Below are 47,227 nucleotides of genomic sequence, written 5' to 3'. Positions count from 1 at the left end.
TCGCCAGCCACCACATCGACCCGGACCGCAACTACTGGCCCAACAAACAGAAAAACCCCGGCAAAAGCCGGGGCAATCTGTAACCGATGACGCGACTCATGTGTAACCCATGACCCGACTCATCACATGGCGGTGGCGGAGGGATTTGAACCCCCGGACGGTGTTAGCCGTCTCTCGCTTTCAAGGCGAGTGCATTAGGCCGCTCTGCCACGCCACCGCGGGAAATCGTACCTTGGCCGGATCGGTGCTTCCGAGCAGACGCAAACTCGCACGCGCACGGCGCCTTTAGTGCGAGTCTGCGTCTGCTCGTCACCGGGTCAGCCGGGTTGACCGCTACCGCCGTTGGTGCCGGGCTGGCCCGGCGGAGTGCCGTTCCCGGCCGCGCCGCCCGCTCCACCTGCGCCGGCCGCACCGGCCGCGCCATGGGCCCCGTTGGTCCCGTTGGTGCTGGTGCCGCCCGCGCCACCGGCCGCGCCGTTACCGCCGGTACCGCCATCGCCGCCGCTGCCACCGGGCAGCGTGTTGCCGCCCGCGTCGGTGCCGCCGTTGCCGCCCTTGCTGCCAGCTCCACCAGTGCCGCCCGCTCCACCAGTACCGCCGTTTCCGCCGGTTCCGGAGACAGCCGTGCCGCCGGTTCCGCCCTGGCCGCCGTTACCGGCGGTACCACCGTCGCGGCCGGCACCACCGGGCCCGTGCGCGGGGCTGGCCGCGGGCGCGCCGTCCGCACCCGTGCCGCCGGCGCCCCCGTTGCCACCGCTGCCGGCGTTCACAGTGCCGTGCGCATTACCACCGTTGCCGCCGGCCCCGCCGTTGCCGCTGGCGCCGATGGTCCCGGTTCCGCCCACGCCGCCGTCACCGCCATTACCCGCATGGCTGGGTCCGAGGCCGTAGGGGTTGTCGGCGGGCAAGGTGACACCGCCGCTGTCGCCACCGGCGCCGCCAGCCCCACCATTCCCGGCGATGCCGCCTTCGCCACCGGTAAGGGGGACAGACGCGGTTCCGCCGGCGCCGCCGGCACCACCGTTGCCGCCGGAGGCCGTACCGCTGCCGCCGCTGCCGCCGCTGCCACCATTGCCGGCCGTATTCCCGCCGGCGGTACCTCCTCCGCTACCACCGTTACCGCCGTTGCCGCCCGCGCTGACCACTCCGGTACCGGTGGCGCCGTCACCGCCGGCCCCACCGACGCCTCCAGCACCGCCGGCCACGGGGGCGTAGCCGATGATGCCGGCGCCGCCGTCGCCACCATTACCGCCTCGACTCCAGATGGTGCCGGCCCCGTCGTTCCAGCCGGTACTGATGCCGCCGTTGCCGCCGTTTCCGCCGCCATCTCCGCCAGCACCGCCGTTGCCGCCGGCGTAGGTACCGGTGCCGCCGTTACCTCCGGCACCGCCGGGGAGCTTCCCTCCGATGAAGCCGCCGTTACCGCCGTTTCCACCGATGGTCTTCACGTCTGCGTCGTCGGTGGCGCCGTTGCCGCCGTTACCGCCACCGCCGCTGGCACCGCCCAAGGTGGCGCCGCCTTCGCCGCCGTTGCCAGCCTGGCCGGCGGTGGCATCTCCGCCGTTACCACCGTTGCCGCCGTTGCCGGTGCCGTAGTTCCAGCTGCCGCCGCCGTCGCCTCCGTTGCCACCGTTGAGGCCGGTGCCGCCAGTGCCGCCGTTTCCACCGTTGGCGCCTTCTCCGGTGCCGGCGTCGCCGCCGTAGCTGCCGTCGCCGCCGTTGCCGAGGTAGTGACCGGTGGCGTCTTGGTAGGCGTTGCCGCCGGCGCCGCCATCGCCGCCATCGCCGGCCATGCCAGCCTGTCCGGGGTGCCCGTACATGGGGCTGGTGTAGATGGACGAGCCTCGGCCACCGCCTGCACCCGCGCTACCGCCGTTCCAGCCGCCGTTGCCGCCGTTGCCGCCATTGACGTGATCGGCGGTGCCGGCAGCGCCATTGCCCCCGGCCCCCGCATCCCCTGCGTTGCCACCGCTGCCGCCATTGCCGAACATGAAGCTGCTGCGCCCGCCGTTGCCGCCGTTGCCGCCGTTGCCTCCGCCGGTGCCGTTGCCGTCACCGCCGTTGGCGTAGGTTCCCGCGACACCCGTTGCTCCGGCCGCGCCGAGACCACCGTCTCCGCCGTTGCCGAAGAACCAGGCAGAAGCATCCCCGCCGTTGCCGCCGTTACCGCCGTTGGCCACGGCATCGGTTGCGACACCGCCAGCACCGCCGGCGCCGCCGTTGCCCATCCAGATGCCGCCGGCTCCGCCGTCACCACCGTCGGCTCCCGCACCACCGTCGCCACCGGCCCCGCCGTTGCCCAGCCAGCCGGCCGCATTGCCGCCAGCACCACCGGCAACACCGGCCGTCGTGCTGTCCCAACCGTCTCCGCCATCGCCGAACCACAGCCCACCGTTGCCACCATCGGGGTTGGCTTCGGTGCCATCGGTGCCATCACCGATCAGGAACTGGCCGGCCGAGGTATTGATCCAGCCGTTGACCAGCTCCCCGAAATCACTGTTGATCCAGCCCTCCACGGAAGCGTGGATCGGCTCGTAGAACCACTGATCCAGCATGATGGTCCAGTCAAAGGTGCCGGCGTCGGCCGGCCCGGCGGCCAGCCACGCAGAGGAATCGAAAAGATCAACGATCCAATCGAATTCGTCGGCCTGAGTCGGCGGCGCCACGCTCAGCGGGACCATTCCGAACGCCAGGAATGCGCCCACTGCACTGGCGGCTCCGATTGCCCGGGAGTGGCTCCGGATAGTGCGATCGCGATTCATCGTGAGGGAAACCTCTCTAAGAAGTTGGGGGAAAAAGATTTTCGGGGGGTCAGAGGCCGAGCAGGTCGCCCAGCCAGCCGAACGCATCAGTCGCCGCACCGGTGCCGCCGTCGTCGAGGGCGTCGGTGGGCAGCAGGGGCAGCTCCGCACCAGCCAACGGCGGGGTGACCACGACCGGGCCCTTGCCATCCCAGCCCGACCCGAGCAGGGCGCCGACGGTTTGACCCCAGGCCTGCCAGGCCGCGATCGGCCCGATGCCGGCACTGTTGAGATCGAGGGTTCCTAGAACCGGCACTCCGCTGAATTCGATACCGACACTTTGGAAGATCGACCCGCCGACCGCGGGCACCGATGCGGCGACCTCGCCACCGGGGCCGAGCACCTGATACGGGCCGACCGCGACCGCGCCCGGCGACAACAGTCCACCGAAGGCGATGTCCAGGTGATCCATGTTCATCCCCGCGGGAAATACCCCGAACCCGTTGATCATCGGCAACAGTGCGTCCAGGTTCAAGGTGGCGCCGTTGAAGAAGGCGCCGCCCATATTGATCAGGGTGTCGCCCAGGCTGTCGTGGTCGGTGATGCTGTTGAGCAACGCCACCCACGGGCTGATCCCCGGTCCGATCATCCCCATCAGCACCGCACTGGCGGGCGACCCCAGGTAGTCGATGATCGGCATGATCTGGCTGGCATCGACATCGGCCGGGATATACCCGCCGATCTGGCCGAACATCAGCGCATGCGTGCCGTCCATCGTGTGGTTGAGCACCGTGGAGTGCGTCGCGTCGGTCTCGTTCTGCAATGCCCAGCCGGAGACCACGGCGTTCAGGTGCAGCTGGATCTGCTCGTTGACATCGTTGGTGGAACCCGACGGATTGTTGAGTAGGCGATCCCAGTAGTCCATCTGGTTGGCCCAAAACTGTTGCATCCCCACTCCGGGCGCCAGATACCAGTTGTTGAGCATCGTCGTGACATTCGCCGACGCGGCATTGAGGACATCCTGGAACGCCCCCGTCAACGCGACTGCGTGGGACTGGATGTCAGACCGAACCGGCACCGGCGCAGACAACGGAGTGACCGCAACAAGACTGGCTCCGACCAGAGCCACGCCAGCGGTGGCATAGGGGCGAACGGTGGCGTGCAAGGGGAACTCCTCGGCAGGTGGATTGGTGAGGCACTGAACAGCGATGAACGTAACTAAGCGAGGGCTGAGTGTCTCTAATCGAACGCTGTTATCCCCGAAGACGTTTGAGGTGACGTCACGCGAAGGCGCTTCGACTGAGCTTGAATTCCCTGGTCAGCACCGAAATCGGGAGCGCCCGATCATCCACTGCACCGGCCCCAACTGTTTCAAACGGTAATTACCAGTGGGTAGCCATTCCGCTTGTGCCCCATGCGGAACCACGTGATCGAGTTTTAGCAAACTGTGGAAACACGGGAAACCACAATGCGACTGGGCGGCAACGCCGTTAGACTCGGTGGCGCCTCACCGGTGACCGATGTCGCCTTCGACCGCCGTCACTCTCGCCGAACTTCGACGATCCGCCCGCGCCGACCGCTCGGCACCGGCTTTGAGAGGCACGCTGATCCGACGGCACGCGTCGCCGAGCGCGATTGCCTGCTGGCGCGACATCGGGTTCAAGTAATGCCTGCGAATTTCCCTGGCGTAGAACGCAAGTGCCGGTCCTAATCGCACTCGGCCGTGCAGCGTAATAGCAACAACCACGCGCCGCCGATCCCCCTGCCCGGGGCCGCGGCGCACCAGTCCTTCGGACTCCAGGCGGCTGATCTGCTGGGTCAGCCGGCTGGGCTGCAATGCACACGCTTTGGCCAAAACGCTCATCGGCGCTGATCCGCCCGGTGACTTCGCGATCAGATCCAACAGCAGAATGTCGATCAGGGCAAGCTGGATCGCCTCGACCAATCGGGCGTTCAAGACCGGGAACAGCGTCGCCGACGACGACATGAACTGATGCCAGCAACGCTTCCCGGCATCGTCGACCCCGGGTAGATAACACGTGGGCGCCTCCGGAAAGGCTTGGGCACCAATGTGAACGGGAACCGGTGGGCCGGCACCGACTAATGTGCGCCGTAACTCGTCAAGCCGCAGCCCCTCGCCGATGCGCCAACAGTTCTCCGCAACAGTGCTGATCTGGCGAGTCGACAGCGATCCGAGTAGGTACGTCGACACGGCTTCCGCGTAGCTGATGATCGCCGGGGCGATGATCGTCCGGCCGGCGTGGTTGAGAAGAGCGACAACCCCGCGTCTGTCCTTCGGATCGGGCTCGCGGCGCACCAGTCCCCGCTCTCCCAAACGGTCGATCCGCTTCGTCATCTGACGCCGAGTCGCGCCCAGCAGTTCGGCCAGATCACCCATCCGGGCAGATCCGTCCGAGGACTTGGCCAGGATGTCGAGCACCCGCAAGTCAATCACCGACAGTTGATGATCAGTGTTCAACACCCGGTTCAGCGCCGCGTCGAATCGCAGCACAGCCTCCAAATAATGTTGCCATGCTTGACGTTCGGCGAGATCCAAGCCGGGTAAATCACTCCCCGTCCGGCGGCGATCGTGGCGCTGCACAGCGTCATGCTAAGCGACACGGTTAGGGTTCCTCATCGTTTTCGACGGTGTCGGACCGGTAGTAGCGTGTCGGACATGCGCGCCATCATCGCCGAATCCCCCGACGTCCTCGCTTGGCGAGAGGTCGACGATCTTCAACCAGCCCCGGGCGAGGTGCTGATTCGGGTAGTCGCGGCCGGGGTGAACCGGGCCGATCTGCTGCAGGCGGCGGGTTTGTATCCTCCCCCGCCCGGGGCCAGCGACACCCTCGGCCTGGAGGTTTCCGGCGTCATCGCCGCAGTGGGTGACGAGGTATCTGATTGGACGATCGGACAACAGGTTTGTGCGTTGTTGGCCGGGGGCGGCTACGCCGAGTACGTCGCGGTTCCCGCCCCTCAGGTGCTGCCGATACCGGACGGGGTGGACCTGGTGGACGCTGCGGGCCTGCCGGAGGTGGCCTGCACAGTCTGGTCGAACCTGGTGCTTACGGCCGGCCTGTCGGAGGGGCAGCTGCTGCTGATGCATGGCGGGGCGAGCGGCATCGGCACTCACGCCATTCAGGTGGCACGTCAACTCGGGGCATGGGTGGCCGTCACCGCCGGGTCGGAGGCCAAGTTGGCGTTCTGCCGCGAGCTGGGCGCGGAGATCACCGTCAACTACCGCGACGAAGACTTCGTCGCGCGAGTCCGCGAGGCCGGTGGGGCCGATGTGATCCTGGACATCATGGGGGCGGCCTACCTGGACCGCAATGTCGACGCGCTGGCCAACGACGGGCGGTTGGTCATCATCGGCATGCAGGGCGGCGTCAAGGGCGAGCTGAACATCGGGAAGCTGATCACCAAGCGCGCTCGGGTGATCGGGACCGCAGTGCGGGGCCGGCCGGTGGACGGCCCGCACGGCAAGGGCGTGATCGTCGACGCCGTTACCACCTCGGTGTGGCCGATGGTCGGCGACGGCCGCATCAAGCCGGTGATCGGTGCGCGGCTGCCCATCGAGCAGGCCGCCGAGGCGCATCGGATGCTGTCGGCGGGCGAAGTAACGGGGAAGGTTGTTCTGACGGTCTGAGTGCCGAGCGTGCGCAGAATGCCAGTTTTCGCGGTGTGTTGCCGTGCAAACACGCCCGCTCGCCCCGGGGGGTCGACGTACGATTATTGCCGAAAACCGATTGTCAACGGATGCCCAGGAGGCACTTGCAATGACCACTCAAGTCGATTCGGCCACAACGGATTCGGGCGCGCGATGAGTACACGCATGCCGCGGGAACGGGTCGGCCTGAGTGACTACCTCTTGGCCGTTCCGCCGCCGCCCCTGCCGATCCTCGCCCATCCTTACAGTGTTCGTTTCGCAGACCAGCCCGGCGACGCCGAGATGATCTCGGAGTGGATGAACCGGCCGCACCTGGCCGAAACCTGGGGTTACGCCTATCCACCCGACGAATGGCGCCGTCACCTGCAAACCCAGTTCGACGGCGCCTACTCACGCCCATACATCTGGCTCCTCCACGGGGAGCCCCTCGGATATATGGAGCTGTTTCGGGTGGCCAAAGACGACCTGGCTACCGTGTACGACGCCCTTCCCTACGATGTGGGCTTGCACGGAGCCATGGCAGACGCCGCCGCGGTCGAAAAGGGCCACGGCAAGAACATCTTCGGCCCCTTGGTCTCCAGCATTTTCGCAGCCGAGCCGGAATGCCGACGGATCATCGGAGACACCAATGCCGGTGAGGGCTCGTACGGTCGCCGGTTCTGGGAGCGACGCGGCGGAACCTTCCTCGGCGAGCATTACATGGCCAAGTGGGATCAGCATATCGCGCTCTTCGCCTGGCTGCGGTCACCGGAAGACATGCCTGGCTATCGCGACACGCCCTAACGCGCCGACGGAAATGGGCGGTGACGGATATTCATCCGTCACCGCCCATTTGTCGCTACCGGCCGCCTAGCAAACAACGACGAATCCCCGGACCCGACACCAAAGTGTCGGACCGGGGATTCGTACGTTCTTTCACCCTTGCCCAGAACTCCCGGGACCGGCGGCCGGCTACGGTGCTCCTGTACCGCCGGCGCCGCCGGCGCCACCCTGACCGATAGTGCCACCGTTGGCCTTGCCGCCGGTGACACCAGCAGTACCTGGCGAACCGGCGACACCGTCGCCATTGGTACCACCTGCACCACCCTGGCCGCCGCTGCCACCCGAGCCTGCCCAGTTGGACTTGCTGGGCTTGGAGGCACCGTTGACACCGTTACCGCCCTTGCCGCCCATACCACCGGAACCGCCTTGAGCGGTGGTGCCGTCGGCGTTGAGACCGCCCTGACCGCCGGTGCCACCCTGGCCACCGGCGCCACCGCTGCCGCCGGTACCGCCACCGCCGGTGCCCTGACCGACGATGCCGTTGTACCCGGCACCACCGGCACCGCCGGTGCCGCCGACACCGGCCTTACCGCCAACACCGCCCTTACCGCCGAACCCGCCGGCGCCGTGTTCGCCGGACTTCCCATCGCCCAGCGCGACACCGCCGGCACCGCCCTGACCGGCCGCGCCGCCGACGCCGCCGTCGCCGCCCTGGCCGCCGACACCACCGGTACCGCCGGTACGCCCGGGAAGGCCGAGACCACCGGCACCACCGGCACCACCGGTGCCGCCGTTACCGCCGGTACCGCCGGTGCCGCCGATCCCGCCGCTGCCGCCGAGACCGCCCTTGCCGCCGTCACCGGTCAGGGTGCCGCCGGCACCACCGACACCGCCGGTGCCGCCCGCTCCACCGGCGTACCCGGTGGCACCCTTGACGCCGGCGCCGCCGGTGCCACCGGGCATGGCGTTGCCGTTCGGGTCCTTGGGCTGGGTACCCGTGGCGCCGTTCGCGGCGACCGAGGTGTTGGCGCCGGCATTGCCACCGTTGCCGGCGTTGCCGCCGGTGCCGCCGTTGCCGTGTTGGGCCGCCGAACCGCCGTTACCGCCGTTGCCGCCGGCAGCTCCGGCACCGTTTGCGGCGCTGGTACCCGCGGTTCCATTGGCACCGGTGCCACCGTTACCGCCGGTGCCGCCGTTGCCGTACTCGCCTGTGGCGCTACCGCCGGTACCGCCGTTACCACCGGCCTGCGCCAGGCCGCTGCCCAGCACCGTGCCGTTGCCACCGTTACCACCGGTGCCACCGACCGCGACCGCGCCGCCGTTGCCGTCGATGCCGCTGCCGGCCTGGGTGACGCCATCGCCACCGAGGCCGCCGGCACCTCCGTCGCCGCCCGCACCAGCGGTGCTGCTGCTGTTGCCGCCCTTACCACCGGAACCGGCCACCAGGTTCGAGCCGCCGCCCGCGCCGTCGCCACCGCGACCGCCGACGCCGGCGTTACCGCCCGCGCCACCGTTGCCACCGACGGCGCCGGCGCCGTCCGCACCGCTGTTGCCGTTGGTCGCGGTGCCACCGGCACCACCGTTACCGCCGGCGCCACCAGCGCCACCGGCCCCAGCCGCTCCGGTGGCGTCGCCACCGACACCGCCGTTGCCACCGCTGCCGGCCGTGGCGTTGGTTCCCGCGGTGCCGTTGGCGGCATTGCCGCCGGCGCCACCGTGACCACCGACACCACCGTTACCACCGACACCACCGTCACCGGCGATCGAACCACCGACTCCACCGAGACCGCCGTTGCCACCCGCGGTGCCAGCCGTGCCGTCGGTGCCGTTACCGGACCCGTCGGTGATACCCGCGACACCGTTGGCACCGGCACCGCCGTCGCCGCCTGCGCCGCCGTGACCAATGGTGCCGCCGGCGCCACCGTTACCGCCGTTGCCACCCTGCTGGCCCAGCGCAGCGTTGCCACCGTTGCCACCGTTACCACCGCTGGCACCGAGCTGAGCGCCGTCTTGACCGTTTTCGGCCGCGGTGCCGTCGCCACCGAGGCCCCCGGCGCCGCCGGTGCCGGCCGTACCCGCGATGCCGCCGGCACCACCCTTGCCACCGGACCCGGCGATGGCCTCGATGCCGCCGCCGGCACCGGTGCCGCCGTTACCGCCGTTGGCACCGTTACCGGTGTTACCACCGGCGCCACCCGCGCCGCCCGCACCAGCGGCACCGGTCTCGCCGAGGGTCGCCGTGCCGCCGACACCGCCGGCACCACCGTTACCGCCCGCTCCACCGTTTCCGTTGGTGCTGGTGGCGTCGGCACCGTCTCCGCCGTTGCCGCCACTACCGCTGGCCGCGTTTGCGCCGTTAGCCGCATTAGCACCGGCGCCACCGTGGCCACCCGCGCCACCGCCACCGCCGAGCCCACCGGCGCCGCCGTTGCCGGAGGTGGTACCACCGGCGCCACCCTGGCCGCCGCTACCGCCATTGCCGCCCGCGGTCCCGGCCGTGCCGTCGCCGAGGCCGTCGGTGATGCCGTTAACCCCGGCAGTACCCGCGCCACCGTTACCACCGGCACCACCGGTACCGATCGCTCCGGCCGCGCCACCCTTACCACCGGCGCCACCGTCTTGTGCGACATCGCCCGGCTGGAGGACGCCGTTGCCGCCGTTACCACCGGCGCCGCCGTCGCCGCCAGCACCGTTGGTACCCGCCTGACCGCTGGCCGCCTGTGTGCCGCCCTGGCCGATACCGCCCGCACCACCGGCGCCGCCGAGGTCGCGGTCACCACCGGTACCGCCGTCGCCGCCGTTGCCGGCCGCCAGGCCGCTGCCACCGTCACCACCGGCACCACCGGTGCCACCGTTGCCCGCGTTACCGGCGTTACCACCGGCGCCGCCGACGCCACCTGCACCGTTGCCCGCGTTACCACCGATACCGCCAGCGCCACCGGCAGCGGCGTTACCGCCCTGGCCACCGTTGCCGCCGAGGTTGCCGGCACCCGCGGCCACACCGTTGCCGCCGTTGCCACCGCTACCGCCAGTGCCACCCGCGCCACCGACGCCACCGGCGCCCGAAACGCTGCCACCGGCGCCACCGGTACCGCCGTAGCCACCGACGCCGCCGTTGCCACCGAGGGTTCCGTTGCCGTCGCCGCCGGTCACGCCGAGCACGCCGTTGCCACCGGCGCCACCAGCGCCACCCGCACCACCGGTACCGATCGCACCCGCCGCGCCACCGTTACCGCCGTAGCCGCCGGCCTGGCCGGTCGAGCCATCAGCGAGCAGCTGGCCCGCGCCACCGGCGCCACCGTTGCCGCCGTTGCCGCCGCCAGCAACCACGCCGGCCGCACCGTCGGACCGGTAGGTGACACCGTCACCGTTCAGGCCGCCCTTACCGGCGGAGCCAGCCGCACCGCGGTCGCCACCGGCGCCGCCGTTACCACCGTGTCCTGCGGTTTCTTCGACGCCACCGCCGGCACCGTTACCACCGCGGCCACCGTCACCAGCCTGACCGGAGGCGCCGCCGTTACCACCGATACCACCGCTGCCGTTGAGGCCGGCCGTTCCGTTGGTGGCGCTACCACCCTGGCCACCGTTACCGCCCTGGCCACCGTTACCACCCTGGCCGCCGTCGCCGCCATCGGTGCCGTCGCCGCCGTTGCCGCCGCTGCCCGCGGCAGCATCGGCTCCCGCGAGGCCTTGCACGCCCGCGCCGCCGGCACCACCGTTGCCGCCGGCACCTCCGACACCACCCTGACCGCCGTTGCCGGAGATCGAGCCGCCCTTACCGCCGTTGCCCGCGTTGCCACCGGCCGCGCCGTTGCCACCGGTTCCGCCGTTGGCCAGAGCAGTTGAGCCGGTCGCGCCCACGGCGCCGGCGCCACCGTTTCCGCCGGCGCCACCATTGCCGACCGGTCCGGCGTTGCCGCCGTCACCGCCCGCGCCACCGATCTGCGCGGTGCCGTCGGCGAGGAGGACACCGGTACCGCCCTTGCCGCCGGCCCCGCCGTTGCCGCCGATCGCCGCGGTACCCGCATTGCCGCTGGCCGCCTGGGCGCTGTGGTCGGCATTCCAGCCACCCGCCCCGGCCGTGCCCGCGGTGCCACGGACGCCTCCGTCACCGCCGTGACCACCCGAGCCCGCCACCGCGCCAGTGCCGCCACCGGCACCGTCGGCCCCGCGACCTCCGTTACCGGCGTTACCGGCATTACCGGCGTCACCACCGGCGCCACCGGAACCGTCCACACCGCTGGCACCGTTGTTGGCCGCGCCACCAGCACCACCGTTACCACCGATGCCGCCGTTTCCACCGACGCCACCGTTGCCCCCGTTGGTCCCGTCCGCGCCGGATGCACCACTGCCGGGGGTTACGACGGTGCCACTGACACCGTTGGCGCCGTGACCGGCGTTACCGCCCGCACCACCGATGCCACCCTGGCCACCCGCGCCGCCATCACCGGAGTCGGTTCCACCGGCACCGCCGACGCCGCCGATTCCACCGGCACCACCGCTCAACCCGTTCGTACCGTTTCCGTCGCTGAGGGTGACGCCGTCGTCACCAGCAGCGCCGGCACCGCCGTTACCGCCCGCACCACCGGAGCCGACCGTCGCCGCGTTACCGCCGTTACCGCCGGCACCGCCGCCCTGAGCGTCCACGCCGCCGGTCACCTGGCCCACACCAGCGCCACCTGCGCCACCGGCGCCACCGTCGCTACCGATACCGGACAGGCCATCGCTGCCGTCCGCACCGTCGCCATTCGTGCCGGTGCCGCCGGCGCCGGCCGTGCCCGCAGCGGCGCCGTCGGCGCCATTGCCACCCGCGCCGCCCGCGCCCGCGTTGGCAGCGCCGCCGCCACCGAGGCCCTTACCACCGGACCCGGCCGTACCAGCGTTGCCACCGTCGCCGGCGTTACCGCCTACACCACCGGTGCCGGCGACAGCGCCACCGCCCTGGCCGCCGACACCGCCCTGGCCGCCAGCACCGGCGTTCCCACCGTTACCACCCGCGGTGTCGGCCACTGTTGCGTCCGCGCCCGCTCCGCCGGCACCACCGTTGCCACCCTTGCCGGCGTTGCCGCCAGCACCACCGTTGCCCGACGTCGAGCCCCCGAGACCACCGGTGCCGCCGTTACCGCCGACGCCACCGACCGCACCCGCGGTCCCATTGCCGTCGCCGCCCGTGATCCCGTCCACGGTCGCACCAACACCACCGGCACCACCGGCACCACCGTTGCCGATCGAAGCCGCGTTACCACCAGCGCCGCCATGGCCGCCGCCCTGGCCGACCCCGCCGCTCAGACCCACGCCGGCGCCGCCCTGGCCACCGACACCGCCATCGCTGGCAATGCCGTCGGGGCGAGTGGAGCCATCCGCCCCGTTGGTGGTGCCGGCACCGCCCAGGCCTACCTGGCCTGCTGCAGCTCCGTCCGCACCGTTTCCGCCGTTACCGCCGTTGCCCGCGTTTGCCGCACCGCCGCCACCGAGACCGGCACCGCCGGCGCCCGCGACGCCGCCATTGCCACCGATGCCGGCGTTGCCGCCATTGCCACCTGTGCCATTGGTGGCCGCGCCACCCTGGCCGCCGTTACCGCCCGCACCGCCGGCACCGGCGTTGCCGCCGTTGCCACCGTCCGTGTCGGCCACCGTGGCATCCGCACCCGCGCCGCCGGCACCACCCTGGCCACCGACACCGCCGTAGCCGCCCGCACCGCCATTACCCGAAGTGCTGCCGCCAGCACCACCCTGGCCACCGTCACCGCCGATACCACCAACCGCTCCGTCGGTGCCATGCCCGTCGTTACCGGTGACGCCGTCTACCGTGGCGCCGGCTCCGCCAGTGCCACCCATTCCGCCGTTACCGACTGCAGCGGCGTTACCGCCGTTACCGCCCGCGCCACCGCCCTGGCCGGTGTTCGTCCCGCTTATCAGGCCGTATCCGTCGCCTCCGCGACCGCCATCTGCACCGTCGGCCGCTATGCCGTCAGTGCCCACGGCCCCGTCCGCGCCCGCGTTGAGTCCATTACCACCAACGCCGGCCTGGCCGCCTGCTCCGCCGAGGGCGCCATCACCGCCGTTGCCACCGGCACCGGCGTTCGCGCCGCCACCCCCGCCGCTTCCCTGACCGCCAACGGCCGCGGTTCCCGCGTTGCCGCCGGCACCACCGGCGCCACCCTGGCCGCCGGTGCCTTCCGCCGACGTACCGCCGGCACCACCGTTGCCGCCCGCGGCACCGGCACCGGCGTTTCCACCCTTGCCGCCCGCGAGGTCCAGTAGGTAACCGTCGTCGGCTGCGCCACCGTTACCACCGTTACCGCCGGTGCCACCGTTACCACCGGCACCACCGTTTCCGGAGCCCACGCCAGCGGCGCCGCCAGCTCCGCCGTTGCCGCCTACGGCACCGGTACCACCCGCAGTCCCATCGATGACCACCGTCGTTCCGTCGATTCCCGACGCACCGTTACCGCCATCACCGCCGACACCACCGTCGCCGCCGATACCGGCCGTACCACCGGCACCGCCGTTGCCGCCGGCCTGCGGCACAGTTCCACCGAGCAGTTCACCGTCTCCACCGCGACCGCCGGCACCACCGTTGCCACCGCCGCCCTCGGCACCATCAGCGCCCTGGTCCGCCTGGGCACTGTTGTCTGCGTTCCAGCCACCGGCGCCACCAGCGCCAGCCGAGCCGCGGTTGCCGCCGGTACCGCCCTGTGCACCGGATCCGGCCGTGGCGTTGTTGCCGCCACCCGCACCGTCACCGCCCCGACCACCGTTGCCGGCATTACCGGCCGCACCACCGATGCCACCCTGGCCGCCGCCGCCGTCAGTGCCCGCGTTGCCCGCGGTCGCGGTGCCGCCGGCACCGCCCTGACCGCCGACACCACCGGCACCGCCGTTGCCGCTGTCGCCGCCGCCGATACCGACCGTACCGTCGCCGCCGCTGCCAGCCGTCGCATCGACACCGGCCTCGCCGTCGAGGCCGTGGCCGCCGGCGCCGCCGGTGCCGCCGACGCCGCCCGAACCACCGGCACCACCGTTGCCGGAAGTCGTACCGCCAGCGCCACCGATGCCACCCGCACCACCGGTGCCGCCGACGCCGCCGTCCGTGCCGTTACCGCTGATGTCCGTGTGTCCGGCCGTCCCGGTCGCACCCTTGCCGCCGGCACCGCCATTACCGCCGTCACCGACCGCCCCGGCGTCGCCACCGTTGCCGCCCTGGCCACCGGTCTGCACGGTGCCGTCGCCAAGGAGCTCGCCGGCACCACCGTTACCGCCGTTACCGCCGTTGCCGCCGGTGCCGTCTGCGCCGGCCGTACCGGAGGCCGCGTGCGTCGAACCGCCGCTGGAGCCACCTGCGCCACCTGCGCCACCGCTACCGATGGCACCGCCGGCGCCACCCTTACCGCCGTTGCCGGCCGCCGCCCCGGTCCCGCCGCCGGCACCGTCGCCACCGTTACCACCGACACCGGTGGCGCCGGCGGCGCCGCCGTCGCCACCGATACCACCGGCACCGTGCGCTCCCGCGGTGCCGTGCGCCGAGGTACCACCCGCGCCGCCGTCGCCACCAACACCACCAACCCCACCGTTACCGGCCGTGCTGTCCGCGTCGCCACCGTCGCCACCGTTGTCACCGCTACCGGCAGCCGCATTCAGACCCGCAGTGCCGTCAGCGCCGGCACCACCGACACCACCGGTGCCACCGCGGCCACCAGAACCACCAGCACCACCATTGCCGGCCTGCGAACCACCGGCACCACCAGCGCCACCGACACCACCAGCGCCACCAGCCAGACCAGTCGTGCCATCACCACTGGCATCGGTGTGCCCGGCCACGCCGACCGCACCATCGCCACCGACACCACCAGCGCCACCGTTGCCCAGCGAACCACCGTCACCACCACGGCCACCGGCACCACCGGCACCACCGGCGATGGTGGCGTCGGCACCGTCACCACCACGGCCACCGTTACCACCACCGGTCGCCGCCAAACCCGCATTACCCGCGGTACCCGGGGTCGAACCCGCACCACCGGCACCGGCCACACCCGCGTCACCACCACGCCCACCGGCACCACCATCGATGTGAGCGCCATCGCCGTCGGCGCCGTCGCCACCGTTACCACCGACACCGGCATTACCACCGTCACCGGCTGCGCCACCAGCACCCGCGACACCCGACGAACCGAGCAGACCACCAGAGCCACCGGCACCACCGAGACCCGCGGCACCACCGGCACCACCGTTGCCGCCGTTACCAGCAGCGCCACCATCGGCGCCGGGGACAGTGGCGTTGATGCCGTCGCCACCATCGCCACCGTTACCACCGTCGGCACCGGCACCACCGGCACCACCCTTACCACCGGAACCGATCAGCCACGAACCCTTACCACCGGCACCACCATTACCACCAGCACCACCATTAGCACCGGCAAGACCATTCAGCCCCGCACCAACAGCCGCCCCAGCAGCACCCACCGCACCATCGCCACCAAGACCACCATTACCGCCCGAACCGAACGCCAAACCAATGCCATCACCACCGGCACCACCAACACCACCGGCACCACCAGCGATACCAGCACCCGCAGCACCACCATCACCACCGATACCCATCCACCAGCCACCGTTACCACCGGCGCCACCGTCACCACCATCAACACCGGCACCACCGGCGCCACCATCGCCGAACATGCCCGCCGAACCACCAACACCACCAGTGCCATCAGCGGCCGTACCACCAGCACCACCATCACCGAACCACAAACCACCAGCACCACCAGCAGCCTGCGCCAGCGTCCCACCATCAATACCGTCAGCACCATTACCGATCAGAATCTGACCGAAACCAAACAAGTTGACGAAATCCGCAACCGACGAACCGAACGAACTGTTCAGGAAGTCCTGACCCAAGTCATGCCACGGGTCATAGAACAACGACCCAAACCAATCATCAGCAGCAGCCGAACCCGGCACCCCCGCCAACGACGCATCAAACGACAAACCCACATTGCTCAGCAACGGCTCCCACGAAGCCTGATCAAACAACGTCTCCCACGACGACGCCTGACTCAAATCACTAAGAGCCCCAGCCAAATCCGCGCCAACCAGATCAACAACCCAATCCAGCTCATCAGCATGCGCAACAGGCGCCGAAGCCAACGGCGACAACCCAAACGCCAAAAACGCGCCAACGGCACTGCTGGCCCCCAACAGTCGCCGGCCGCGCCGACCCTGCTGACCGTTGCCCGAAGTGTTACGCCCTACTGCCATTTGGGATTTCCTATCTGTGTGGCCCACAGTTGTGCTCGCTCTGTCTGTGATGAAGTTTGGATTTGGCGACTTGCCCGCTCAGCGGGTTCAGCCGTAGAAGCCCAACGCTGCGGCGATCTGGTTCGGAATATCGTTGAGCCACTCCGACGCCACGCCGAAGAAGTCGCCGTTGACGCTCAGCAAGCCCAGGTCGGACAGTCCCAGACCGTCAATCAGGCCATTGATGTCGAGGCTGCCCAATCCGAGGTCGTTGAGGAACGAGTTGATCGTGCCGTCGAGGCCGAGGTTGGAGACGATGGTGTCCAGGTCGTAGTTGTCCAGACCGATCCAGCCGAGCAAGGTGCCCAGCGTGGGGTCGCCGAGCACACTGGTCATCAGGTCGGTGATGAACTGGTCCAGGTGCACCTCGTCCAGGCCCAAACCGTTGAGGATGCTGTCGATCGAGACGCCGCCCAACAGACTGTTGATGAAGTCGTCGAGGGACTGGTTGTCCAGGCCCAGACCGCTGAGAATGCCGGCGATCGAGATGCTGCTCAGTCCGAGGCGGTCGATGAACATGTCGATGTCGATGTTGTTCAGGCCGAGGTTGTTGAAAATCGACTGGACGTAGATGTCGTTCAAACCGAGACTGTCGATCAGGCCGGACAGACTGACGCTGCCCATCCCCCAGTCTTCGAACAGCGAGAGCACCGTGGTGTCGGTCAATCCCAGTCCGGCGATAGCGTTCGTCATGAGCTCGGTCAGGGTCGGGTCGAAGCCCCAGGCGTCGAAGAACTGCTCCAGGGTGACATTGCCGGTCAGGTTGCCCAGGCCGTCGAACAACGACTCCAGCGTGTAGTTGCTGAGGCCCATGGCGTCGAGCCCTTGGAACACGGTGATGTCGTACATGTGCAGGTTCTGGAGAGTTTCGCCAACGGTGTTGGTCCCCATCACCGCCCCGAGAGTGGGGTTGCCGGCCTTCTCGAGGAGGCTGGCCTGATCGGGGGCGAGTACGCCCAGCGGTGTGTCACCCAGGTTGGCGTAAGCCGGGTCTGGGCTGGGAAGCGTGTACAGCAAGGACTGAACCGGGATGTCGGTCACCGGAGTGTCGGGGGGGAACCCCATGGTGTTTTCGCCGATCGGCATCGCCTCAAAGATGTCGCCGAGCGTCGTGTTGCCGTAATCGCCGATGAAGTCACCCAAGGTGGCGCCGGGCGGGAACATGGAAAGCAGCACGTCCGTCAACGGGGTGCTGCCGGTGATGTCCGGTCCGAGGAAACCCGAGTTGAGCAGGTCGACCAGGGTCTGGTCGCCGTAGTCGCCCAACATTGCGGGGAGCGCCCCGAGGGTGATGCTGCCGAGGCCCAGCTGCGCGAAGACGTCGGTCAGTGGGGGGTCGCCCAGCGAATCGGTCAGCAATCCGCCGATGGTCCAGGAGGGGTCGATCAGGCTGGCCAGGGATTCGTTGCCGGAGGCGCCGAGCAGATCCTTGATCAGCCCACCGACGGTGGCGTCGTCGCCGCCGACCAAGCTCAGGACGAGCTCGGACAGGCTGGGGTTGCCGATGTCGGTCTCGTTGAGCAGTGCGATCAGCAGGCTGGCGACCGAGTCGCCGGGCTGGATTCCGCCAAGGCTCTCCAACAGCTCAGCGATGGTGGGGTTGCCGATGCCGGCCTCGTTGAAGACGCCGATCAGCAGGTCGGAGAGCGGTTGGGTGCCGATGCCCATGTCGTTGAGCAAGTCCACCGGCGTCAGGTGGCCGAAGCCGAGCCCGTCGAGCAGGTCGATGATCAGCGTTTCCAGCGGAACATCGCCGATACCGGCCTGCGACAGCAGCTCGGTGATGGTGGTGTCGCCCATGCCGGACAAGTCGACCACGTCGCCGATGTTGAAGTTGGCGTCGATCGGCTGTCCCGGGGTCAGGATGCCGTTGAACAGCGGAAGGGTGATGCCGCTGAAGCTGACGCTCGAGGTTCCGTTGAGGAAGGCGTCGAGCAGGGTCGCCGGGGCGCCGAACAGCGCCTCAAACGACTTCAGCGGGTCGGTCAGGAGGTTGCCGAAGATGTCGTCCAGAACCTGCTGGAACGCGTTGCCCAGCGTCACCCACGGGCCGATGCCAGCGAGCAGCTGGTTGATCCACAGCGGTAGCTCAATGTCGATTTGGGCCGGGAAGGGGAAGGCCTGCACGTCGATGCTGGGCATCGCGTTGGTGAAGATGTTGATGACATCCGGGATACCGGAGATCGCCTGCTGGGGGTTCTCGAAGATGTGCTGCAGCAGGCCCCACATGTCGACCGAGTTCTGGTTCAGCGCCTGCAGGTTCGCGGCCGTGTGCTGGAACAGGTCGGTGTAGGGCGAGAAGAAATCGGTCAGCGCGACGTCGAGCCGCTCGGTGGCCGCGATCTGATGTTGCAACTGCGGCAGATGCGAGGCCACGGGCGGAACCGCGACCAAGCCCACCCCGGCAACAGCCAGGCCGGTGGTGACGTACGGACGAAGTGATTGCTGCATGACGCCCTCCCGGACGGAAGTTCCGAAGTTTCCCTGTCGCTTGGCCACGTTTGCCTGCCGCTTAGCCACTGAGCACCGCCGTGATCTGGTCCCCTAGGCCGTCAAGCCAGTAGGACACGGAGCCCCAGAACTCGCCGATCTGCGCGTTGATCAGGGTCATATCCCCGAGGCCCAGGGAGGTCAGGAGCTCGTCGACGGTCTGGGTGCCGAAGTCGCCGAGCAGCGAACTGACCGTGGAGGTGCCGAACAGCGAGTCGATCAGCTCGTTGAGGGTCTGGTCGCCCAGGCCGAGGGCGAGCATCTGGTCGGCGATGGTCGAGACGCCGAAGAACTGGTCGAACAGGTCACTGAGCGACTGGCCGCCGAGGCCGAACGAGTTGAGCATGTCGTTGACGGTCCCCGGTCCCAGCGCCTGCCGGATGATGTCGTCGAGCTGCATGCTGCCCAGGCCACCGTCGTTCAGTGCGTTGGCGACGGTTTGGTCACCGAAGGCCTGGTTGAGCAGCTCACTCATGGTCTGGTCGCCCAGTCCCGACGCGCTGAGCATGTCGATGATGGTCTGGTCAGAGGGCACCAGCTGGTTGATCAGGTCCGACAGGGTGGTGTTGCCCATGACGCCGAGCAGCGACGAGAGCGGCGCGTCGGGCATGCCGGCGAGCACCAGGTCGGTCAGGGTCTGATCGGCCATGCCCGACTGTTCGAGCATCTGACCCAACGTCATCGAGAAGTTCGTGGAGATCATCTCGTTGAGGGTCATCTCGCCCGTGGCGCCGAGCATCGAAACGAGTGGAGCGTTCAACTGGTCGCCCAAGAAGGAGCCGATGGTCATACTCGCCAGGGAGTCGGTCAGTAGGGCGTCGCCACCCTTGTCCAGCGGGGTCATTCCGGTAGCGGCGAGCATGTCGTTGATCGTGAGATTGCCGGTGATGTAGGACAGATTGCCGAGAATGGTGCCCACCGACAGGTTGGTGATGCCCAACAGGTCGGTGATGTTGCCGACGGTCACCGTTCCGAAGCCCGCGAAACCCATGACCTCGGCCACCGTGGTGTCGCCGTAGGGGCCGAGGATGCTGGCGGCCAACTGGCCTAGGTCAGCGTCGGCAATGCCAGCCGAACTGAGCAGGTCCATGATCGTCTGGTTGCCCAGGCCTAGCCCGCCGAGCAGCGAAGTGATGAACTCGTGGGTGCTCTGGGTACCGAGACCCGTCGCGTCAAGGATGTCCGCCGCGGTTTGACCGCCGAGACCCAGCGCGTCCACCGCTGTTTGCAGCAGGCCATTGAGCGTCAGGTCGCCGGCGCCGATGTCACCGAGGAGCTCGTTGACCGTCGGATCTCCGATACCCAGTGCGTTGAGCACGTCCATGCCCAGGTCGGCCAGCTTGAGGTCGGCCAAACCGACGTCGCCAGCAAGGTCGACGATCGTCGGGTTGTCGAAGCCCAGCGCATGGGTGAAGTCGATGGCGATGTCGGCGACCGGAACGTTGCCGATACCCAGCTGGTCCATGAGTTCGGCGATGGTGGGGTTGCCGATGCCCACCGCGTCGAAGACGGTGGTCAGCACGTTGGCGACCTCAAGGCTGCCCAGGCCGAGGGCGTTGACGACGTCGACGGGGGTGTCGTCTCCGAGCCCGACGCTGTCCAGCAGGCCCGTCAACATCCCCGCCACCTGCAGCGTGCCGATCCCGGTCTGGTCGAGCAGGCTGGCGATGGTCTGGTCGCCGATGTTGAGGTTGTCGGCCCACTCGGTGGCGGTCTGGTCGATGATCAGGTTCTGACCGGGGACCAGCAGGCCGTTGAAAGCCGGGATGCTGAGACCCGCCACATCGATGGTGCTGGTGCCGTTCAGCCACGCGTCGAGCAGACGCGGGAAGGCGGTGAAGATCGCCGCGAACGGGTCCAGCGGGTCACTGGGGTTGAAGATCTGGTTCAGAATGTCCTGCATTGCGTCATTGACGGTGACCAGCGGGCCGATGATCCCCATACCGATGGTCAGGATCGGCGAGAGCAGGACCATCAACGGGTCGGATCCGCTGATCGACGGCATGATCGACGTCAGGAAGTCGAAGACCTCCGGGAGCCGCGACAGCGAGCTCGGGTCCGTGAAGATCTGCTCGAGCAGATTGGCCCACCCGTTGTCCTGCCCCATCGCCACCAGGTTGGTGGCGGTGTTGGTGAACAGGTCCTGCCACGGTCCGAAGAAGTCGGCCGTGAGCTTCACCGGGAGTTGTTGAACCTGGTGAAGAGCCTGCCGAGGCTCGATTTGGGGCCGCAGCACTGCCGCGGGAACCGCCCCGTTGACTGCGATCAACGCGGCACCCGCGATCGCGACACCGGGGGTGACGTACGGGCGAAGCGCGAGCTGCATCATGCTCTCCTACGGACACTGACTACGGACGTTGCTTAAACTTACATGAGTTTTCCGCTTTGTCGAACCGTAATTTTTATAAGGAAAACAGTCGTAAAAACCCTGGTTAATTGCACGTGAGGCGATAGATGTCCATCGGAAGGGAAGGGCGTATCCCCATGTCACCGCGGTGTGCACCCTGATTCCAAGCAGGATTCTTGGGTTTTGTTAATGAATATTCTGCGGGGTGTGGCGGCGCTAAGGTAGGGGTGTTCTGGCGGGGGAGGCGCCGCCGACAGAGCCCGAGCATCTACCGGGAGCTCGACACACGGGCGGGATTCCGGCCTCACCGCCCGAACAAGCAGCCAGCGGCGGGAAGCCGAACCTGGGCCTGCTGGGCAGCGCTCTCAAGTCGGCCAGGCAACAGCGGCGGTCCCGGCGGGGCTAAAACTCAGGCCCCGCCCGGCCCGTCCTGCGGTCTCTGGCCGTGCGCCACAGCCGACGCGACCATCCGCCCCAGACCGGCCAACAGCGCACCCTTGAATCCCGGGGCCGCTTTCTCCGGCCGCGGCTGCGCCCAATGGGCCAACGCCGACAGTTCACCGGCCACGTACTGGTCGCGGCACGCACTGCGCTGGATCTTGCCGCTGGTGGTGGTGGGGATCCGCATCGGCTTGAGCAGCATGACGGCTTGCGCGTCGATGCCGTGGTGGGCGCGGATCGCTGCCCGAATCGATTCGATCAGCTCATTCAGATCGACCCCGACCGCCTCGTGGTGGTGCACCTCCTGCACCACCACCATGTATTCGGGGGCGTAACGCTCGGTGGGCAACAGGAATACCGCGCCGCGGCTGGGCATCAGCGCCGGATGGCAGGCCTGCACGGTCAGCTCGATGTCGTTGGGGTAGTGGCTGTAGCCGCCGATCGTCATCAAGTCCTTGCACCGGCCGGTGACGTACAGTTCGCCGTCCCGGAAGAAGCCCAGGTCGCCGCTGCGCAGATACGGCCCCTCGTCGGTGTCGGCCAGGTGGGCGTTGAAGGCGTGCTCGGTCTCCTCCGGGCGATTCCAGTAGCCCACGCCGACGCTGGGCCCCGACACCCAGATCTCGCCCACTTCCTCGGGACCGCGGCGCAACCGGGTCTCAGGATCGACGATCAGAACTTCCTGCGTCTCCGCCTTGGCGCCGCAGGCGACCAGGGGCACCGCCCCAGCCGCGTCGGCCTGTACCTCGACGACCCGGTCCTCACCGAGCGCACTCCGGTCGAAGTGGGTGACCACCGGCACCGGCGAGTTGGACATGCCGGTCACACCCAGCGTGGCCTCGGCCAGCCCGTAGGCGGGAATGAAGGCCTCGGGCCGGAAGCCGGCCGGCGCGAATGCCTCGGTGAAGGATCGCAGGGTCTCGGAGCTGATCGGCCCGGCGCCGACCACGGCGATCGACAGGCTCGACAGGTCGAGGGCGGCGCGCTGTTCTGCCGTACTGCGCTTGACGCAGGCCTCATAGGCGAAGTTGGGTCCAGCGGTGATCGTCGCCTGGTAGCGCGATATCGCCTGCATCCAGCGAATCGGGCGCATCAAAAAGGCGCTCGGCGACATCAGCACGGTGGTGCGACCGCCGTAGATGGTGCCGACGATGCCCCCGACGAATCCCATGTCGTGATACTGCGGCAGCCACGACACCCCGCTGATCGGGCTGTTCATCACCGGTGCGTCGTCGGCTGGGTTCAGGGCCCACCGCATGATCTCGAGGTTGCTCAGGTAGTTCCGGTGGGTCAGGACGCAACCCTTCGGCACCCCGGTGGAGCCCGACGTGTACTGGATCATCGCGAGACTGTCGGCGCTGACATCCTGCAGTTCCCAGCCCGACCCGTCGTCCTCGACTTCGTCCATGGCCAGCCAGGTCAGCTTCGGCCCGGAACTCAGGCCGTCCACGGCGGCCTTCATCTTGGCCTGGGTCTTGGCGGTCGCCAGCGCGAAACGCGCGTCCGCTTCGGGGACGACGGTCTCGATCCGGCGGATCGGCCAGTGCTCGTCGACCGGGACCGCGACGGCGCCGGCGTAGAAACAGCCGAACAGTCCGGCGACGCTGTCCACCCCGGGGCGGCACAGCACCAGCACCCGCTCACCGGCGGCACCCTGGCGCTGCAGGTCCGCCGCAATGGAACGGGCACGACTGTCCAGTTGGCGGTAGGTGATCCGGGCCTCTTCGGCATCGCCTTCCGGGCAGAAGATGAACGCCGGTGTGTCCTGAAAACGTGCAGCCTGCTGCTGCATCAGGTCCACCAGGGAGTCCAGCTCCAAGGGGGCTAGGGATGTCGTCGGTTCTGCCATCTTCTGATCAACCTTCAGGGGTGCTTCGAGTAACGGCCCACAGCGTAGCGGGATCGCGAGCACGGCGGAGCCGGGCGAAGAGGATCCCGCCATAAACCGAGCGGGATCGCAAGCGCGGCGGCGCCGGGCGAAGCGGATCCCGGGGTCTAACCCAGCGACGCCAGCGCACGAACCAGCTGGTCGACCTCGGCCATCGTCGAGTAGTGGCCCAACCCGATGGTGACCGCTCCCCCGATGTCATTGACCCCGATCGCATCCAGCACCCGGGATCCGGCGTTGGCGATCGCCAGCACACCGTTGTCGGCCAACCGCTGCACCACCCGCTCAGCGGGCACGTTGCGCACCGCGAAGCTGAGCACCGGGATGCGCGCCTCGGGCTGGCCGATCAGCATCACCAACGGCAGCGACCGCAGCGAGCTCAGCAGGTATTCGAACAGCCGGTTCAGATAACCAGCGGCCGACTGCATCGAAATCGCCAGGCGCTCGCGCCGACTGCCCCGGGCCGACTCGTCCAACGAAGCCAGATACTCGACACTGGCCACCAGTCCGGCCAGCAGCCCGAACTGGTGCAGGCCGACTTCCAAGCGGGCCGGACCCGCGGCGTGCGGATTCAGCGACACCGACCCGAACGTGTCGATCAGCGCCGGGTCACGAAAGACCAGCGCGCCCACCGGCGGCCCGCCCCACGAGGCCGCGTTGACGGCCACCACGTCCGCCTCGACCTCGTTGATGTCGAGCAGTTGATACGGCGCCGCGGCCGAGTGGTCGACGACGGCCACCCCGCCCACATCGTGGACCAGCTTGGTGACCGGCCGAAGATCGGTGACGGTACCCAGCACACCCGACGCCGAGGCGAGTGCCACCAGCCGGGTGGACGGAGTGATCAGGTTCTCCCACTGCCAGCTCGGCAGCTCCCCGGTCTCGATGTCGACCTCGGCCCATTTGAGCTTGGCGCCATAGCGGTTGGCCGCCCGCACCCAAGGGGCGATGTTGGCCTCGTCGTCGAGGCGGGTGACCACCGTCTCGTAGCCCAGACTCACCCGCGACGAGGCGGCATCGGCCAGGGCACTCAGCAGCAACGCACGGTCAGGGCCCAGTACCACCGCGGAGGGATCGGCGCCCATCAGATCGGCCACCGCCTGGCGCGCCGCGACCAGCACCGCGGCACTGCGCCGGGCCGCCGGGTGCGGGCCGGCCGCCTTGGCCAGCGACCCCCGGAACGCGGTCGACACGGTGGTGGCCACCGAGTCTGGAATCAACATGCCGGACGGCGAATCGAAATGAACCCATCCGTCACCGAGCGTCGGGTGCAATCCACGCACTCGAGCGACGTCATAGGCCATGCGAGCCACCTTAGAACTTCTCAAGATCGATCGGTGAACGTCTCGGATAACGAGATAGCTCCCCCGCAATACGGAGCTGGGCCACCTTGGCAGACATACTAGTGCAGTGCTTCTGGGGTTCGGAATGGTCTTCGGAATGGTCACAGCGCTTTTGCTGCTGGTGGTTCCGGGTGCGCTCGTAGCGGCCGGTGCGGGCCTGAACTGGCCATTAGCCGTGGCAGTGGCCCCGGCACTGACCTACGGAGTGGTAGGCCTGGCCATCGTCCCTTTCGGTGCGCTCGGAATCCCTTGGAACGCAACCACTGCAGCGCTGGCACTGGTGGTGGCCGGCGCATTGACCGGCGGCCTGACAAAGGGCCTACGGTATTTGCTGGAGCGCCGTCCCGGGATCCATGTGGCAGCTCCCTCGCCGGCGGTGTGGCCGATCCTCACGGTGGCCGCCGGAGCGCTGCTGGGGCTATTGCTGATCGGCTGGGCCGCGGTACGGGGAATCCCGAATTGGCAGAGCATTCCCAGCACCTGGGACGCGGTATGGCACGCCAACACCGTCCGCTTCATCCTCGACACCGGCCAGGCCTCACCGACCCACATGGGCGAGCTGCGCAACGTCGAAACCCACGCCGCGCTGTATTACCCGTCGGCGTTCCACGCGCTGACCGCGGTGCTGTGCCAACTCACCGGCGCCGCACCCACCACCGGCTACACCGTGGCCGGCCTGGCCGCCTCGGTATGGCTGTTTCCGGTCAGTGCCGCGCTGCTCACCTGGAATCTGCTGCAGCGGGTGACGAGCCCCGCCGTGACCGCGGTCTCCGCGGGCACCGCCGCCGCAGTGTCGGCGTCGTTCACCGCACTGCCCTACGTCGAGTTCGGCACCGCCGCCATGCCCAACCTGGTGGCCTACGGGTTGGTGGCGCCGGCGTTCGCGCTGATCACCGCGGTCCGCACGCTGCGAGACCGGATCGGCGTGGCGGTGCTGGCGCTGCTGGGGGTGTTCTCGGTCCACCTGACCGGCGGAGTGGTCACCGTCTTGCTGGTGGCGGCCTGGTGGCTGTGCCCTAAAGACGGAGCGTTGTGGAACCCGCTGCGCGGGAAGCGGCGTGACACGCTCGCGCTGGCCGGGGTCCTGATCCCGACCGGGCTGCTGCTGTTGCCGCAACTGCTGAGCGTGCGTAAGCAGGCCGAGATCATCGCCGGGCACGCGTTCCTCACCCACGAGGGCCGCAAGTCGGGTTTGCGGGACGCGCTGCTGATGCACACCCGTCACCTCAACGACTTTCCGATCCAATACGCACTGGTGGCTCTGGCCGCGGCGGGGGCGGCGGTGCTGGTGGCCCGCAGGGTGTGGTGGCCGTTGGCGCTGTGGGCGGTGCTGGTGGTGGGAGTGGTGCAGTCCTCGGCTCCGATCGGCGGCGCGGTGGGCAAGGTGCTGGGCACCTTCACCGACCTGTTCTACAGCGACCCGCGCCGAATCATGGCGGCGATGACGCTGCTGTTGGTCCCGATGGCCGGAATCGGCCTGGCGGCGCTGGCGAGGCTGGTCTCGAAGCCGGTGGGCCCGCGGGCGCGGCCGCTGGTGACCGGCCTGCTGTTGGTGGCCGCGACGGTTGGGCTGGCCTGGCATTACCTGCCGCGCCACGCGTTCTTGTTCGGCGACAAGTACGACTCGGTGATGGTCGACGCCCGCGACCTGCAGGCGTACGCGTATCTGGCCGATCTGCCCGGCGCCCACGACACCGTGATCGGCAACGCCAACGTCGACGGCAGTGCCTGGATGTATGCGGTCGCCGACCTGCACCCGCTGTGGACGCACTACGACTACCCCCAGCAGCAGGGCCCCGGCCCGGAGCGGTTCGTCTTCTGGGCCTTCGCCGACGACGCCGACACCGATCCGCGGGTGGCCGACGCCGTGCGTGACCTCAATATCCGCTACGTGCTGATCAGCAGCCCGACGGTCCGCGGGTTCTCGCTGCCCGACGGACTAGTGTCACTGGAGAAATCGCGGTCGTGGGCCAAGATCTACGACAATGGCGGGGCCAGCATCTACGAATGGCAAGGAGACAGAGCGCGGTGAGCACCAGCGGCAGCAGCGCAGACGACATGGACAGCGCAGATGGTGTCGAGATCATCAGCGGTGCCAACCCGCGGCTGCTGACGGCCGGACTCAACAGCTCCACGGACGACGCCGAGGATGAAGAGGCGTCGCTGACGGACCTGATCGAGCAACCCGCCAAGGTGATGCGGATCGGCACCATGATCAAGCAGCTGCTCGAAGAAGTCCGCTCGGCTCCGCTGGATGAGGCGAGCCGGATTCGGCTACGAGAGATCCACTCCGCCAGCATTCGTGAGCTCGAGGACGGCCTGGCGCCGGAGCTGCGCGAGGAGCTGGACCGGCTGACGCTACCGCTGCGTGAGGACGCCACACCCTCGGACGCCGAGCTGCGAGTCGCCCAAGCCCAACTGGTCGGCTGGCTGGAGGGCCTGTTCCACGGCATCCAGACCGCGCTGTTCGCCCAGCAGATGGCGGCCCGCGCGCAGCTGGAGCAGATGCGTCACGGCGCCCTGCCCCCCGGCGCCGCCGGTGGCGGTCACGCCCAGGGCCACAGCGGCTCCGGCCAGTATCTGTAAACCTGCAAGCGGAATTACCTTGTCTGCCAACGAGCCTCGTATCGAAACCCGCGACGCGTGGGTCGAGTTCCCCATCTTCGACGCCAAGTCGCGGTCGCTGAAGAAGGCGTTCCTCGGCAAGGCCGGCGGGGCAATCGGACGCAACAACTCCAATGTGGTGGTGGTCGAGGCGCTGCGCGACATCACCATGAGCCTGTCGCTGGGCGACCGGGTCGGTCTGGTGGGACACAACGGCGCGGGGAAATCCACACTGCTGCGGCTGCTTTCAGGGATCTACGAGCCGACGCGCGGGTCCGCATCGGTGGTCGGTCGGGTGGCGCCGGTGTTCGACCTGGGCGTGGGCATGGACCCGGAGATCTCCGGCTTCGAGAACATCATCATCCGCGGGCTGTTCCTCGGACAGACCCGTAAGCAGATGGCCGCCAAGGTCGACGAGATCGCCGAGTTCACCGAGCTGGGCGACTATCTGGCGATGCCGCTGCGCACCTACTCCACCGGGATGCGGGTGCGGTTGGCGATGGGTGTGGTCACCAGCATCGACCCGGAGATCCTGTTGCTCGACGAGGGCATCGGCGCGGTGGACGCCGAGTTCTTGAAGAAGGCCCAGACCCGGCTGCAGAAGCTGGTGGAGCGGTCCGGAATCCTGGTGTTCGCCAGCCATTCCAACGAATTCTTGGCCCGGCTGTGCAAAACCGCGATGTGGATCGACCACGGCAGCATCCGGATGACCGGCGGGATCGAGGAAGTGGTCGGCGCCTACGAAGGCCCGGATGCGGCCCGGCACGTGCGCGAGGTGCTTGCCGAGACGCGGACCGGAGATCAGGCGTGACCGAAACCATCTACGCCGTCGTCGTCACCCACCGGCGGCCGCAGCAGCTGGCCGAGTCGCTGAAGGCGCTGACAAGCCAGACCCGGGCACCCGACCAAGTGATCGTCGTCGACAACGACAACGACGCTGCGGTGGCTGCGCTGGTAGCGGGGCAGCCGGTGCCCTCGACCTACCTCGGGTCGCGGCGAAACCTCGGTGGCGCAGGCGGTTTCGCGCTGGGCATTCTGCACGCCCTGGCCGCCGGTGCGGACTGGGTGTGGCTGGCCGACGACGACGGGCGCCCGGCGGACGCCGGCGTGCTGTCGGCACTGCTGGACTGCGCGGCCAAGCATCACCTGGCTGAGGTGTCCCCGATGGTGTGCAATATCGACGACCCGTCCCGGCTGGCCTTCCCGCTACGGCGAGGCCTGGTGTGGCGACGCGAGGTCGGCGAATTACGCAGTGGCGCATCGGATGAGGATTTACTCCCGGGGATCGCGTCGCTGTTCAACGGGGCGCTGTTCACCGCGGATGCCCTGGACGCGGTCGGCGTGCCCGACCTGCGGCTGTTCATGCGCGGCGACGAGGTGGAGGTACACCGCCGGCTGGCGCGGTCCGGGTTAGCGTTCGGGACGTGCCTGAACGCGGCATATCTGCACCCGTGCGGCTCGGCGGAGTTCAAGCCGATCCTGGGCGGCCGGATGCACGCCCAATATCCGGACAGCGCCGTCAAACGCTTCTATACCTACCGCAACCGCGGCTATCTGATGGCTCAGCCCGGGATGCGCCGGTTGCTGGTCCAGGAGTGGCTGCGGTTCGGCTGGTTCTTCCTGGTGTCGCGCCGCGACCCGGCCGGGTTGATGGAGTGGGCCCGGCTGCGCCGGCAGGGACGCCGAGAACAGTTCGCCAGACCTGAGGGGCAGCAATGAGTTTCGACGACGTTGCCGCGCAGTCCAAGACGTTTGCGCGGGCGCGGGCCGATCTGGTGGATGGCTTCCGCCGCCACGAGTTGTGGCTGCACCTGGGCTGGCAGGACATCAAGCAGCGCTATCGGCGCAGCGTGCTGGGCCCGTTCTGGATCACCATCGGCACCGCCACCACGGCGGTGGCGATGGGCGGGCTGTACTCCAAGCTGTTCCACCTCGACCTGGCGGTGCACCTGCCGTACGTGACGCTGGGGCTGATCGTGTGGAACCTGCTCAACGCCGCCATCCTGGAGGGCGCCGACGTGTTCGTCGCCAACGAGGGGCTGATCAAGCAGCTGCCGACGCCGTTGAGTGTGCATGTCTACCGGCTGGTGTGGCGCCAGATGATCCTGTTCGCGCACAACATCGTCATCTATCTGCCCATCGCGCTGATTTTCCCGAAACCCTGGTCATGGGCGGATCTTTCGGTGATTCCGGCATTGCTCCTGATCGCGCTGAACTGCGTGTGGGTGTCGCTGTGCTTCGGGATTCTGGCCACCCGCTACCGCGATATCGCCCCGCTGTTGTTCTCGGTGGTGCAGCTGCTGTTCTTGATGACGCCGATCATCTGGAACTACGACACCCTGCGTGCTCAGGGGGCGTCGCGCTGGACGGCGGTGGTGGAGTTCAACCCGCTGATGCACTACCTGGACCTGGTGCGGCTGCCACTGCTGGGGGCGCATCAGCCGCTGCGGCACTGGGCGGTAGTGCTGGTGTTGACCGTGGTCGGCTGGGCGGTGGCCGCATTGGTGCTGCGCCAGTACCGGGCGCGAGTGGCGTACTGGGTGTAGGGCATCGTCGCGCCACACTCGTGTTGCCGAATCGGCTATCACGCCTGGACGAGGGACGAAAAGGACCCCGGCCCTGCGCCGCCGGAGGCGGCCGGAGCCGGGGCCTTTCTCGTCCGGAGCTACGGAGTGGCCGGGTCGTTCGCCCCGTTGTTGCCGGTTGCGGTCTGACCGTCGGTCTGCATCCCGCCCTGGTTGACGATGTTGCCGTCGGTCCCGTTGCCGCCGGTGGCGCCGGACCCGGTACCGCTTCCGCCGTTACCGCCGGTGACGGTGCCCTCAGTGGCCCTGGATGGAATGTTCCCGACGCCGGTGCCAAACGCGTCGAGCCGGCTCGAACCGGCCTTGCCGCCGGTACCGCCATCAAGGCCGTCGCCGCCCTTGCCGCCGGACGCAGTTCCGTTCGCGACGTTCTCCGGGTTACCGCCCGTAGCGATGCTGGCCTTGCCGCCGTCACCGCCCTGGCCGCCGCCCGTGGCGTTGCCACCGTTGCCACCGGTCGCGTTGCCGCTGGCTGTTCCGCCCGGACCGCCCAAGGTGCCGCCATCGGTGGTCTTGGAACTCTGAATGTCTGAGCTCCCGCCGTTGCCGCCGTGGCTCCCTTCACCGGTTGCGTTGCCACCGTCACCACCGGTGGAGGTGCCGAAGGAGTTACCGCCGGTGGCGGCGTAGCCGATCTCTCCGGACTCCAGCTCACCCCAGGAGCCGTTGCCCCCGACGCCGCCGTCGGTGCCGGTGCCGCCATTGCCGCCCTGGGCGATCGCGTCGTTGCCGCCACCGCCGATGCTGCCGCCGGCACCATCGACGATCAGTTGGCCGCTCCCACCGTCACCGCCGGTGCCGTTGACGCCGGCGCCGCCCGTGCCGCCGGTGGCGGTCCCGGTGATGGTGCTGCCAGCGCCGGTGGCGTCGGCGAGACCAAAACCGCCCTTGCCGCCCTGACCGCCGTTGGAGCCGGCGCCGCCCGTCCCACCGGTGACGGTGGTGTCGCTGACCTTGGCGCCGTCGGTGGCGTTGATGACGCCGCTGCCGCCGTCACCACCGGTGGCGCCGGCACTGCCGTCACTCGCACCGCCGTTGCCACCGGTCGCGTGGCTGCCGGTGATCGAGCTGCCCGCCCCGATGGCGTTCAGGCCGGCGTCCCCACCGTTGGCGGTGTCGCTGGCGTTACCACCGGTGACGGTGCTGTCGGAGATGCTGCCGCCGCCGCTGGCGATCACCGAGGCGCTACCGCCGACGAAGTCACCGGAGTTCTGCCCGTTGGTCACAGTGACGTTGCTGATCGTGCCGCCGCCGGTGGCCTCCAGCACGTTGTCGGCACCGTTCTCGCCGTTGACCCCGTTCGCGCCGCCGGCGCCGCCATCACCGCCGGCGATGTGGCCATCGTCGATGGTGCTGCCCGCCCCGTCCGCGATGACCGCGCCGAGTCCGCCGGCGCCGCCATTGCCACCGACCCCGGTCGTGCTGCCCGCGCCACCGGCCCCGCCGTTACCGCCGGTGGCGGTGCTGTTGGTCACGGTGCCGCCGTTGGTGCCGCCGACGATGGCACCGCCGCCACCACCACCGCCGCCACCGCCCTGACCCGCGGTCTGGCCGTCGGCAACCCCGCCGGCACCTCCGCCGCCGCCGGTTCCGCCGGTCGTGACGTTGCCGTTCGTACCACCGCCGATGCCGACGCCGTTGGCGCCCGTGCCACCGGCCCCGCCGTTACCGGCTGTGCCGGTGGCCGACGCCCCGCCGTTGCCCCCGGCGCCGCCGTGGCCGCCGGTGAAGCTGCCGGAGTTGCCGTTACCACCGGCGCCACCATTACCGCCGGTGCCGGCACCGCTGCTGGCACCGCCGTTGCCGCCGGTACCACCGGAGCCGCCGGTGCTCAGCACCGGAGTGGCTGCGTTGTCGCCGACGGGTGCGCCGGTGCCGCCGTCGCCGCCGTTACCGCCGGAGCCGGCCTTGCCGTCCTCGGAGGTGCCGCCGGCGCCGCCGTTGCCGCCGTGCCCGCCGGCCAGCGTCCCGTTCTCTCCGGTGTTGCCCTCACCGGTGGTGTTGCCACCGACGCCACCGTTACCCCCATTGCCGGCGGTCTGGTCACCGGTCGCGTTGGCGCCGGCGCCGCCGTCGCCGCCGTAGCCGCCATGACCGGAACCGTCGCCGCCGGCACCGCCGGCACCGCCGTTGCCGCCGGTGTTGTTGCCACCGTCGGCGGTGCTGGTCACCGCGCCGCCGGTGCCGCCGACACCACCCGTGCCGCCGTAGACACCCTGGCCACCGGAACCACCGGACCCGCCGTTACCGGCCTGGTAACCGGTGCCGCCGTTACCGCCCTTGCCGCCGGAGCCACCCACGCCCGTCGCGTCTTCGTGGGCCGGGCTCAGACCGTTGCCGAGGAAGCTGCCGTCCTCGCCGACGGCGGCGTTGCCGCCGAGTCCACCGGCACCACCATCACCTCCGTTACCGATCTGTCCGACGCTGCCGTCGGCGCCGTCGGTGTGGCCGTCGCCGCCGCCTTGGCCACCGGTTCCCGCCGCGGCGCCCGCCGCTCCGCCGTTGCCACCGTTACCACCGGCGCCCGCTGCCCCGCCGTTACCGGTCTCGGAGTTCGCACCGGCATTGGCTCCGGTGCCGCCTTCACCGCCGACGCCGCCGTTGCCACCCTTGCCGCTGTTGCCGCCGTTACCACCGTTGCCGTTGGTGGCCGAACCGCCGTTGCCGCCGACGCCACCGTTGCCCCCGTTGCCGGCGTTGCCGCCGGCACCGGCTGCCACAGCCGGGTCGGTCGAGTCCGCGCCACGCCCGCCGGTGCCGCCCGTGCCGCCGGCACCACCGGCGCCACCGTTACCGCCGTTGCCCGAGACCGAGCCACCACTGCCGCCGACACCGCCGGCGCCGCCATTGCCGCCGACCGCGCCGTCGCCGCCGGGCGTGCCGACGTCTTGGCTGTCGGCGCCGGCCGCGCCCTGGTCGCCGTTACCACCGGCGCCGCCGTTGCCGCCGTTGCCGTGGTCACCACCGTTGCCGCCGGCGCCGCCGTTACCGCCGGACACGCCCGTGCCACCGATCCCGGCACCGCCGGCGCCGCCGTCACCGCCGTTGCCCGACACCGTGTCCGGCAGCGTGCCATCGGCGCCATCCGCACCCGCGGTGCCCGGCGTGCCGCCGAAGGGACCAGCACTGATACCGGCCGCGCCGCCCGCGCCGCCGGCGCCCACCGCACCGAGGTTGCCGCCGGCACCACCTGCGCCACCGGCTCCACCGCCGACGATGTCGTCGCCGACCGCCTCAGTTGCTAGCTCCGGAGCGGTGCCGCCGCCGGCGCCACCGTTACCGCCGGCGCCACCGTTGCCGGCCAAGCCGGAACCCCCGCCCGCGCCACCGGCCCCACCGTTACCCGCGGCACCCGAGGGGTGGACGCCGAAGAAGCCACCGCCGCCGCCGTTGCCGCCGGCGCCACCGACGCCACCCGCGCCACCGGAACCGGCGTTACCGCCGCTACCGCCGGTGCCGCCGTTCCCACCCGGGTCGCTGGCGGGAATGAGTGCCGCGGGCACGATCTCGGGCCCGTTGTTGACATCACCGTTGCCGCCGGCGCCACCGTTACCGCCGTTGCCACCGACACCACCGTTGCCCCCAAGGCCACCGTTGCCGCCGGCTCCGGAGTTGCCGAACAATCCGGCAGCGCCACCGTTACCGCCGACGGCGCCGTTACCGCCGGCAAAGCCGTCCGTGCCGTCGCCGCCGTTGCCGCCATCGGGTCCGGTGGCTCCGGTGCCGCCTACCGGACTCAGACCGTCGGCACCCACGTTTCCGTTGGTCCCAGCCGCACCGTTGCCGCCGTTACCACCGGTACCGCCGTTGCCGCCGTTGCCGAAGAAGAATCCACCGGCGCCGCCGACGCCACCCACGAACCCGTCGGTGCCGGCCGCGCCAATACCGTCGATGCCGAACGCACCTGCGCCACCGTCGCCGCCGTTGCCCAGGAGAGACCCGCCGGCCCCGCCGTTACCGCCGACCAGGCCGAGGCCGATGCCACTGCCCCCGTCACCGCCGTTACCGAGCATGCCGGCGTTGCCTCCGTCGAGGGTGAATGTTGAACCGGCAGCGAAGCTGTAGGTGCCGTTCTCGATGTCGGCCAGCGTGACCTCATTGCCATCAGCGTCGAGCAGTACCGCACCGCCGGCGTTGAGCACATCACCGTCGGCGTCGACGAATCCACCGGCACCGCCATCACCGAACAGGAATCCACCGGCGCTCGCCGCGTGGTACACCAGGTCGCCGTCGGCGTTGAAGTCCACGTAGGCGTTGGCGCCGTTGTCGAAGATGCCGTCGAGGTGCAGACCGCTGCCGATCAAGAACTGGCCGATGTCGTACAGCGGCTGGTAGATGATCATGTTGATCGAGTTGGCCACCAGCTCGTTGAGTGCCTGCAGCGGGTCGGTGCCCGCCGCCGCGCCGGCCAGGTCGCCGCCGAACGCGTCGAAGCCAAGCCATTCGAGCCCCGACGTGTCCGCGGCCGGCGGCTCGACCCAGCTGAACAGGTCATCGAAAAGGCCGTCGAGCCCCTCAGCGCCGGCCGGCGCCGCCGCGAGCGGTGTCATGCCGAAAGCCAGGAACGCGCCCACTGCGCTGGTGGCGCCCACGGCAGCGCTGACTCGGCTTTTTATTGTCTTAGCAGCAGAGCGGTGTGACATGAGATCTCCTCAGGCTGATTAGCGCTCGATGGTTGACGGTGACGTAAATTGCTTAGCCCGCGTTAAGTTAACAGAAATATTTCAAATTCGGCAAGGTCGGAGCTCGGACGTTTACGCCTCTGACCTGCTGATACGTGTAGAAAGAAGTCTTATCGAGGAGACGGTTGTGCAACTATAAGGAGAGTTATGGAGAGAGTCACCAGCCAGAATCCGGTAGAAATAAGTGGTTCTATCCGAGTTGCCATCGACGTCACGATAAGAGTGCTTGTTTGTGCGAAGCACCCTTCCTACCACTGACTAGGGTGCGATTCGCCCGCTCTCGAGTGAGGCTAGGGAGGTAGCTGGACCGGCAAACCCGCGTGATCCGCGGCGCTCAGCGCCCGGTGCTGCCGCGGCCCATAAGGCGCTCAACTTTCCGTTCGGGGCGACCCGACGCGGCGAAACCCACCGGTTTCGTAGCTTCAGCTGAGCGGTCTCATTCGAAACAGCAGTTCCGGCCGTCGCGCATGGCAGCACCGGCGCGCGCGGCTTACGGGCCGTAGCGGCCCCGCGGGTCAGGCAAACACCTCGCCGAGGTCACCCAGACCGACGTCGGCAAGACCGGCGTCGAAACCGTCCACCGTGGGGGCAGCGTCGAAACCGACGGGAGTGAACACGTCATCCCAACTGCCCGTGTGGAATACATCGCCCAGGCCGGACAGAGCGCCAGCCTCGCTGGAGCCGGGATCGAGCAATTCACCGGTGAGCCAGTTGCGAGTCTCGTACCAGTCGACGAGGTTGTCGAAGAGGCTCTTCACACCGTCGGCGGCCGTACCCAACAACGTGATGGTGTCCTCGACGCCCTGCCACCCCTCGGTGATCAGAAGCAGAGGCGTGCCGACCAGCAGCGTCAGCGGGATGACCACGAACAACTCGCCGAGCGCCTCGAGGCCGATGACGATCGGAAAGAGTGGACTGTCCGGGTCGTCCAGTAGCGGGATGATCCAGTTCAAGCCGGTGAGCTCACCGATGATGTCCATCAGGCTGGAATCGCTTGTCAGCGCGGTCAATTCCACCGGGGCGACGACCGATGCCGACGGGACCACACTGTGATGATCGGCGGCGGAGATGGCGGTGTCACCGGTGATGCCACCGACCGCCATCGCGATGACACCAGCGGTCGCAACACCGACAAGGGCCCGGGAATGTCCATTCGACGCCGTCCACATGAAGGCTGATTCTATTGCAGTACACGCGGTTTCGGGCTCAAAACCAGAAACCTGCCGGCTACTTCTGTGCTGCCGTCGACAGCGCGCAATTTCCGCCAGGGGTGCCGAAAACACAACTGCGGCCCAGCCTTTCGACCGGGCCGCAGTTGTCTCAGCTTCGCCGAACAGTCACGCCCTAGGGGATGTGTTTGTCTTCACCGTTGGCGCCGTTGACGCCATTGGCCTGTCCGTTGCTGCCGTTGCCGCCCGTGACGTGAGCGTTGTTGATGCCGAAGCCGTTGGCAGTGATGGAAGCAGAACCACCGTTGCCGCCGTTGCCACCGGTACCGGTCAGGCTGCCTGCACCACCGTCGCCGCCCTTGCCGCCGGCCGCGGTGCTGACGGTCACGGTGCCGCCGTTGAGCTGGTTGAAGATGCCGCCGCCACCGCCACCGCCGCCACCACCGCCCTGCCCGGCGGTCTTGCCGTTAGCGGCCGCGCCGCTGCCACCGTTACCGCCGGCACCACCGGTGGCGCCGTTGCCGCCGATACCGCGACCGTTGGCTCCGTCGCCACCCTCACCACCGGCGCCAGCGCGTCCGCTGCCCTCGTTGGTCACACCGCCGCCGGCGCCGCCGACACCACCGGTGCCACCAGTGAAGCTGCCGGCGCCACCGGCACCACCGTCGCCACCGTGGCCGGCATTGCCGTTGCTGGTCCCGCCACCGTTACCGCCGGCGCCGCCCGTGCCACCGGTGGTCAACACCGGATTCTGGCTGTTGTTACCGACCGGTGCACCGGCACCACCCTTGCCGCCGTTCCCGCCCGAGCCGGCCCAGCCGTTCTCGGAGCTACCACCGACACCACCGGCGCCGCCGTGTCCACCGGTCAGCGAGCCGTCACCGATGTTGCCCACACCAGTGGTGTTACCGCCGGCGCCACCGTCACCGCCGTTCCCGGCGTCGTTGTTGCCGGTCGCGCTGGCACCGGCACCGCCCTTGCCGCCGGTGCCACCGAGGGCAGAACCTTGGCCGCCGGTTCCGCCGGTGCCACCGTTACCGCCGGTGCCGTTGCCGCCGTTGGCCTGCGAGGTCAGTGCACCACCGGTACCACCGTTACCACCGGTGCCACCGATGACACCCTCGCCACCGGCGCCGCCCTGGCCGCCGGTGCCGGCGGCGTAGCCAAGGCCGCCGGTGCCGCCGTTTCCGCCGTTGGCCCCGTTCGCGACGAAGATGCCCTGAGCAGTGGCCGCGTTGCCGCCGTCACCACCGGCGCCGCCGGCGCCACCGTTACCGAGGTTGCCGATCAGGCCGTAGGTGCCGTCGGTGCCGCCACCACCACCCTTGCCTCCCACCCCGGCCAGAGCGCCACCCGGGCCGGCGTTGCCACCCGCACCGCCCTCGCCACCGTTGCTGGTCCCACCGTCGGCACCGTGGCCGCCGCTACCGCCGACGCCACCGTTACCGCCCCGGCCCTCGTTGCCACCGTTGCCACCGTTGCCGTTGGCCGCAGCACCACCGTTGCCGCCATTGCCTCCTTGGCCGCCGTCGCCGGCGTTGCCCCCCTTGCCACCGTCCACATTCGGGTTCACCGAGTCTGCGCCGCGACCCCCGGTGCCGCCCGTGCCGCCAACGCCACCGTTGCCGCCGTTGCCACCGTTGCCGGCAATCGAGCCGCCGGCGCCACCGACGCCACCCGCGCCGCCGTTTCCACCGACGAGACCGTCACCGCCGGGGGTGGCCACGTCGGAGCTGTCGTCCCCGGGAGCGCCCTGGCCGCCGTTGCCGCCGGCGCCGCCGTTGCCGCCGTTGCCGTGGTCGCCGGCGGCACCACCGTTGCCACCGTCACCACCGGCCACGCCCGTAGTGCCGATGCCGTTACCACCGGCGCCGCCGTTACCGCCGCTGCCCGTGCCCGTCGCCAGCGCGCCGTCGGCGCCGTCCGCGCCCGCGTTGCCGTGCGGGCCGCTGAAGATGGTGCCCGGGCTGACACCGGCCGCACCGCCCTTGCCGCCGAGACCGGCCGCCCCGAGGTTGCCGCCCTGGCCGCCGTCACCACCGCGACCGCCGCCGACGACCACGTCGTCAGCGGCACGGCCGAGCCCTTGTTCCGCGGTACCGCCGCCGGCGCCACCCGCGCCACCGTTACCGCCGTTACCGGCTTGCCCGGAACCACCGCCGGCGCCACCCGCGCCGCCGTTACCCGCGGCACCAGAGGGGTGGATTCCGAAGAACCCACCGCCACCACCGTTGCCGCCGGCACCACCCACACCGCCGGCGCCACCGGCACCGGAGTTACCACCGTTGCCGCCCGTGCCGCCGTCGCCACCCGGGTCGCTCGCCAGGGCCTGAATACCGATGACGGGACCGTTGTTCAGGTCACCGTCGCCGCCTCCACCACCGTTACCGCCATTGCCGCCGACCCCGCCGTTACCGCCGAGACCACCGTTACCGCCCGTGCCGGAGTTACCGAACAGGCCGGAGGCCCCGCCGTTACCGCCGGCCGCACCATTGCCACCCGCAAAGCCGTTGGTGCCGTCAGTGCCGTTGGTTCCATCGAAGCCGGTGGCGCCGCTGCCGCCCTTCGGGCTCAGGCCAGTGGTGCCCGCGTTCCCGTTCGTCCCAGCAGCACCGCTTCCACCGTTACCGCCGACACCGCCGTTGCCGCCGTTGCCGAACAGGAAACCGGCGGCGCCACCGGCGCCACCCGCCAGACCGTCCGTGCCGGCCGCGCCCACACCGTTCACCCCGAAGGCACCCGCGCCCCCGTCGCCGCCGTTGCCCATCCAGGTACCGCCGGCGCCGCCGTCACCGCCGGCCAGCCCGAGCAGCAGCCCACTGCCGCCGTCGCCGCCGTCTCCGAGCATGCCGGCGTCGGCGCCATCAAGGCTGACCGTCGAGCCCGGAATGAACTGGTACACACCGTTTTCGACGTCGGCCCAGGTGATGTCGTCGCCATCAGAGTTCTGCAGGACCACGCCACCGGCACCGAGCAGGTCGCCGTCGGCGTTGACGAACGTGCCGCTGCCACCGTCACCGAAGAGGTAGCCACCGCCGGTCGCAGCGTGGAAGACCAGCCCGCCGTCGCTGTCGAGGCTGACATAGGCGTTGGTGCCGTTATCGAAGACGCCCTCGATCTGCAGGCCACTGCTGATCAACGACTGACCGATGCTGTGCAACGGCTGGTAGACGACCATGTTGATCGTGTTGGCCACCAACTCATTAAGGGCCTGCAGCGGGTCCACGGCGGCCGCCGAGCCGGCCAGGTCGCCGCCGAACAGCGCGCCAAGGTCTGACCAGTCAAACGCCGAGGTGTCGGCGGTGGACGGCTCGATCCAGCCGAACAGATCACCGAAGAAGGTGTCGAAACCGTCTGCGCTGGCCGGCGCTGCCGTCAACGGCGTCATGCCGAACGCGAGGAACGCGCCCACGGCGCTGGTAGCGCCGACAGCGCGACCGAGGCGGCTCTTCCTGTTTTTGGCGACCGAACGGTGCGGCATGTCTTCCCCTAAGGCGAGATGGGCTGGTGGCGGCTGACTGAGACGTAAATTGCTTAGCGTTCGTTAAGTTAACAGACGCGCCAGCGAGTGGGCAACCAATTTCAGGGATCACGCCAGCTAGGAGCAGTGCAGATCGCCTGGACCTGGTGATACACGTAGAAAGGAGTCTTATCGAGAGGACAATCGTGCGAATACGAGGAGCTTTTTCGGCCCGCTTTTACGCTCATAACGGGCAAAAAGCTGTGCGTTGTCTAGGTTGCCAGAGTCTTCTCAATAAGTCTGAGCTGTTCAACCCCCAGGACTACCCTGGCCATCGCCTATGGGATTTGACTCCCGCGCATGCACGCCCGGGTTGGCGGCAGCTGCGCCAGCGGGCAACTGGGTCAGCGGCCCGCGGGTTAGGCGGTCAGGTCGCCCAGGCCGAAGTCGGTGAGCACGGCGTCGAAGCCGTCCATGGGCAGCCCGGCGTCGGCAGCGCCCACGGTGAACGCATCGTCGAGACTCACTGGGGCGACGATGTCATCGAGGCCGCTCGGGTGGAACGCGTCGCCCCAACCGGCCACGCCGACGGCTTCACTGGACCCGGCATCAAGCAGTTGGCCGGTGAACCAGTTACGGGTTTGGTACCAGTCCGCCAGTTCGTCGATCAGGCTCTGCACGCCATCGACGGCGGTGCCCAGCAGGGAGAAGGTGTCCTGAATGCCTTGGAAGCCTTCGGTGAGCAACAGCAGCGGCGTGCCGATCAGCAAGGTCAGCGGAATGATCACGAACAGCTCGCCAAGGGCCTCCAGGGAGATGACGAGAGGGAACAGTGGATTGTCCGGGTTGTCCAGAAACGGGATGATCCAGTTCAACCCGGTCAGAGTGCCGATGATGTCCATCAGGCTGGAGTCGCCGCTCAGCGCGGTCAGCTCGACCGGAGCGAAGACCGATGCGGACGCCGGCGAGGCCGGAAGCGCCGTGGCAGGCATGGCCGTCACGCCGCTGGCCGAAAACGCAACCGCGCCAGCGGTCGCGACGCTGGCGATGGCCCGGGAATATCCGTTCGACGTCGTCCACATAGTCGTTGATTGTATTGCAGGGCAGTGAATTTGCGAACTCGAGGATGAGCTCAGAGGCGAATTCGGTTGTGGCAGCGGGGGGAAACTTCGCAACACGGTTTGGCAGACACCAAACGAAACACCCCGCACGGTTGTGCGGGGTGTTTCTTTTGCGCTGTGGCTACGGGGTGGTGCCGTTGGTTCCCTGGGTGCCGTTCGTCCCCCCGGTGCCCCCGGTGGCGCCGGCGCCACCGTTGATCGCACCAGCGTTGGTGCCGATGGACCCCGGCCCGGTGGGCAGGTCCGGCGTCTCCACGGTGCCGCCGGCGCCGCCGGTGCCGCCGGTGCCGTTGGCCGCGTCACCGACACCGCCGTTGCCGCCGTTGCCGCCATTGCCGCCGTGCACGTTGTTGACCGGGCCCGACGAGCTGGTGGTTCCGTTACTGAACGGGTCGCCGCCCGGTGTCTGCGCAGGAGGCTCGTCGCTACCGGTCCAGCCCCAGCGAATGTCGCTGCCGTCGCCGCCCTGGCCGCCGGCACCGCCGTTGCCGCCGGTGCTGCCGTCGCCGACACCCGCACCGCCGTTGCCGCCGTTGCCGCCCTTGCCGCCGTTGGAGCCGGCCGCGAACTGGTCGCTGCCGCCGTTACCACCCTTGCCGCCGTCACCGGCGACGTAGCCGCTGCCGCCGTCGCCGCCCTTGCCGCCGGCACCGGTGAGGTTGGCTGCCACGCCCGCGTCGGTGTTGCCCGCGGTGTCGACGTAGCCCAGCTCCTTGAGGTCCGGACCGGCGCCACCGTTGCCGCCGGTACCGCCGTTGGCACCGTTACCGGCGTTCGCGCCGGCTCCACCGGCCGCGCCGCCGTTACCACCGGCGCCGCCGTCGCCGCCCTTGGCACCGACTCCGACATTGTGCCCCTGCAGCGGGTGGTCGTTGTCGTCACCGTGGGTGGTGTAGCCGCCGTGCCCGCCGTCGGCACCATTGCCGCCGACAGCGCCGTTGCCCCCGTCGCTGTCGAGACCGGTGGTGCCGCCACCGGCCCCACCCTTGCCGCCATTACCGCCGGTACCGCCGTTACCGCCCGCGGTTCCGTTGGCCGCCGGGTCGGTGTAGACCGCCGACGGGACGCCGTTCGTGCCGGCCGCACCATTGCCGCCGATGGCGCCGTTGCCGGCGACACCGCCGTCGCTGTCGGTGCCAGCGGTGCCGTTGGCCGAATTGCCGCCGGCGGCACCGTTACCGGCGTTGCCGCCGCTGCCGCCGTTGCCGCCGTTGCCGCCCGGCGCGGTGGCGTTGGCACCGGCACCGCCGTCGGCGCCGTTACCGGCCGTACCGGCGTTACCGGCGGTGTTGATCGCCAGCTCACCCGAGCTACCGCCGTTGCCGGCGTTGCCGCCGTTGCCGCCGACGGTGCCGTTGCCGTTGCCGTTGCCGGCGAAGGTGCCCTCGGCACCCTCGGCACCGTTACCGCCGTTGCCGCCGTTACCGCCGTCGCCCCACTTGCCGCCGTTACCGCCGGCACCTGCGTTACCACCGCTGGTTCCCGCAGCCGCGCCGTTGTCGGAAGCCGCGTCGTAGCCGTCACCACCCCGGCCGCCGTTACCCGAGACGATCGGGTTGACGCTGCCGTCCGCACCGTTCACGCCGTCCGCGCTGCCGCCGGTGCCCTGACCAGCCGCGCCGCCAAGGCCTGCAATGTCACTCGGGTCACCACCGTTGCCGGCGTTACCGCCGTCGGGGTTCTCCGCGGTACCGGCCGCGCCGTTGCCGCCGTCGCCACCCAGGCCGACGTCGCCGCCCTTGCCGCCGTTACCGCCGGTACCGCCGATGCCCGCAGCGCCACCGACCGTGCTGGCAGCACCGCCATTGCCGCCGACGCCACCGTTTGCACCGGCACCGCCGTTGCCGCCGTTCTGGCCGTCACCGGTGCCGCCGTTCTCGAAACTGCCGTCCGCGCCGGTGGCACCGGTGCCACCGGTGCCACCGACACCGCCGTCGCCGCCGTTGCCGCCGTTGCCTGCAGCTCCCTGAGTGTGCACCCCGAAGAAGCCACCGGCGCCACCGTTACCGCCGACACCACCGTTACCGCCGTTACCACCGACAGCAGCGGCGCCACCGTTGCCGTCCTGGGTGTCCTCGCCAGCAGCACCCGCGCCGCCGGCGCCACCGACACCACCGGTGCCACCGGTGCCACCGGCACCGGAGTTACCGAACAGGCCGGCCACACCACCGTTGCCGCCCGCGCCGCCGTCGCCCGCAGCACCACCGGCCTGGCCCACACCACCGGCAGCACCCGTGCCGCCGGTGCCACCGGTACCGCCGGCGCCACCGTTGCCCAGGAAGAAGCCACCGTCGCCACCGACGCCGCCGGCGAAGCCGATCGCGCCGGTGTCACCGATCCCGCCGGTACCGCCGGCACCGCCGTTGCCCATCAGGAAGCCGCCGGCGCCGCCGTCGCCGCCGAGGCCGAAGAAGCTGCCGCCATCGCCACCGTTGCCGATCAGGCCGGCGTTGGCGCCGTTGAGAGTGAAGTCGCTCGAAGCGAACGAGTAAGTGCCGTCCTCGATACCGTCCAGCGTGACGACGTCACCATTGCCGTCCAGCAGCACCGCACCATTGGCGCCCAGCACCTCACCGGCATCGTTGACGAACGCGCCGCTACCACCATCGCCGAACAGGAAGCCACCCGCGGACGCGGCGTGGTAGACCAGGTCCCCGTCGCCGTTGATGCTGACGAAGGCGTTGTCGCCGTTGTCGAAGACACCGTCGATACGCAGGCCGCTGTCGATCAGGAACTGGTTGATGCCATAGATCGGCTGGTAGATCAGCGTGTTGAGGGTGTTGGCCACCAACGCGTTGAGGCCATCGAGCGGAGTCGCCGCCGCCGAACCCGCCAGGTCACCGTCGAAGAACGCGTTCAGACCCAACCAGTCATAGGCCGAGGAGTCCACGGACGCCGGCTCGACCCAGCTGAACAGGTCCCCGAGGAAGTCATCGAAGTCAGCACTGGCCGGCGCAGCCGTGATCGGCGTCATGCCGAACGCGAGGAAGGCGCCGGCGGCACTGGTGGCGCCCACGGCGCGGCTGAGACGACGGGTCCTGCTCTTGGCGGTGGATCGGTGCGACATGTTTTCCCTTCAGGTAAGGATTAGCTCTTGGCGGCTGACAGAGTCGTAAATTGCTAAGCCGCCGTTAAGGTAACAGAGCGCCGGCGACGACGGCAACCGGACGGAAATCAACAACCTGGGAACTTGTTGAAATGCCGGTGAACAGTGGATTTCCGACCGATGCCCCCGGTCAAATTGGACACGTGTCTAAATATGAAACGGATCACAGGAAAACTCAAACCGCTCACACTGACCAAAAAACTGTGAAATACATAGGCTTCCTGATATGTACCTGCGGGTCGAGGTTGAGCGGGCAGCTGATTAGGATTCCCGGGTGGCCGAGACAACACCCCGCCCCCTGCAGCTCTCGACGCAGGTGTGGCGTTTTCTGGTCACCGGGGCACTGTCGGCGGTAGTGGATTTCGGGCTGTACCTGCTGCTGTACCTCGGGGCGGGTGTGCCGGTCGACATCGCCAAGGGGTGCAGCTTCGTCGCCGGGACCACCACCGCATACCTGATCAACCGACGGTGGACGTTTCAGTCCTCGGCCCACGCCGGGCGGTTCGTCGCGGTGATGGCCCTGTACGCGTTGACGTTCGCTGTCCAGGTGGGGATCAACCACCTGTGCCTGCAGCTACTGGACTACCAGCGGTGGGCGCTGCCGGTGGCGTTCGTGGCGGCGCAGGGCACTGCCACCGTCATCAATTTCGTGGTGCAGCGGACGCTGATCTTCCGGGCGCGCTGAAACGACTGCCCGTTACGGATCTCAGCAGCGAGCACCGACGCTGCGGCGCTACGGCCGATCGGCCCCCTAGATGCCGTCGGCGCCGGCGGTACCGGTGGTCCCCCCGCCACCGGCACCGCCGTTCCCTTCGACTCCCCCGAGGCTGTTCTAGCCGACCTCCCGCGCGGACGGACGGCTAACCGTCAATAACTTAGTTCTCACGCTAATGACATTCTTCGCTTAGTCAAGAGTGGTTCTAATGATGAGGGCTATGGTGCGGCCCGGCGGCCGTCGCCGACCAACAGCCACCCGAGCTGGGCTGATCCAGATTTGATGGGCTAATTACCGTGGTTCAGCTGCGCGATATCGGACGATGCCGGGGTCGGTAACTCGCATCCGCGCGAGGTTAACGGTCCAGCATCTGGTACGAGACGGAAAAATAATCTCAGTAAACTTTAAGTGCTTCCGGTCGTCAGCGGCGTCCCAAAACCACCGCGGCCCGGTCGGAAGACCGGGCCGCGACTGGTTTGGCGGGTTCGGGGTTACGGGTTGTCCGCGCCGTTGGCCCCGAAGTGTGGCTGCAATGTTGCCGTCCGCACCGGCGCCGCCGGTACCGCCTGCGCTGCCCTTGCCACCGTCGCCACGGGTGGCGTCGCCGCCGGTAGCGGAGGTGTTCTCACCCAGTGCGTTGATCCGGCTGCTTCCGGCGTTGCCGCCCTGTCCGCCATCGCCTTCACCGCCGACGCTGCCGGTCGACGTACCGCTGGCCGTTGCCCGATCAGTGACTGGCTCCATTGCTGCCGGCAGTGCCCGGCGTACCGTCGGCCCCGCCAGGTCCGCCGTCAGTCCCGTTCTCGCCAGTACCCGACTGCCCGTTGAAGCCGCCGGTGCCGCCAGCACCGCCCTTGCCGCCGACACCGTTGAGGCTGGGAGAGACGTACGTACCGCCAGCACCACCGGCACCGCCAGCACCACCGATGCCGACGCTGCCGGTGACAGACGTGGGACCGCCCGCGTTCTGCAGTTGGACATTGCCCCATCCGCCCGCACCACCGGCGCCGCCGATCGCACCGTTGATGCCGTTGACGCCGCCGTCACCGCCTCGGCCGCCGGTCGCGATGCTGTCCACAATCTCAGTGCCCGGGTAGGTTGCCTGCAACCACGCACGACCGCCCAGTCCGCCGTTGCCGCCGTGGCCGTCGCCGCCGTCGCCAGCGGTCAAGGTGCCGCTGGCAGTGGCGTTGAAGGCACTCAAGTTGGCCGAACCACCCATACCGCCCTGAGCGGTGGCAGCGTCCGCATCGCCGCCGTTGCCGCCGAGAGAGACGCCGGAGGCTTCGGAACCGACGCCGCCGGCCAAGATGCTTCCGCGGTCGCCGGCACCGCCCTTGCCGCCATTGGTGGCGTCACCGCCATTGCCTCCGGTGGCGGTTCCGTGCGCTGTCCCACCGACGTTTCCGCCCTCGGGCCGAGCACTCTGGATGATGCCGGTCGCGCCCTTGCCGCCCACACTGCCGACGCCGTCGGCGTTACCGCCGTTACCGCCGGTGGCAGTGCCGTAGGCAACGCCACCGCTGCCAACCGGTTGATCGTTACCGACCTCCAGCTCACCGAACCAGCCCTGACCGCCCTTACCGCCATTGGTGGCGTTACCACCCGTGCCACCCTGCGCCACAGCTGTGTTGCCGCCGCCACCGATGGTGCCGCCCTCATGGTCGACCTGCAAGTAACCGCCGCCACCGCTACCGCCGATGCTCCCCGCACCGGTACCAGTACCACCGCCGCCGGCTGTGGCGGTTCCAGTGATGGTGCTGCCGGCACCGACCGCAATCACGGCGGCCGATCCGCCGAGACCGCCCTGACCGCCATCTGCACCAGCGCCACCGGCCGCCCCCTCGACGAGGGTGTCATGCACGGCGCCGCCCGCGGTTGCCGTCACCGTGGCTGAACCACCGCCACCACCGATGCCGCCGTTGGTGCCACCGCCCGCGTTGCCGCCGGTGGCGGTGGTACCGCTGATACTGCTATCGGTGCCATCAGCCGAGACCGTTGCATTACCACCAATCGCGGTGTTGCTGTTCTGGCCCGCGATCGCGTGACTGTCAGAGATGGCGCCGCCGTTGGTGGAGCTCACCGTGGCATAACCGCCCAGACCCGCGGCACCACCATCACTTCCGATGGCGGAGCTGTTGGTGATGGTCCCGTTGATGGCCTCAACCTGACCGATCCCACCGTTGACGGTGCTGCTGGCGTCGCCGCCGATCGCGGTGCTGCCGGTGATGTTGCCGCCGCTCGCCGCGTCGCCCAAGGTGCCGGCGAACACGTACGCCTGGCCGCCAAGGGCGCCCGAAGCGTTGACACCACCGACGCCGGACCCACCGTCACCGGCTGTCGCCGTGCTACCGGTGGCGATGCTGTCATCAGCGTTCGCCACGATCCGGCCCTGACCACCGGTGCCACCGCGGCCACCGGCGCTGGCCGCGCCGCCGTCGCCACCGGTCGCGGTACCCGATGCCTGGCTGTTCTGACCGAACGCCTGGATGTTGCCGATGGTGCCGTTGCCGCCCACACTGCCGGCACCGGTGGCGTCGCCGCCGTTGCCGCTGGACGCGGTGCCGCTGGCCTGCGAACCGGCGGCAAACGCGCCCACCTGGCCGGCGCTGCCGTTGCCGCCGACGCCACCGCTGAGACCGTCGCCGCCGGCGCCACCATTCGCCGTGCCGTTGGCCACGGCGCCGGCTCCGCCGGCGACCACGCTGCCGGTGGAGCCGCTGCCGCCCTTGCCGCCGCCGGTGGCGCCACCACCGTTGCCGCCAGTCGCGGTGCCGCTGGCTGAACCGTCGTTGCCGCCGATACCGGT

Annotated in this window: 22 protein-coding genes and 1 tRNA gene (1 of these 23 running past the window's edge); 8 read left to right on the top strand and 15 right to left on the bottom strand. The window is 69.2% G+C overall.

Features of this window, described 5'->3' with window-relative positions; translation table 11 throughout:
* Window positions 1-127 precede the first annotated feature (127 nt).
* From ABW16_RS18480 to ABW16_RS23975, 4 genes are all read right to left on the bottom strand, one after another.
* Window positions 128-217: transfer RNA gene (locus ABW16_RS18480), tRNA-Ser, on the bottom strand.
* Between the two features lie 100 nt (window positions 218-317).
* Complete coding sequence (locus tag ABW16_RS28035; RefSeq protein WP_052956991.1) at window positions 318-2,705, bottom strand: PGRS repeat-containing protein; 2,388 nt, start codon at window positions 2,703-2,705, stop codon at window positions 318-320.
* Between the two features lie 106 nt (window positions 2,706-2,811).
* On the bottom strand, window positions 2,812-3,906 hold the full coding sequence (gjpA, locus tag ABW16_RS18470; protein ID WP_047320644.1) for an outer membrane porin GjpA: 1,095 nt from the start codon (window positions 3,904-3,906) through the stop codon (window positions 2,812-2,814).
* Window positions 3,907-4,248: 342 nt separating this feature from the next.
* Entirely contained in the window at window positions 4,249-5,343 is a 1,095-nt protein-coding gene (locus ABW16_RS23975) for a MarR family winged helix-turn-helix transcriptional regulator (RefSeq protein WP_082134191.1), read from the bottom strand.
* 75 nt (window positions 5,344-5,418) lie between these two features.
* Between ABW16_RS23975 and ABW16_RS18460 the strand changes: the two genes are divergently transcribed.
* Complete coding sequence (locus tag ABW16_RS18460) at window positions 5,419-6,387, top strand: NAD(P)H-quinone oxidoreductase (RefSeq protein ID WP_200900686.1); 969 nt, start codon at window positions 5,419-5,421, stop codon at window positions 6,385-6,387.
* 174 nt (window positions 6,388-6,561) lie between these two features.
* Window positions 6,562-7,191: a GNAT family N-acetyltransferase gene (locus ABW16_RS18455; protein WP_047320642.1), complete on the top strand. Its 630-nt coding sequence runs from the start codon at window positions 6,562-6,564 to the stop codon at window positions 7,189-7,191.
* Window positions 7,192-7,359: 168 nt separating this feature from the next.
* Here the strand turns inward: ABW16_RS18455 and ABW16_RS27865 are convergent, their stop codons facing one another.
* The 5 genes from ABW16_RS27865 to ABW16_RS18415 form a co-directional block, all read right to left on the bottom strand.
* Entirely contained in the window at window positions 7,360-16,203 is an 8,844-nt protein-coding gene (locus ABW16_RS27865; RefSeq protein ID WP_157864262.1) for a hypothetical protein, read from the bottom strand.
* 312 nt (window positions 16,204-16,515) lie between these two features.
* A complete protein-coding gene (locus tag ABW16_RS18430; RefSeq protein ID WP_047320641.1) occupies window positions 16,516-18,918 on the bottom strand; it encodes a hypothetical protein in 2,403 nt (800 codons plus the stop codon).
* 61 nt (window positions 18,919-18,979) lie between these two features.
* Complete coding sequence (locus tag ABW16_RS18425; protein ID WP_047320655.1) at window positions 18,980-21,283, bottom strand: hypothetical protein; 2,304 nt, start codon at window positions 21,281-21,283, stop codon at window positions 18,980-18,982.
* A 430-nt stretch (window positions 21,284-21,713) separates the two neighbouring features.
* Window positions 21,714-23,594, bottom strand: a complete 1,881-nt coding sequence (locus ABW16_RS18420; RefSeq protein WP_047320640.1) for a fatty acyl-AMP ligase — start codon at window positions 23,592-23,594, stop codon at window positions 21,714-21,716.
* 146 nt (window positions 23,595-23,740) lie between these two features.
* Window positions 23,741-24,937, bottom strand: coding sequence for a cysteine desulfurase-like protein (locus ABW16_RS18415; RefSeq protein WP_047320639.1), 1,197 nt, complete (start codon window positions 24,935-24,937; stop codon window positions 23,741-23,743).
* 136 nt (window positions 24,938-25,073) lie between these two features.
* Here ABW16_RS18415 and ABW16_RS18410 point away from each other — a divergent pair, with 136 nt between their 5' ends.
* Genes ABW16_RS18410 through wzm form a run of 5 tightly spaced genes read left to right on the top strand, consistent with a single transcriptional unit; the run spans window position 25,074 to window position 30,126 of the window.
* Window positions 25,074-27,008, top strand: coding sequence for a DUF6541 family protein (locus tag ABW16_RS18410; protein ID WP_109519668.1), 1,935 nt, complete (start codon window positions 25,074-25,076; stop codon window positions 27,006-27,008).
* The gene (locus tag ABW16_RS18405) at window positions 26,984-27,562 is read left to right on the top strand and encodes a bacterial proteasome activator family protein (protein WP_082134188.1); all 579 of its coding nucleotides are present in this window, start codon (window positions 26,984-26,986) and stop codon (window positions 27,560-27,562) included. Before ABW16_RS18410 ends, ABW16_RS18405 begins: the two co-directional genes overlap by 25 nt.
* 19 nt (window positions 27,563-27,581) lie before the next feature.
* The gene (gene wzt, locus ABW16_RS18400; RefSeq protein WP_047320637.1) at window positions 27,582-28,391 is read left to right on the top strand and encodes a galactan export ABC transporter ATP-binding subunit Wzt/RfbE; all 810 of its coding nucleotides are present in this window, start codon (window positions 27,582-27,584) and stop codon (window positions 28,389-28,391) included.
* The gene (glfT1, locus tag ABW16_RS18395; protein ID WP_047320636.1) at window positions 28,388-29,299 is read left to right on the top strand and encodes a galactofuranosyltransferase GlfT1; all 912 of its coding nucleotides are present in this window, start codon (window positions 28,388-28,390) and stop codon (window positions 29,297-29,299) included. Before wzt ends, glfT1 begins: the two co-directional genes overlap by 4 nt.
* Window positions 29,296-30,126 (top strand): galactan export ABC transporter permease subunit Wzm/RfbD, encoded by an 831-nt coding sequence (wzm, locus tag ABW16_RS18390; protein WP_047320635.1) that lies wholly within the window; start codon window positions 29,296-29,298, stop codon window positions 30,124-30,126. Before glfT1 ends, wzm begins: the two co-directional genes overlap by 4 nt.
* Before the next feature lie 119 nt (window positions 30,127-30,245).
* Here the strand turns inward: wzm and ABW16_RS27860 are convergent, their stop codons facing one another.
* From ABW16_RS27860 to ABW16_RS27855, 5 genes are all read right to left on the bottom strand, one after another.
* Window positions 30,246-34,757, bottom strand: a complete 4,512-nt coding sequence (locus ABW16_RS27860; RefSeq protein WP_052956985.1) for a hypothetical protein — start codon at window positions 34,755-34,757, stop codon at window positions 30,246-30,248.
* A 605-nt stretch (window positions 34,758-35,362) separates the two neighbouring features.
* Window positions 35,363-36,016: a hypothetical protein gene (locus tag ABW16_RS18380; protein WP_131721522.1), complete on the bottom strand. Its 654-nt coding sequence runs from the start codon at window positions 36,014-36,016 to the stop codon at window positions 35,363-35,365.
* 175 nt (window positions 36,017-36,191) lie between these two features.
* Entirely contained in the window at window positions 36,192-39,497 is a 3,306-nt protein-coding gene (locus ABW16_RS26930) for a hypothetical protein (protein ID WP_200900685.1), read from the bottom strand.
* Between the two features lie 398 nt (window positions 39,498-39,895).
* Window positions 39,896-40,558 carry a hypothetical protein gene (locus ABW16_RS18370; protein WP_047320633.1) on the bottom strand — a complete coding sequence of 221 codons (663 nt, stop codon included), beginning with the start codon at window positions 40,556-40,558 and terminating at the stop codon, window positions 39,896-39,898.
* Between the two features lie 160 nt (window positions 40,559-40,718).
* A complete protein-coding gene (locus ABW16_RS27855; RefSeq protein ID WP_131721521.1) occupies window positions 40,719-43,664 on the bottom strand; it encodes a hypothetical protein in 2,946 nt (981 codons plus the stop codon).
* Window positions 43,665-43,977: 313 nt separating this feature from the next.
* Here ABW16_RS27855 and ABW16_RS18360 point away from each other — a divergent pair, with 313 nt between their 5' ends.
* Window positions 43,978-44,388, top strand: coding sequence for a GtrA family protein (locus tag ABW16_RS18360; protein ID WP_047320632.1), 411 nt, complete (start codon window positions 43,978-43,980; stop codon window positions 44,386-44,388).
* Between the two features lie 757 nt (window positions 44,389-45,145).
* Here ABW16_RS18360 and ABW16_RS26805 read toward each other — a convergent pair.
* Window positions 45,146-47,227: the final stretch of a beta strand repeat-containing protein gene (locus ABW16_RS26805; protein ID WP_167344297.1), read on the bottom strand. It continues 11,199 nt past the right edge of the window; the window shows 2,082 of its 13,281 coding nt (coding positions 11,200-13,281); its start codon lies beyond the right edge, outside the window; the stop codon is at window positions 45,146-45,148.

This window comes from Mycolicibacter heraklionensis, assembly GCF_001021505.1.
GTDB classification, from domain to species: domain Bacteria; phylum Actinomycetota; class Actinomycetes; order Mycobacteriales; family Mycobacteriaceae; genus Mycobacterium; species Mycobacterium heraklionense.
Note: the sequence above shows the minus strand (reverse complement) of the source record. Positions and strands in the feature narration are given on the sequence as shown.

Excerpts from the sequence above, each read along its gene's own strand:
- ABW16_RS27855 (WP_131721521.1), bottom strand. The coding sequence starts at position 43,664 with ATGTCGCACCGATCCACCGCCAAGAGCAGGACCCGTCGTCTCAGCCGC.
- ABW16_RS26930 (WP_200900685.1), bottom strand. The coding sequence starts at position 39,497 with ATGCCGCACCGTTCGGTCGCCAAAAACAGGAAGAGCCGCCTCGGTCGC.
- ABW16_RS18425 (WP_047320655.1), bottom strand. The coding sequence starts at position 21,283 with ATGCAGCTCGCGCTTCGCCCGTACGTCACCCCCGGTGTCGCGATCGCG.
- ABW16_RS18405 (WP_082134188.1), top strand. The coding sequence starts at position 26,984 with ATGGCAAGGAGACAGAGCGCGGTGAGCACCAGCGGCAGCAGCGCAGAC.
- ABW16_RS18380 (WP_131721522.1), bottom strand. The coding sequence starts at position 36,016 with ATGTGGACGGCGTCGAATGGACATTCCCGGGCCCTTGTCGGTGTTGCG.
- ABW16_RS18415 (WP_047320639.1), bottom strand. The coding sequence starts at position 24,937 with ATGGCCTATGACGTCGCTCGAGTGCGTGGATTGCACCCGACGCTCGGT.
- wzm (WP_047320635.1), top strand. The coding sequence starts at position 29,296 with ATGAGTTTCGACGACGTTGCCGCGCAGTCCAAGACGTTTGCGCGGGCG.
- ABW16_RS18460 (WP_200900686.1), top strand. The coding sequence starts at position 5,419 with ATGCGCGCCATCATCGCCGAATCCCCCGACGTCCTCGCTTGGCGAGAG.
- ABW16_RS18420 (WP_047320640.1), bottom strand. The coding sequence starts at position 23,594 with ATGGCAGAACCGACGACATCCCTAGCCCCCTTGGAGCTGGACTCCCTG.
- ABW16_RS18410 (WP_109519668.1), top strand. The coding sequence starts at position 25,074 with ATGGTCACAGCGCTTTTGCTGCTGGTGGTTCCGGGTGCGCTCGTAGCG.
- ABW16_RS18455 (WP_047320642.1), top strand. The coding sequence starts at position 6,562 with ATGAGTACACGCATGCCGCGGGAACGGGTCGGCCTGAGTGACTACCTC.
- ABW16_RS18430 (WP_047320641.1), bottom strand. The coding sequence starts at position 18,918 with ATGCAGCAATCACTTCGTCCGTACGTCACCACCGGCCTGGCTGTTGCC.
- ABW16_RS18370 (WP_047320633.1), bottom strand. The coding sequence starts at position 40,558 with ATGTGGACGACGTCGAACGGATATTCCCGGGCCATCGCCAGCGTCGCG.